40 protein-coding genes and 2 pseudogenes (1 of these 42 only partly in view) are annotated in these 42,640 nt (G+C 73.9%); 24 read left to right on the top strand and 18 right to left on the bottom strand.

The window, feature by feature from the left end; genetic code table 11:
* Positions 1-146: 146 nt before the first annotated feature.
* From ACLQ2V_RS25110 to ACLQ2V_RS25095, 4 genes are all read right to left on the bottom strand, one after another.
* The gene (locus ACLQ2V_RS25110; RefSeq protein WP_425721034.1) at positions 147-539 is read right to left on the bottom strand and encodes a hypothetical protein; all 393 of its coding nucleotides are present in this window, start codon (positions 537-539) and stop codon (positions 147-149) included.
* A gap of 175 nt (positions 540-714) precedes the next feature.
* Complete coding sequence (locus ACLQ2V_RS25105; protein ID WP_425721033.1) at positions 715-2,826, bottom strand: cellulose binding domain-containing protein; 2,112 nt, start codon at positions 2,824-2,826, stop codon at positions 715-717.
* A gap of 238 nt (positions 2,827-3,064) precedes the next feature.
* Positions 3,065-4,072, bottom strand: a complete 1,008-nt coding sequence (locus ACLQ2V_RS25100; RefSeq protein WP_425721032.1) for a hypothetical protein — start codon at positions 4,070-4,072, stop codon at positions 3,065-3,067.
* A 91-nt stretch (positions 4,073-4,163) separates the two neighbouring features.
* Positions 4,164-5,744: a class I SAM-dependent methyltransferase gene (locus ACLQ2V_RS25095; protein WP_425721031.1), complete on the bottom strand. Its 1,581-nt coding sequence runs from the start codon at positions 5,742-5,744 to the stop codon at positions 4,164-4,166.
* A gap of 291 nt (positions 5,745-6,035) precedes the next feature.
* Here ACLQ2V_RS25095 and ACLQ2V_RS25090 point away from each other — a divergent pair, with 291 nt between their 5' ends.
* Positions 6,036-7,151 (top strand): NYN domain-containing protein, encoded by a 1,116-nt coding sequence (locus tag ACLQ2V_RS25090; protein WP_425721030.1) that lies wholly within the window; start codon positions 6,036-6,038, stop codon positions 7,149-7,151.
* A 184-nt stretch (positions 7,152-7,335) separates the two neighbouring features.
* A complete protein-coding gene (locus ACLQ2V_RS25085) occupies positions 7,336-7,569 on the top strand; it encodes a DUF6289 family protein (protein WP_425721029.1) in 234 nt (77 codons plus the stop codon).
* Between the two features lie 120 nt (positions 7,570-7,689).
* Here the strand turns inward: ACLQ2V_RS25085 and ACLQ2V_RS25080 are convergent, their stop codons facing one another.
* The 3 genes from ACLQ2V_RS25080 to ACLQ2V_RS25070 form a co-directional block, all read right to left on the bottom strand.
* A complete protein-coding gene (locus tag ACLQ2V_RS25080) occupies positions 7,690-8,724 on the bottom strand; it encodes a hypothetical protein (protein ID WP_425721028.1) in 1,035 nt (344 codons plus the stop codon).
* Between the two features lie 259 nt (positions 8,725-8,983).
* Positions 8,984-10,246 carry a nucleotide sugar dehydrogenase gene (locus tag ACLQ2V_RS25075; protein WP_425721027.1) on the bottom strand — a complete coding sequence of 421 codons (1,263 nt, stop codon included), beginning with the start codon at positions 10,244-10,246 and terminating at the stop codon, positions 8,984-8,986.
* 173 nt (positions 10,247-10,419) lie between these two features.
* Positions 10,420-11,820 (bottom strand): protein kinase domain-containing protein, encoded by a 1,401-nt coding sequence (locus ACLQ2V_RS25070; RefSeq protein WP_425721026.1) that lies wholly within the window; start codon positions 11,818-11,820, stop codon positions 10,420-10,422.
* A 534-nt stretch (positions 11,821-12,354) separates the two neighbouring features.
* Between ACLQ2V_RS25070 and ACLQ2V_RS25065 the strand changes: the two genes are divergently transcribed.
* From ACLQ2V_RS25065 to ACLQ2V_RS25020, 10 genes are all read left to right on the top strand, one after another.
* Positions 12,355-12,990, top strand: coding sequence for an RNA polymerase sigma factor (locus tag ACLQ2V_RS25065; RefSeq protein ID WP_425721025.1), 636 nt, complete (start codon positions 12,355-12,357; stop codon positions 12,988-12,990).
* Entirely contained in the window at positions 12,987-13,868 is an 882-nt protein-coding gene (locus ACLQ2V_RS25060; protein WP_425721024.1) for a hypothetical protein, read from the top strand. Before ACLQ2V_RS25065 ends, ACLQ2V_RS25060 begins: the two co-directional genes overlap by 4 nt.
* Positions 13,869-14,028: 160 nt before the next feature.
* On the top strand, positions 14,029-15,279 hold the full coding sequence (gene egtA, locus ACLQ2V_RS25055) for an ergothioneine biosynthesis glutamate--cysteine ligase EgtA (protein WP_425721023.1): 1,251 nt from the start codon (positions 14,029-14,031) through the stop codon (positions 15,277-15,279).
* Complete coding sequence (gene egtB / locus ACLQ2V_RS25050; RefSeq protein ID WP_425721022.1) at positions 15,276-16,607, top strand: ergothioneine biosynthesis protein EgtB; 1,332 nt, start codon at positions 15,276-15,278, stop codon at positions 16,605-16,607. Before egtA ends, egtB begins: the two co-directional genes overlap by 4 nt.
* On the top strand, positions 16,607-17,356 hold the full coding sequence (gene egtC, locus ACLQ2V_RS25045; protein WP_425721021.1) for an ergothioneine biosynthesis protein EgtC: 750 nt from the start codon (positions 16,607-16,609) through the stop codon (positions 17,354-17,356). The genes egtB and egtC overlap by 1 nt, the downstream gene beginning before the upstream one ends.
* A 51-nt stretch (positions 17,357-17,407) precedes the next feature.
* Entirely contained in the window at positions 17,408-18,373 is a 966-nt protein-coding gene (gene egtD / locus ACLQ2V_RS25040; RefSeq protein WP_425721020.1) for an L-histidine N(alpha)-methyltransferase, read from the top strand.
* 211 nt (positions 18,374-18,584) lie between these two features.
* Complete coding sequence (locus ACLQ2V_RS25035; RefSeq protein ID WP_425721019.1) at positions 18,585-19,172, top strand: TMEM165/GDT1 family protein; 588 nt, start codon at positions 18,585-18,587, stop codon at positions 19,170-19,172.
* Positions 19,173-19,210: 38 nt separating this feature from the next.
* Complete coding sequence (locus ACLQ2V_RS25030) at positions 19,211-19,564, top strand: DUF1622 domain-containing protein (RefSeq protein WP_425721018.1); 354 nt, start codon at positions 19,211-19,213, stop codon at positions 19,562-19,564.
* A gap of 3 nt (positions 19,565-19,567) precedes the next feature.
* Positions 19,568-19,846: a hypothetical protein gene (locus ACLQ2V_RS25025; protein WP_425721017.1), complete on the top strand. Its 279-nt coding sequence runs from the start codon at positions 19,568-19,570 to the stop codon at positions 19,844-19,846.
* 339 nt (positions 19,847-20,185) lie between these two features.
* On the top strand, positions 20,186-21,673 hold the full coding sequence (locus ACLQ2V_RS25020) for a polysaccharide biosynthesis tyrosine autokinase (RefSeq protein ID WP_425721016.1): 1,488 nt from the start codon (positions 20,186-20,188) through the stop codon (positions 21,671-21,673).
* On the opposite strand, the gene ACLQ2V_RS25015 is transcribed toward ACLQ2V_RS25020, so the two are convergent.
* Positions 21,654-22,208 (bottom strand): low molecular weight phosphatase family protein, encoded by a 555-nt coding sequence (locus ACLQ2V_RS25015; protein WP_425721015.1) that lies wholly within the window; start codon positions 22,206-22,208, stop codon positions 21,654-21,656. The genes ACLQ2V_RS25020 and ACLQ2V_RS25015 overlap by 20 nt on opposite strands.
* Positions 22,209-22,394: 186 nt before the next feature.
* On the opposite strand from ACLQ2V_RS25015, the gene ACLQ2V_RS25010 reads away from it, so the two are divergent.
* From ACLQ2V_RS25010 to ACLQ2V_RS25000, 3 genes are all read left to right on the top strand, one after another.
* Positions 22,395-23,633: a glycosyltransferase family 4 protein gene (locus tag ACLQ2V_RS25010; RefSeq protein WP_425721014.1), complete on the top strand. Its 1,239-nt coding sequence runs from the start codon at positions 22,395-22,397 to the stop codon at positions 23,631-23,633.
* A gap of 173 nt (positions 23,634-23,806) precedes the next feature.
* Positions 23,807-25,528, top strand: a complete 1,722-nt coding sequence (locus ACLQ2V_RS25005) for a DUF4012 domain-containing protein (RefSeq protein WP_425721013.1) — start codon at positions 23,807-23,809, stop codon at positions 25,526-25,528.
* A gap of 16 nt (positions 25,529-25,544) precedes the next feature.
* Positions 25,545-26,192, top strand: coding sequence for a hypothetical protein (locus ACLQ2V_RS25000; RefSeq protein WP_425721012.1), 648 nt, complete (start codon positions 25,545-25,547; stop codon positions 26,190-26,192).
* 83 nt (positions 26,193-26,275) lie between these two features.
* Here the strand turns inward: ACLQ2V_RS25000 and ACLQ2V_RS24995 are convergent, their stop codons facing one another.
* Positions 26,276-27,730, bottom strand: coding sequence for an MFS transporter (locus ACLQ2V_RS24995; protein WP_425721011.1), 1,455 nt, complete (start codon positions 27,728-27,730; stop codon positions 26,276-26,278).
* Positions 27,727-27,963: a hypothetical protein gene (locus ACLQ2V_RS24990; protein ID WP_425721010.1), complete on the bottom strand. Its 237-nt coding sequence runs from the start codon at positions 27,961-27,963 to the stop codon at positions 27,727-27,729. The genes ACLQ2V_RS24995 and ACLQ2V_RS24990 overlap by 4 nt, the downstream gene beginning before the upstream one ends.
* A 163-nt stretch (positions 27,964-28,126) precedes the next feature.
* Here ACLQ2V_RS24990 and ACLQ2V_RS24985 point away from each other — a divergent pair, with 163 nt between their 5' ends.
* Positions 28,127-29,290: a geranylgeranyl reductase family protein gene (locus tag ACLQ2V_RS24985; RefSeq protein ID WP_425721009.1), complete on the top strand. Its 1,164-nt coding sequence runs from the start codon at positions 28,127-28,129 to the stop codon at positions 29,288-29,290.
* 47 nt (positions 29,291-29,337) lie between these two features.
* Here the strand turns inward: ACLQ2V_RS24985 and ACLQ2V_RS24980 are convergent.
* Positions 29,338-29,535, bottom strand: a pseudogene (locus ACLQ2V_RS24980) (GntR family transcriptional regulator); the annotation flags it as partial.
* 151 nt (positions 29,536-29,686) lie between these two features.
* The gene (locus ACLQ2V_RS24975; RefSeq protein WP_425721008.1) at positions 29,687-29,890 is read right to left on the bottom strand and encodes a helix-turn-helix transcriptional regulator; all 204 of its coding nucleotides are present in this window, start codon (positions 29,888-29,890) and stop codon (positions 29,687-29,689) included.
* 86 nt (positions 29,891-29,976) lie between these two features.
* Between ACLQ2V_RS24975 and ACLQ2V_RS24970 the strand changes: the two genes are divergently transcribed.
* Positions 29,977-30,234: a hypothetical protein gene (locus ACLQ2V_RS24970; protein ID WP_425721007.1), complete on the top strand. Its 258-nt coding sequence runs from the start codon at positions 29,977-29,979 to the stop codon at positions 30,232-30,234.
* A 136-nt stretch (positions 30,235-30,370) separates the two neighbouring features.
* On the opposite strand, the gene ACLQ2V_RS24965 is transcribed toward ACLQ2V_RS24970, so the two are convergent.
* The 3 genes from ACLQ2V_RS24965 to ACLQ2V_RS24955 form a co-directional block, all read right to left on the bottom strand.
* Positions 30,371-32,164: a bifunctional metallophosphatase/5'-nucleotidase gene (locus tag ACLQ2V_RS24965; RefSeq protein WP_425721039.1), complete on the bottom strand. Its 1,794-nt coding sequence runs from the start codon at positions 32,162-32,164 to the stop codon at positions 30,371-30,373.
* A 187-nt stretch (positions 32,165-32,351) separates the two neighbouring features.
* Positions 32,352-32,975, bottom strand: coding sequence for a nucleotidyl transferase AbiEii/AbiGii toxin family protein (locus ACLQ2V_RS24960; protein ID WP_425721038.1), 624 nt, complete (start codon positions 32,973-32,975; stop codon positions 32,352-32,354).
* Positions 32,976-33,070: 95 nt separating this feature from the next.
* The gene (locus ACLQ2V_RS24955) at positions 33,071-33,463 is read right to left on the bottom strand and encodes a hypothetical protein (protein ID WP_425721006.1); all 393 of its coding nucleotides are present in this window, start codon (positions 33,461-33,463) and stop codon (positions 33,071-33,073) included.
* Between the two features lie 755 nt (positions 33,464-34,218).
* On the opposite strand from ACLQ2V_RS24955, the gene ACLQ2V_RS24950 reads away from it, so the two are divergent.
* The 3 genes from ACLQ2V_RS24950 (at position 34,219) to ACLQ2V_RS24940 (ending at position 37,220) form a co-directional block, all read left to right on the top strand.
* On the top strand, positions 34,219-34,839 hold the full coding sequence (locus ACLQ2V_RS24950) for a hypothetical protein (protein WP_425721005.1): 621 nt from the start codon (positions 34,219-34,221) through the stop codon (positions 34,837-34,839).
* A gap of 255 nt (positions 34,840-35,094) precedes the next feature.
* Complete coding sequence (locus ACLQ2V_RS24945) at positions 35,095-36,303, top strand: D-alanyl-D-alanine carboxypeptidase family protein (RefSeq protein ID WP_425721004.1); 1,209 nt, start codon at positions 35,095-35,097, stop codon at positions 36,301-36,303.
* Between the two features lie 137 nt (positions 36,304-36,440).
* Positions 36,441-37,220 carry a peptidylprolyl isomerase gene (locus ACLQ2V_RS24940; protein ID WP_425721003.1) on the top strand — a complete coding sequence of 260 codons (780 nt, stop codon included), beginning with the start codon at positions 36,441-36,443 and terminating at the stop codon, positions 37,218-37,220.
* Between the two features lie 143 nt (positions 37,221-37,363).
* On the opposite strand, the gene ACLQ2V_RS24935 is transcribed toward ACLQ2V_RS24940, so the two are convergent.
* Entirely contained in the window at positions 37,364-37,609 is a 246-nt protein-coding gene (locus ACLQ2V_RS24935) for a hypothetical protein (RefSeq protein WP_425721002.1), read from the bottom strand.
* 128 nt (positions 37,610-37,737) lie between these two features.
* Here ACLQ2V_RS24935 and ACLQ2V_RS24930 point away from each other — a divergent pair, with 128 nt between their 5' ends.
* Positions 37,738-38,655, top strand: coding sequence for a M15 family metallopeptidase (locus ACLQ2V_RS24930; protein WP_425721001.1), 918 nt, complete (start codon positions 37,738-37,740; stop codon positions 38,653-38,655).
* A 113-nt stretch (positions 38,656-38,768) separates the two neighbouring features.
* Positions 38,769-39,275 (top strand): DinB family protein, encoded by a 507-nt coding sequence (locus ACLQ2V_RS24925; protein ID WP_425721000.1) that lies wholly within the window; start codon positions 38,769-38,771, stop codon positions 39,273-39,275.
* 13 nt (positions 39,276-39,288) lie between these two features.
* Here ACLQ2V_RS24925 and ACLQ2V_RS24920 read toward each other — a convergent pair whose 3' ends face one another.
* The gene (locus ACLQ2V_RS24920) at positions 39,289-40,092 is read right to left on the bottom strand and encodes an alpha/beta hydrolase (RefSeq protein WP_425720999.1); all 804 of its coding nucleotides are present in this window, start codon (positions 40,090-40,092) and stop codon (positions 39,289-39,291) included.
* 174 nt (positions 40,093-40,266) lie between these two features.
* Here ACLQ2V_RS24920 and ACLQ2V_RS24915 point away from each other — a divergent pair, with 174 nt between their 5' ends.
* On the top strand, positions 40,267-40,656 hold the full coding sequence (locus ACLQ2V_RS24915) for a hypothetical protein (RefSeq protein WP_425720998.1): 390 nt from the start codon (positions 40,267-40,269) through the stop codon (positions 40,654-40,656).
* Between the two features lie 13 nt (positions 40,657-40,669).
* Here the strand turns inward: ACLQ2V_RS24915 and ACLQ2V_RS24910 are convergent, their stop codons facing one another.
* A complete protein-coding gene (locus ACLQ2V_RS24910) occupies positions 40,670-41,083 on the bottom strand; it encodes an ankyrin repeat domain-containing protein (RefSeq protein ID WP_425720997.1) in 414 nt (137 codons plus the stop codon).
* 376 nt (positions 41,084-41,459) lie between these two features.
* On the opposite strand from ACLQ2V_RS24910, the pseudogene ACLQ2V_RS24905 reads away from it, so the two are divergent.
* Positions 41,460-42,640 (top strand): annotated as a pseudogene (locus ACLQ2V_RS24905) (RtcB family protein); its annotated part runs 16 nt beyond the window's last position; the annotation flags it as partial.

The raw sequence follows: 42,640 nt of genomic DNA, 5'->3' as shown, positions 1-42,640 counted from the left end.
GCGGTGGCTGCTCCATGACCACGGACAAAACCACACCGCCACAGCAGGTCAGAACGGATCTCCTGCTGGAGTATTAGCGGGGGTGAGGAGGAAGAGGATGAAGACGGCCTCGGTTCCGTCCCAGCGGATCGCCTCCACTACGCGATTCATTCGCCACCTCCGAGCCCGCAGATTCTTACCCTAGGAATCAGCATGTCGGGCGTAAGGTCCCCGCCCGGCACAAGGTGACCATAATTGGTGTCGACGGTCAGCGGACACCGCTGCGCGATCGATTGCACCAAGGCAGCGGCGAGATCGGGCGCGCGGTAGTCGACGCTGAAGATGGCGCGCGGCGACGTCGGAATTCGGGCCTGTGGCCAGTCTTCGAAGATGCCGTCGGCCTCGGGATCGGACACCTCTACCACGTGGCAGTGCTCGTCGCCGCGTCGAAGCGTCAGGACGGGGCCGTCGACTGCGACGTCGCCGACCGATCGGGCGAACTCTGCCAGCTTTCCCAGGTCGACCGTCCGGTCGTCGACAATCAGAGCCAGCGTCTCCATGATTTTGCCCCGCTCACGCCATTAATTGTTGATGTCGCTGCCAACCGGGACGAACGCTATGGTTCATCGCGCTTGTCCACAAGGGCATTTCGGGAGCGCGAGGGTGCCGGGTGCGCGGGGTGGGGCCGTCGGCCCGGGAGGCGGCGGGTGCCGGGGCCCCGGGCCGACGGTGGCGTCACCGGACGGTGCAGGGCACGCCGTTGAGGGTGAACCCGGTCGGCGGCACGTTCGGCCCGCTGTACGCGCCGACGAAGCCGGTGCTCGTGCTGCCCCCGCCCCCGGCGAGCTGCCGGTTGTCGGCGGTGCTGGTCACCCGCACGGTCCGGCCGGTCTGTTCCCAGGTGCCGCTCCACCCGCTGCTCACCTGCTGCCAGCCGGTCGGCCACGTCCAGGACAGCGTCCAGCCGTCGATGGGGTCGTCGCCGGTGTTGACGATGTCGACCGCGCCGACGTACCCGTTGCCCCAGTCGTTGGTGTTGGCGAAGCGCACGGCGCAGGTGCTGGTGGCGGTGGCGGCGGTGGTGAAGGTCAGCGGCGGCGACGACCAGGAGACCCGCCCGGCGGTGTCCCGGGTCAGCACGTTGACCGTGTACCTGGTGCCGGGCACCAGGTTGTCCACGTCCAGCGTGGTGCCCGAGGTCTCGCCGAGCTGCTCGCTGACCGTGCCGTGCTGCCGGTGCACCTCGTACTTGGCGATCGGGCTGGTGCCCGGGGTGGCCGCCGGCCAGGAGATGGTCGCGCCCCGGTCGGTGACGGCGGTCGCGGTGGGCTGGCCCGGAGCGCCCGGCTGGCCGGTGACCGCCCCGCCGGCCGGGCGCAGCACGAGCGTGGTCAGCGAGTACGCCGGCAGAGTGCGACTGGTGGCGCTGCCGGACTGGCCGCTGGCGATGGCGCTGGCCCCGTTGGCGTACGTGTAGAACACCGGCGGCGCGCTCGACGGGGCGAACCCGGCGTAGTCGATGGTGACCGGGTGGGCGTTGTTCGGGTCCTTGTTGAGCAGCAGCACCGCCAGGTCACCGTTGGCCCGGCGGGCGGCGTGCGCGGTGACCAGCGGCTCGTCGGTGCCGGCGCGGACGAGCTGGTCACCGGCCCGGACGAAGAGGTTCATCATGGACAACCCGTGGTACGGGGCGAAGCGCGTGTTCAGCGGTGGCTCGCAGACCGACCCGTCGGCGGTGCAGTTGCCGCTGGAGAGGATGCCGAAGTCCCCGTAGTCGGTCTGCCCAGCGACCTGCGAGACGGTGCCGATGCCGTTGTGCACGTTCCACCACTGCACGGTGAAGACGCCGTTCTCCAGCAGGTCGCTGTAGGCGTCGGCGAGGAAGAGCGCGCCCGGCTGGGTGGTCCGGCCCGCGTCGACGTTCAGCTCGGTGAAGCTGATGCCGATGCGTCCCGAGTTCGGCCCCGCGTACGTGGCGATCTGCTGGCGCAGCAGGTGGGCGGCGTCGTCGATGTGCGCGGTGCGGGCCAGCGACTCGGCGGCGCTGCCGCCCGGGTACCAGTGCACGTCCACGAAGTCGATCTTGGGGCCGGCGATCGAGAGGACGGTCCGGTTCCACGGCCCCGGGTCGGCCCCGGCGGTGATGCCGTCGGGCCAGTTCCCCGGCATGGTCAGCACCGCGCCGACCTTGATGGTGGGGTCGACGGCCTTCATCGCGTCGGCGTAGTCGACGACCAGCCGGGCGTACTGGGTGGCGCTCTTGTCGGGGTGGTCGTCGGCCTCCCAGGCCGAGCCGTAGTGGCCGTTGCCGTAGTTCTCGTTGCCGACCGCCCAGAACTTCGCGCCGTACTTCTTGGTGACGTTGGCGTAGCGGACCCAGTCGGCGGCCTCCGCCGGGGTGCCGGTGCCGTAGTTCGCGATGATCATCGGCTGGGCGCCGACCCGCCGCGCCCCGGCCATGAAGGTGTCGAAGTCGGTGTTCGGGGCCACGTACCCGCCGGGGGCGGTGTGGGTCTTCCAGTGGTAGATGTCGGCGTACGAGCCGCCGGGGTAGCGCAGCATCTTCACGCCGGCCGCGCGCAGCAGGTCGGAGGTCTCGTTGGTGCCCAGGTTGCTGTCCCAGATGGCCTGGTTGACGCCGAGCGCGGTCTCCGGCACGGTGGCCAGCCCCGCCCGCGCGTTGACGGTGACGGCGACCGGGTCGACGGCCGCGCCGGCGCGCGGCGGGCTGACCGTGACCGCCGCCGCCGCGACGAGCAGCAGGCTCGCGGCGAGGGCGGACCAGCGGTGGCGGGCGGGCCGGGGCGGGGGCAGCGCGGGGCACTCGGGGCTGATGGGGTTCTGCATGTGGAGTCCTTCGTGGGACGACGGAGACGGACTGCCCGGTGGTCATCGCAGTTGTCGCCGTCCCCCCGCCGGCCGTGCCAGGCCCTCGGGTTGCCCAGTGGACGACGGTCAGCCCCGCGCGCGGCGCTCATCGACGCATCAGAATCCCACGGCGGTCCCGGCCAGCTCAAGACCGCAGCGGGAAGCGCTTTCCGCGTGCTGCCCGCGCCCCCGAGGTCGACTGCCCGGAGTTGTCCGGTCACCTCAGATCGATGCGGAGCGTCGGGGGATAGTTCACGGGGTAGATGGCCAGCAGGTGCTCCCGCGCCGCGCGTAGGGCCCCCTCGAAGTCGAGGTTCTCCGACCTGTTGTCGTGGAACACGTGAATCCCCGGGGCGTGGGGGCCGACCGCCTCGTCCAGGTGCGCCTCGACGGACGACTCGACGCAAGCGTCGCGGGGGGAGAACCAGAGCGACATCCGCAGGCAGGACGCGTTCCGAACCGGCCCGAAGTCCACGTCCGGGTCCGGCCCCGGCTGAAGGCCGATCTCCCGTCTGCTGGTGACCTCCACGCAGTACGAGTCGCCGGACCGGCGGGTCTGCATCCAAGTACGGCCGGTGACCGGCTTGCTGGTGTCGGAGAACTCCACGTAGAGGTGACATTCGTCCAGGTCGAAGGCGCACTGGTGCAGGGCGGTGAGAAACGCTGTCGCCTCCGCCAGCCCGGTCGAGCCCTCGCCCCCGGCACGTTCCATCCCGACCCGGTCGGCCGCCAGGGGGGCGTGGGCCGGCACCGGCCGGGCGGTGGGGGCGAGGCCCTGCCGGCGCAGGGGCAGGCCGAGCGTCTTCGGGTAGTCCTCGATGTGCTGCAGTGCCGACACATGCTCGGACGCCGCGCGCAGGGCCTCGTCGAGGTCTCGACAATCGGTCCGGCGTTCGTGGAGCACGTGGGAGTCGGGGCCGTAGGCGTTGACCGCCACGTCGAGGTACGCCGCGACGGAGGACTCGACGCGCGCCTCTCGCGGGGAGATCCGGAGCCGCAGCGCGATGTAGTAGTCGTTCGTCAGGAACGACTCGGGATTGGTCTGCAGCGCGGATCGAACCTCGACGGAGATCGAATCGTCGGTCCGGCTCTTCTCCGTGTCCAGGTGGGTGAAGTGGGCGCCCTCGGTGCCGAAGTCGTAGTCGCGATGCAGCCGGGCGCCGTACTCCGCCAATTGGCGGTGGCATTCGTGCAGGGTCGCGAGGAGCGCCGGAATGGAATTCACCCGGCGATCCTGCCACCGGAAACCCGGGCGGGGTGACCCCCCTGCGGCCGGCGCGGTCGCCGGGCCCGAGGTGGGCCCGGCGACGGCCGGGTCAGGTGTTGACCGGGCGGCGGGCGACCAGCAGGACGTGGGTGACCGGCCAGTCCAGCGGCCGACCGTCGACGGTGGAGAGGGCGGCCACCGGGGCGAGGCGATTGGTGGCGATCCAGTCGTTGCGAAACGGCCCGCTGGCCGGGTCGACCTCGAAGCCGACGTCGGCCAGGAGCGCCTTCCAGCCGGCGTACTCCAGGCCGCAGAACTGCTCCCGGGTCTCCGACAGCCAGTTGTCGGTGTAGTCCTTGCGGGTCAGGAAGTCCATCGCCGCGCCCAGCGTCAGCTCCACCACCGCCCCGTCCGGGCCGACCTCGTGCTCCGCCGCGCGATCGGCCCCGGCCGGCACCGGCCGGTACGCCAGCGGGAACCGCCAGTCGACCGCGAACTGGTCCAGCCGGGCCCGCGTCGACAGCCCGGCGACGTGGGCCGCCGCCTCCTGCGGCGGCAGGGACGCCAGGTCGGTGCGCGGCCGGGGCGGGTTCGCGCCGTCGGTCGTCGCCAGGCGCAGCCGCACCGTCGCGTCCTGGCCGTCCGGCCCGCACACGTCGCTGTTGATCCATACCCCGCCGGGCACGGTGTGGTCGTAGATGGCCTGCACGAAACGGCGCAGCGAGGCCATCCGGTCGCCGTACGACCAGATCTCGTGGGTCAGCGCGAAGGTCATCGTGGTGTCCACCGAGCGCGGCGCGAAGACCGCCCCGCCGAGCACGTTGCGGCGGTAGAAGAAGACGTTCGGGTTGGTGAAGAAGCCCTGCGCCTTCTTGTGCACGCACTCCTCGAACAGGTGCCGGGCCACCTCGACGCCGATCAGGTCGCTCTCCCGCAGGGCCGGGTCCCGGTCGGCCAGCTCCAGCACCGCCCCGGCGCCGCAGCCGACGTCGACGATCCGGCCGGGCCGCACGTGCTCGCGCACCGCCGCCCACTTGCGCTGCGCGGCGTCGGCGAACGCCTCGGCGTACGTCCGGTAGTCGCGGGTCGGCGTCAGGCCGCCCTCGTCGCCGACGACCGGGTCGTTGACCACCGCCCGCACCAGGTCGTCGAGGCGGTAGCGGGCGTACACGTCGGCGGTCGCGGGGTGGGCGAGGTCCCGCCACGACGGGTCGCCGGCGGCGAGGCGCAGCAGCACCTCCCAGGGCCGGGCGGGCGTCGGCTCGACCTCCGCCTCCACCCCGGCGATGGGGAAGCCGAGCCGCTCGTACATCGCGGCGACCTCCGGGGTGGAGCAGGCCACCACCGTGTCGGCGGGGGTCAGCTCCAGGCCGGTGGCCGCCGCCACGTTCTTCAGGGTCACCTCGGCGAACCGGTCGGTCACGGCGGTGTCGAAGACGGGTACGACCACCGAGCGCAGCCCGGCCAGCACGCTGAACCGCTCGATCGCCGCCTCCCGGCGGTGGTAGGGCACCGGGTTGCGTCGGGTGTTCTCGTGGTTGGCGGAGGTGACCGCCCAGACCACGGTCGCCCCGCCGGCCGTCCCGTCCCCGGTTTTGTCGCCCGTGGGCGCGGCGAGCCGGCGCAGGTACTCCGCCTGGAATCGGGTCAGCAGGTGGTGGCGGCCGGGGAAGAGGAGGTAGCGGGGCATGGTCATCTTCCTAGCCGACCCCGGTCAGGTCCGCCGAGCCGGGGCGTGACCGGCCGGACCTCGGCCGGGGCGCCCGGGGCCACCGGCGCGCGAGGCGTACGCGTGGGCCGTCGACGGGGACGTCCCACTCGCGCTCGGGACGTACGACGTCAGCTGGTGCAGCAGACCGGCGCCGGAGTTCGGGTCCACCCGGCCATCCTGCCAGGGACCACCCCCCTCCGGCGCGACGCGTCGGCTCCCGTCCCGGCCCGTACGCCCTGGTGCGGCGGCACCCCGGCGTAGGCTGACGGCGTGGATCAAGAAGACCGGATCGCCCTTTTCCTCGACTACGAGAACCTCGCTCTGGGGGCGCGCGAACACCTTGGCGGCATGGCCTTCGACCTGCGGCCCATCGCCGACGCCCTGGCCGAGCGGGGCCGGGTGGTCGTCCGTCGGGCCTACGCCGACTGGTCGTACTTCGACGAGGACCGGCGGATGCTCACCCGCTCCCACGTCGAGCTGATCGAGATGCCGCAGCGGATGGGCGCGTCGCGCAAGAACGCCGCCGACATCAAGATGGCCGTCGACGCCATCGAGTTGGCCTTCGAGCGCGCGTACGTCTCGACGTTCGTGATCTGCACCGGCGACAGCGACTTCACCCCGCTGGTGCACAAGCTGCGGGAGCTCAACAAGCGGGTCATCGGCGTGGGCGTGGAGAAGTCGACCTCCGCGCTGCTGCCGCCCGCCTGCGACGAGTTCCTCTACTACGACCGCCTCGAGGGCGTCGACGCCCCGCCGACGCGCGGGCGGCGCGGCCGGCCGGCCCGGCTCTCCACGGCCGAACCGTCGCCGGTGGAGCCGACGCGCCAGCACCCGAAGCCCGAGCAGGAGCCCGAGCAGGAGCCCGAGGCGCAGCCGGCGGCCGAGGAGTCGGCCCGCGACGCCGACACCCTGGCCGTGCTGGTGGCCCAGACCGTGGCCGGCCTGCAGGGCAGCTCCGGCGGCGAGGTGACCGCCTCGACGCTCAAGCGCACCCTGCTGCGCAAGGACCCGACGTTCAGCGAGTCCGACTACGGCTTCCGCACCTTCGGTGAGCTGCTGCGGCACCTCGCCGCGCAGCGGGTGGTCGAGCTCGCGGAGGGCCCCGCCAAGGGCGACCCGGAGGTGTCCCTGCCCGAGCACGGCGACCAGGAGGTGGCCTTCGCGCTGGTGCGCTCCGTCGTGCAGGACCTGGCCGGGGCCGGCGGGGCCGTGGCCCTGTCCGGGTTGAAGAACCAGCTTCGCCGGGTCCGGCCCGACTTCAGCGAGAAGAAGCTCGGCTACCGCGGCTTCCTCCAGTTCTGCAAGGCGGCGGCGACCGGCGGCGCGGTGCACCTTGAGTGGAACGCGGAGGCCGACGACTACCTGCTCACCGCGCCGACCGCCTGACCCGCCCTCCGGCACCCCGCAGCGCGGGCGGGGTGCCGGAGAGCCCTGCCGCCGGCCTGCGCGCCCGGCCCCTCGTTGCCGCGCCCGGCGCGGACGGCTACGTTGAGACATCGATACATGGTGATCGATGCGACGACGGGTCACCCGGGCGGGACGCCCGTCGCGCCGCCGAAAGGGGACTCCCGTGATCCGTCGCCTGCTGCTGACCGTCGCCCTGGTGGGCGCCGCCGTCCTCGTCGTGCCCGGTACGCCGGCGCAGGCCCGCGCCTGCAAGATCGACCACCAGTGCGTGACCAGCTACCACTCCGACGCCAGCCACACCACCGTCGTCGGGCAGAAGTTCGAGGGCTGCGTCGGCGACGTCAGCACCTGGGGCGTCCTCTCGGGCTACCCGGTCTTCGTCGAGACCCCCTGCTGATCCCCTCGCCCCGGCGGCTCGACCCCGGCACCGGGTCAGGCCGGCGGTCGTGGCGGGGGCACGGCGAGGGCCGGGTGTCGGGGATCGCAGCCCCGACACCCGGCCCACCGGCTGCCTCGATCAGCGCTTGGCGGGCTCGAAGGTGTAGTCCACCCCGCCGACGTCGTACTTCCTGCCGTCGTCGTTGACCGGGCCGACCTGGACGACCTGGAGCTGGTACGGCCGCTGCAACTCCTGAGAGGTCGAGAAGCTGATCGACAGCACCGGCCGCTCGTCCGGGTTGATCAGCAGCGCCTTGATCTGCGCCTTGGCCGGGTCGACGATCTGCACGGCGCTTCGGCCGACCACCCGGATGCCCTCGCCCTGGCCACCGGCGGCCCGCCAGCGCTCGAACAGCTCCGGGCCGAGGTCGACGACGATGTTGGCGCCCGGCAGCGGCTCACCCAGCGGCCGGAACGCGAGGTCGTAGCGGGCCGGCGCCGCCAGCGGGTTCGCCAGGGCGTACGGCCGGACCGCGGGGCCCACGTTGGGGCCCGCCGGGACGGTGTTGGCGTTCTTCCAGGCGATGTTGTTGTTGTACTGCGTGTTGATCGACGTCGCCGAGCCCTCGAAGAGCATCGGGTCGGTCGGCGACTCCCAGCGCAGCAGGAGGCAGAAGTGCCCGATGGTGGGCACGACGGGCCATTCGATCGACGCCGTGGTGACGCCCGGGGCGGCCACCACCGGCTTCGAGCCGATCGGCGTCCAGTGCGTCGGCCAGACCGCGGCGCCACCGGAGGTGGTGTAGTACGCCTTCAGCGTTCCCGCGCTGATTCCGGAACCGTACGGTCCCGGCACGCGGAGCTTTCCGAAAATGTGCACCGTCGAGCCGACGGTGGGGCTGATGGACGTGGCGCACTCGACGGCGGTGGGGCAGATCTTGACGTCCGGGCTGTTGAAGAACGACGAGTAGATCGCGCCGTGCGGCTCCAGGCCGGTGTCGGTGGCGATGTCCCGGATGTAGGCGTCGGTGCGGGCGTTGGCGGCGATGCCGCCGTCCTTCTCGACGGCGGACGCGGCGGTGCCGCCCACGGAGAACGCCATGACGGCGGTGAGAGCGGCACCGAGCAGCAGTCGCGCGGCGCGGGGACGTGGACGGTTGCGGGCGATTCGCATGCGTGTCCCTTTCGGAGGGCGGTGGTCGCAAGTGGCGGGGAATGGGGATGACCACTCGGCCCGCTCACTGTAGGGCGAGGCCCCCGAATAAAGAAACACTCAAGAATGTCGATTGCTTGAAGCGCGTCCGCATATGCCGGTCAGGTGGTAATTCCCGGATACGGGGGAACGCCGAACGAGGAATGGCCATACGGCGTGTATCAATGTCCGCAGAGCCTCCTCCGGTACGCGGTCACGCCGCACCCATCGGCACGACCCGTCAGAGCCGCTCGACGGTGGTGCCGTGGCAGCGGTTGCGGGTGTCGAAGACGTACCGGGCGTGCCGCACCACCAGGTCGTAGTCGAGGCAGTCGTGGTCGGTCACCACGACCACCGCGTCGGCCTGGCGGACCTCGCGCTCGCTGAGGCCGACCAGGGTCACCCCGGCCGGGACGTGGTGCGGCTCGGCGTACGGCTCGACCGCCCGGACCTGCGCGCCGAGGGCCTGCAGCCGGCGGGCCACGTCGACGGCGGGGGAGTCGCGCATGTCGCCGGTGTTCTTCTTGTACGCCAACCCCAGCAGCAGCAGCCGGGCCCCGCTGACCGCCCGGCCGGCCCGGTTGAGCCCACCCATGATCCGCTGGGCGACGTGCTCGGGCATCTCGTGGTTGATGTCGTTGGCCAGCTCGATGAAGCGGAACTGCCGGCCGAGCCGCCGCTTGACCTGCCAGGAGAGGTAGCAGGGGTCGATCGGCAGGCAGTGCCCGCCCACCCCCGGCCCGGGGCGGAACGGCATGAACCCGAACGGCTTGGTCTCGGCCGCCTCGATGGCCTGCCAGACGTCGATGTCGAGGTGGTGGCTGAGCATCGTCAGCTCGTTGATCAGCGCGATGTTGACCTGGCGGAAGGTGTTCTCGATCAGCTTGGTCAGCTCGGCGACGCGGGTGGAGTCCACCGGGACGGTCCGCTCGACCAGCCGACGGTAGAACGCGTCGACCCGGTCGCGGGAGGCCGCGTCGACCCCGGAGACCACCTTCGGGGTGTTCTCCAGCCGCCACACCGGGTTACCCGGGTCGATCCGCTCCGGGCTGTAGCCGAGGTGGAAGTCGCCGGGGCTGGTCAGCCCGCTGCCCGCCTCCAGCAGCGGCCGGAGCAACTCCTCCGTGGTGCCGGGATAGGTGGTCGACTCCAGGATCACCGCGCAGCCCGGCCGCACGTACGGGCCGATGGCCACGCCGGCCCGTTCGACGAAGCTCAGGTCGGGAACGCCGTCGCGCAGCGGGGTCGGCACGGTGATCACGCAGACGTCGAAGCCCTCGGCGTCGGCGTACTCCGTGCTCGGGTGGTATCGCCCGCTGCCCAGCGCCCGGCCGAGCCGGTCGGTCGGGATGTCCTCGACGAACGACTCGCCGGAGGCGAGCCGCTTGACCCGGTCGGCGTCGACGTCGAGGCCGACGACGTCCATGCCCGCCTCGACGGCCCGCATGGCCAGCGGCAGCCCCACGTATCCCTGGCCGATGACGATCAACTTCTCAGCGCTCACCCGTGCTCCTGCGGCAGACGACGGAACGTGCATCCTCGTCAGCCTAAGGGAGCATCTGAGCTTAAAGTCCGTTTTGGGGATGACGGGGCCGGTGGGAAAGCGGCGACCCCGGCCGGATCGACGATCCGGCCGGGGTCGCGCGGCGCGCGGCGGCTACCGCTGGCGTGCGCAGGTCACTCGACCTCGGCCGGCGGGTCGGCCGGGGTGCTGGCGGTCGTCGGCGGCGGGTCGGCCGGGGTGCTGGCCGTGGTGGGCGGCGGCTCGGCCGGGGTGCTGGCGGTGGTCGGCGGCGGCTCGGCCGGCCTGGTCCTCGTGGGCATCCCGGAGGGCACCGGCCGGGCCGACCCGCTCGGCAGCGGGGTCGGCGTCGCGCTGGCCGGCGCGGAGGTGCGCCCCGGACCCGGCCGGGGCCGGTCGTCCTGGTCGACCTCGACCTCCTCGGTGGCCCCCGAGTTCTGGCCCTGCTGGGTCGGTACGGCCACCGGGGCGGTCGGCTGGATCTTGGGCGCGGGCGCGTCCGAGGTCCGGGCGGCCCCCAGGGCCGCGCCGAGCGCGGTCAGCGCCACCAGCACGGCCACGAGCGCGCCGACCAGGGGGCCGCGTCGACGGCCACCCAGGGCGGCCGTGGGACGCACGGCACCCGAGCGCACCGGCGGCAGGTCGTCGCGGGTGGTGCCGCTGACGCCCGAGCCGGCCCCGCCGGCCCCGCGAAACGCGGCCGGCACGGTGCTGGTGGGCGCCGAACCGTCCGCGATCGTGGCCCGTGCGGCGTCGGCCATCGCCGCGCCGGTGGCGTACCGCTCGGCCGGGTCCTTCGCCAGGGCCCGGGCCACCAGCTCGCGCACCGCCGCCGGGATCTCCTGCGGCAGCTCCGGCGGCTCGTCGTCGAGGTGCCGGACGGCCACCTGAAGCGGATTGTCCCCGGTGAACGGCGGCCCGCCGGTCAGGCAGCAGTACGCCACCGCGCCCAGCGCGTAGATGTCGGTGGCCCCGGAGACCGGCCGGCCGGCCGCCTGCTCGGGGGCCATGTAGAGCGCGGTGCCCGGCACCGCGTTGGCGCTGGTGATGCTCGTGATGTTGGTCGACCGGGCCACCCCGAAGTCGACCAGCACGACGGTGCCGTCCTCCTGCACCAGCAGGTTGCTCGGCTTGACGTCGCGGTGCACGATGCCACCGGCGTGCGCCGTGTGCAGCGCCTGGGCCGCCTGGGCGACGACCGACATGGTCTCGGCGACGCCGAGCTGCCCGGCCGCCTCGATCCGCCTGGACAGCGGCTGGCCGTCGACGAATTCCATCACCAGGTAGTCGGCTTTCCCGCCGTCGGGCAGGTCGTCCTCGCCGCAGTCGTAGACCTGCACGATGCCCGGGTGCCGCAGGGCCGCCATGATCCGCGCCTCGGCCCGGAACCTGGCGATGAAGTCGGGGTCGGAGACCAGCGCTGGCAGCAGGACCTTCACCGCGACCTGACGGCCGAGGGACTGGTCCGTGGCACGCCAGACGTCACCCATGCCGCCGGTGGCGACACGGTCGTCCAGGCGGTACCGGCCGCTGAGTACGACTCCTGAAGACAACACGGCACTACCGTACCCAGAGCCGGCCGCGAACACTTCTCGCGTCGGGGGCGAGCCGGCCGGGCCGCCCCCGACGGCGGGGCGAAAGGCGGGTTCGCGCACCTCAACTCTGGTGATCGTCTCGTGACGGCGGGTCAGGCCGGGTCGCCGGGGCGACCGTGGCCAGCCCAGACGGGGGCACCCGGGCGCGGCTGCGCGACGCCGACCGCCGGGGCGGCCGGAAGCGGGGCCCTGTCAACCGCGTTCGCCGCTTGATAATTCTCACTTTTTTCGGCCGTCCTCCGCCTTGCCGGCCCGACCGCACGCTCCTACCCTCGCGCCGGCCGGATCGCCCTGCCGATCGGCGTGGCAGCACCGCCGCGGGACGCGCGCTGCGCGTCGCAGGGCGTACTCTCCGACCCGTGCGGGTTGGGCGGGAGCGGTCGGCGGGGGGCTGATGGGTGTGCAGGGCGGCCCGGCCACCGGGACCGGATCGACCTCGCGGGCACCCCGGCCGGGGCGCGTCGGCGCTGCGCCGGCAGTGGATGCGGTGCGGCCGTGACCGGCGAGTGGGACGAGGCGGTCGGCGCGGCCCGGGCCGGCGACGAGGACGCCTTCCGTGTGCTCTACCGCAGCCTGCAGCCCGGCCTGTTGCGCTACCTGACCGCCCTGGTCGGGGCGGAGGCGGAGGACGTCGCCTCCGAGACGTGGTTGCAGATCGCCCGCGACCTGCCCACCTTCACCGGCGGTGAGTTCCGGGCCTGGGCGGTCACCATCGCCCGGAACCGGGCCATGGACCACCTGCGCCGCCAGCGCCGCCGGCCGTCGGTGCCGGTGCCGCTGCACGACCTCGGCGACCTGCCCGGCGACGCCGACACGGCCGAGCGGGCCGGCGAGAGCCTCGGCACCGAGGCGGCGCTGGCGTTGATCGCGACCCTGCCGCCCCGGGAGGCCGAGGCGGTGCTGCTACGCGCCGTGATCGGCCTCGACGCCGAGACCGCCGGCCGGGTGCTGGGCCGCCGGGCCGGCGCGGTACGCACCGCCGCCCACCGGGGTCTGCGCCGGCTCGCCGTGCTCGTGCAACGACACGACCCGGTCCCGCCCGCCACCTCGGTGCCGGGCCGGCCGGCGCGGCCGGCACCGCAGGTCCCGCGCCCCGCGCCGGCCGATGGCGACGTGAGGGGGAGCCGATGAGCCTACGAAGGTCGGTCGGCCCCGAGCCGACCGCCGACCGCCGCGAGTCCGACCGGCTGCTCGACGCGGCCCGCCGCACCGCCGCCACCGGCGACGCCGCGGCCCGCGATCAGCGCGTCGGCGACCCCGCCGCCGCCGACGGGGAGGGCGCCGCCGCGACGGCTGCGGGGGAGGCCGTCGATCCGCTGTTCCGCCTGCTGGTCGCCGCCGCCGGCCCGGCCCGGCCGGTCGAACTGGCCGGCGAGGAGGCGGCGCTCGCCGCCTTCCGGGCCGCCCACGCGGCCCCGACGTCGGCCCCGGCGCGGGCGCCCGGTCGCCGGCGGCTCACCGTCGGCGCGCTGGCCTGGATCGGGGCGCTGGCCGTCACCGCGACCGCCGGCGTCGCCGTCGCGGCGACCGCCCTCGACCGGGCGGCGCAACCGGTGACGGCACCGAGCTCCCTGCCGACCCGCCCGAGCGATCCCGGGCCCACCGGCCCGGTGACCACCGGCCCCGGTCCCACCGCGACGGGGACCGCGACCCCCGCCCCCAGCACCGCGACCCCGGGCCCCGGCCCGAGCGGGCGGCCGAGCGGCCCGTCCCCGTCCGGGCCACGGACACCCACCGGGCCGGGGCACCCGGGCGACGCCCAGCTTCCCGGGCTCTGCCGGGCGTACCTGGACAAGCCGGTCGCCGGGCGACGGCGGGCGCTGACCACGCCCGGCTTCGCCCCCCTGGTCACCGCGGCGGGCGGTGCCGGGCAGGTGGAGGGCTTCTGCCGCGCCCTGCTGGCCGACGGCGACCCCGGCCCTCCCGCACGCTCCCAGCGGCCCGAACCGGACCGGACGGGTCGCGAGAGGACGCCCGCCGGCAGGCGACGGAGCCCGCCCACCGCCTGACGGCGCAGCCCGGGATCGCCAGGAAACATCTGTTACGCCGAAACGAGCGCATTTCGTCTGCTAGACAGGGATGGAAGGACCCCGGACCGCCCCTCGGAGCGACCGTGCGCGAGGCGTCGACCCCTGTGGCGGTCAGCCCAGCGAGGGGAGGAATCGTCTCGTGGTGACATCGCCGGAACTGGATCGCAACACCGTCCTGCGGGAGGCCGCCGACGCTGCCCGCCACATCGCCCGGATCTGCTTCAAGACCGGCCCACCCACTCACACCGGCGTGGAACTGGAATGGACCGTGCACGACGCCGCCGACCCCACCCTCCCCGTCGACCGGGGACGGCTGCGCGCGGCGCTGGGGCCGCACGCCCCCCGCACGATCGACGGCGCCAGCCCCGCCGTGCCGCTGCGCCACGGCAGCGCCGTGACCGTCGAGCCCGGCGGCCAACTGGAGCTCTCCACCCCGCCGTGGCCCTCGGTGGCCGCGTTGGTCGAGGCGACCGACGCCGACATCGCCCAGGTCACCGGCCTGCTCCGGGCCGCCGGCCTGACGCTCGGCCGCACCGGCATCGACCCGTTCCGGGCGCCGCGCCCGGTCGTGGAGACCCCGCGCTACCGCGCCATGCGGTGCGTCTTCGACCGGCACGGGGCGGCCGGCCGGACCATGATGTACAGCACCGCCGGCCTGCAGGTCTGCCTCGACGCGGGCGAGCCGGCCCAGGTGGCGGCCCGCTGGGCGGCGGCGCATGCGGTCGGCCCGCCGCTGCTGGCCGCGTTCGCCACCGCCGGCCGGCACGCCGGGCGGCGCACCGGGTGGGCGTCCGCGCGGATGGCGGCCTGGCTGGGCATCGACCCGGCCCGCACCCGGCCGGTCTGGACCCCCGCCCGGCCCGACGCGGACCCGGTGGCGGCCTGGACGGCGTACGCGCTGGCCGCGCCGCTGCTCTGCCTGCGCGGCGACCGCCCGGAGGGCGACACCGCCGACTGGACGCCGCCGGCCGGGGTGACCTTCGGCGACTGGCTCGCCGGCGCGCTGCCCCGCCCGCCCACCACCGACGACCTCGACTACCACCTCAGCACCCTGTTCCCGGTGGTGCGGCCCCGCGGCTACCTGGAGATCCGCTACCTGGACACCCAGGCCGGGGCGGACTGGCGGCTGCCGGCGACCGTGCTCGCCGCGCTCTTCGCCGACGCCACCACGCTGGGCCGGGCCGCGACGCTGGCCGCGCCGGTGGCCGACCGGTGGCACGCCGCCGCCCGGTACGGGCTGGCCGACGAACCCCTGGCGCGGGCCGCCGCCGGCCTGCTCGGCCTCGCGCTACAGGCCCTGCCACGACTCGACCTGCCCGGCCCGCTGCGCGACGAGACGACCCGGGGAGTGCGGCGGCGGCTGGCCGCCGCGGAGAGGAAGCAACCGTGACGGCCCTCCACGACCTCGGCGCGCAGCGGCTGCGCGACCGGATCGCCGCCGAACTGGCGCGCACCCGGGCGCGGACCGCCCTGCTCACCGAGGCGGTCGACGACGACGACCTGACCCGTCAGCACTCGCCCCTGATGTCCCCGCTGGTCTGGGACCTGGCCCACGTCGGCAACCAGGAGGAGCTCTGGCTGGTCCGCGACGTCGGCGGGCGCGAACCGGTGCGCCGCGACATCGACGACCTGTACGACGCGTTCAAGCAGCCCCGCAGCGACCGGCCGGCGCTGCCGCTGCTGCCGCCGGCCGAGGCCCGCGCCTACCTGGCCACCGTGCGGGACAAGGTGCACGACCTGCTCGACCGGGTGCCGTTCACCGACCGGCCGCTGGTCGCCGACGGCTTCGCCTTCGGCATGATCGTCCAGCACGAGCAGCAGCACGACGAGACCATGCTCGCCACCCACCAACTGCGGGCCGGCCCGCCGGTGCTGCCTGCCCCGCCGCCGCCGGAGCCCCGCGCCCGGGTCGTCGAGGAGGTCGTCGTCCCGGCCGGCGAGTTCACGATGGGCACCTCCACCGACCCGTGGGCGCTGGACAACGAGCGCCCCGCCCGCACCGTGCGCCTGCCCGGGTACGCCATCGACGCCGCCCCGGTCACCAACGGCCGCTACGCCGAGTTCATCGCCGACGGCGGGTACGACGACCCGCGCTGGTGGGACGCCGCCGGCTGGCGGCACCGCACCGAGGCCGGGCTGAGCGCGCCCCTGCACTGGCGGCGCGACGGCGACGGGTGGGCGTACCGGCGGTTCGGCCGCTGGTCGGCGGTGCGTGCCGACGAGCCGGTGGTGCACGTCTGCTGGCACGAGGCGCGGGCGTACGCGGCGTGGGCCGGCAAGCGGCTGCCCACCGAGGCGGAGTGGGAGAAGGCCGCCCGCTGGGACCCGGCGACCGGGCGGTCGCGCCGCTACCCGTGGGGCGACGCCGACCCGGGCCCCGAGCACGCCAACCTCGGTCAACGCCACCTCTGGCCGGCCCCGGTGGGGGCGTACCCGGCCGGCGCGTCGCCGCTGGGGGTCCACCAGTTGATCGGTGACGTGTGGGAGTGGACGGCCAGCCCGTTCCGGGGCCATCCGGGGTTCGTCGCGTTCCCCTACCGGGAGTACTCGGAGGTGTTCTTCGGCGACGAGCACCGGGTGCTGCGCGGCGGGTCCTTCGGCACCGACCGGGCCGCCTGCCGGGGCACGTTCCGCAACTGGGACTACCCGATCCGACGGCAGATCTTCAGCGGCTTCCGCTGCGCCCGGGACCTGCGGCCGCAGGAGTTGGCCGCCTGATGTGCCGGCACCTGGCGTACGTCGGGCCGCCGGTGAGCCTGCGCACCCTGCTCTACGACCCGCCGTACTCGCTGCTGCGGCAGTCCTGGGCGCCCCGGGACATGCGCGGCGGCGGCACGATCAACGCCGACGGCTTCGGCGTCGGCTGGTACCCGGCCGGCGGCGGCCCGCCGGTGCGCTACCGGCGGGGCACGCCGATGTGGAGCGACGTGACGCTGCCGGAGCTGGCCGCGACGACCAGCAGCGGCGCGGTGCTGGCGGCGGTCCGGTCGGCCACCGTCGGGATGCCGGTGCTGGACACCGCCGCCGCGCCGTTCGCCGAGGGGCCGTGGCTGTTCAGCCACAACGGGGTGGTGCGCGGCTGGCCCGACACGGTCACCGGGCTGGCCGGGCGGCTGCCCGTACGCGACCTGCTCACCCTGGACGCGCCGACCGACACCGCGCTGCTCTGGGCGCTGGTGCGGGACCGGCTGCGCGCTGGCGAGGACCCGGCGCGGGCGGTCGCCGAGACGGTGCTGCGGGTCGCGGCGGCGGCCCCCGGGTCCCGGCTGAACCTGCTGCTCACCGACGGGCGCACCGTCGTGGCCAGCGTCGCCGGGCACGCGCTGTCGATCCGGCAGGCCACGGGGGCGGTGCTGCTGGCCTCGGAGCCGCACGACGACGATCCCGGCTGGCAGGCGGTGCCGGAGGGGCGGCTGGTGGTGGCCACCGCCGCAGGCACCCGGATCGCCGCCCTGGCCGACGGGTGACCGGCGGCCCGCCGGGCAGGGGGAGGACCACACGACGAAGGGGGAAAGCTGATGGACGCGGAACCGCTGGAGATCTGCCTGGAGGACCACGACCTCGGCCATGGGCTGCGCGAGGACGCCCGTGCCGGACTGGCCGCGACGCCGAAGTGGCTGCCGCCCAAGTGGTTCTACGACGCGCGGGGCAGCGAGCTGTTCGAGGAGATCACCCGCCTGCCGGAGTACTACCCGACCCGCGCCGAGCGCGCGGTGCTGGCCGAGCGGGCCGGCCAGATCGCCGAGCTGACCGGGGCGAAGACCCTCATCGAGCTGGGCTCCGGGTCGTCGGAGAAGACCCGGCTGCTGCTGGACGCCTTCACCCGGCGCCGCGGGCTGGGCACCTTCGTGCCGCTGGACGTCTCGGTCAGCGCCCTGCGGGACTCCACCGAGCGGATCGCCGCCGACTACCCGGGGCTGCGGGTGCGCGGCATCGTCGGGGACTTCACCCGCCACCTCGACCGGCTCCCCGCCGGGGGGCGTCGGCTGGTGGTCTTCCTCGGCGGGACGATCGGCAACCTGCTCCCCGCCGAGCGGGCCGGTTTCCTCGCCGCCATGCGCGCGGCCCTGGAACCCGGCGACTGGCTGCTGGTCGGCACGGACCTGGTGAAGGACCCGGCGGTGATCGTCCCCGCCTACGACGACGCCGCCGGGGTGACCGCCGAGTTCAACCGCAACGTGCTGCGGGTGCTCAACCGGGAGCTGGGCGCGGACTTCGATCCGGCGGCGTTCAGCCACGTCGCACTCTGGGACCCGGAACAGGAATGGATCGAGATGCGGCTGCGCGCCGAGCGCCCGGTCCGGGTCCGGGTGCTCGACCTGGACGTGGAGTTCGCCGTGGGGGAGGAGCTGCGTACCGAGGTGTCGGCGAAGTTCCGACCGGAGCGGATCGCGGCGGAGCTGGGCGCGGCGGGCTTCGCCGCCGAGCAGTTCTGGACCGACGCCGCCGGCCTCTTCGGGGTCACCCTGGCCCGCGCCGACTGAGCCCCGCCGGGCGACCGGGTGGCCGGTCGACTAGGCTGAGGCGGCGAAGGGGAGTAGCCCCCAATGTCGTGGTCGACACGCTGATGCGTTCCGCATCCGGCCACGCGGCCCCACCGGTGGTGGGGCGGGCGAGACCTTCGATCCAGGCTGTGCACAACGGCCGGGTCGAGGGCGCCCCACACCCTGGCCCGGCAAAACCGGAAAGGGTGCCATGGAAGGCTTCCTCGTCGCGCTGGTCGTCAGCTTCGGCGTCATCTTCGTCGCGGAGCTGGGCGACAAGTCCCAGCTCATGGCCCTGACGTTCGCCACGCGGTTCAAACCGCTGCCGGTGCTGATCGGCATCACGATCGCCACCGCCCTCGTCCACCTGGCCTCGGTGGCCATCGGGTACGGCCTGGGCGCGGCGTTGCCCACCGGCTGGATCTCGCTCGTCGCCGGCCTGGCCTTCCTCGGCTTCGGCGCCTGGTCGCTGCGCGGGGACAAGCTCACCGAGGAGGAGAAGCGCAAGGCGGAGCGGAGCACCAAGTCCGCCATCGTCGCCGTCGGCGTCGCGTTCTTCCTCGCCGAGCTGGGCGACAAGACCATGCTGGCCACCATCACCCTGGCCACCAAGTACGGCTGGTTCGGCACCTGGCTCGGCTCGACGCTCGGCATGGTGGCCGCCGACGCCCTGGCCATCGTCGTCGGCCGGATGCTCGGTCGGCACCTGCCCGAGCGCACCATCCGGTACGGCGCGGCGGTGCTCTTCGCCATCTGCGGCCTCTGGCTGATCTTCGAGGCCGTCACCGAGCTCGCCTGAACCCGACTACCGCCCGCCGGGGCGGGTAACGGCCGCAGGTGAGCTGGGACGAGATCCTGCGGCAGGTCCACCAGGTGGTGGTGGTCCTGGTGGAGATCGCCGGAGCGGCGGTGATCTTCGTCGGCGCGCTCTGGGCGGCGCTGCGGTTCGTGGTCGAGGGGCTGCGGCACCGCAGCGCCGCCGTCTTCACCCCCATCCGCCTCACCCTCGGCCGCTTCCTCACCCTGGGGCTGGAGTTCCAGCTCGCCGCCGACATCCTGCGGACCGCCGTGTCGCCGACCTTCGACCAGATCGGCAAGCTGGCCGCCATCGCCGCCATCCGGACCGCGCTGAACTACTTCCTGCGCCGGGAGATCGCCCAGGAACAGCGACAGGTGCACCCGGAGGGATGACCGGTGCCGCCCACGTCGACCGTCACCGCCGCCGCGCTGGTCGCCGGCCTGGCGGTGCTGCTGGCGTCCCGTTCGTGGCGCTGTGCGCTGCGGGTGCTGCTGGACCTGCTGACGGCGGCCGGCCTGCTGCGGCTGACCGGGGACCAGGGCTGGCGGGAACTCGCCGGGGCCGCCGCGATCGTCGCGCTGCGCGCCGCGCTGTGGCGGGTGCTGAGCGCCGGCCCGCCGACCGTCGATTCTTGCGCACCGCGCTGCGCGCCCGACCGTCCCGTCCTACGGTGATCGGCAGGAGACGTTTCACCGGACCCGGGATGACAACGGGATGAGTCGCCACCGCCGGCCAGCTGATAAAAGGCGAGTTGACCAGGGACGGAGCATCACTTCACCGGCCCTGCGGCAGTTGTTCCGAATGCATTCGACGGTGGCCCCTGCCCCCATCGACGGCGGTGTCCTCCCACTGGGCTGTTTGGCGTATTTTGCCGCTTACATCCTCTACAGTCGGTCGGTGAAAACCGGATGCGCTGGGTGGGGGCCGACGGAGCCGGCGACCGCCCGTGACTGCTGAGGAGCTCTTGTGCTTGACAAGTCGACCGCACGGACCGGACGGGGGCTTCCCGGCTGATGGATGTTCGCGAATACCTCCGGGCCGTCCGGCGCAGCTGGTGGGTGGTCCTGGTCGCCGTCATGGTGAGCCTGGGCGTGGCCGCGCTGGTCACGGTCAAGACCAAGCCCCGGTACGTCGCCTCGGTGACCTACTTCGTGACCATCCCGAACCAGGGGGTCAGCGAGGCGTACCAGGGCAGCATCTTCATGCAGCAGCGCGTCAAGTCCTACACCGACCTGCTGCAGAGCGACCGGCTGGCGCAGAGCGTGGTGGCGAAGGCCCCGCTCGGGCTCACCGCCGAGGAGGTGCAGTCCCGCATCAGCGCCAGCACCGTCCCCGACACCGTCCTGCTGCGCGGCACCGTCACCGACACCGACGCCACGCGGGCGCTGCGGCTGACCGAGGCGGTCTCCGCCCAGTTCGTCGAGCTGGTCCGGGCCGTGGAGACCCCCGTCGAGGGGCGGACCGCGCCGATCAGGGTGGAGGTGATCAGCGGCCCACGGGTGGGCTCCAGCCCGGTGTCGCCCAAGCCGGCGCTCAACCTCGCCGTCGGCGCGCTCGCCGGCCTGCTGGCCGGCCTCGGCCTGGCCGTGCTCCGCACCCGGCTCGACACCCGCCTGCGGGACGCCGTCGGCCTGCAACGGGCCACCGGCAGCCCGCTGCTCGGTGAGATCCCGTTCGACCCCGCCGCGCGCGACGCGCCGCTGATCGTGGGGGCGGCGGCCACGTCGGCGCGGGCCGAGGCGGTACGCAAGCTCCGCACGAACCTGCGCTTCGTCGACGTCCACGAGCCGGCCCGCGTCATCGCGGTGACCAGCGCGCTGCAGGGGGAGGGGAAGACCACGCTCTCCTGCAACCTGGCCATCGCGCTGGCCGAGGCCGGCTGGCGGGTCGCGCTGGTCGACGCCGACCTGCGCCGGCCGAAGGTGGCCGAGTACCTGGGCCTGGAGTCCGGCGTCGGGCTGACCGACGTGCTGCTCGGCGACGTCAGCGTGGGCGACGTGGTGCAGCGCTGGGGCGACAAGTCCCTGCTGGTGCTCCCCGCCGGCTCGGTCCCGCCGAACCCCAGCGAGCTGCTGGGCAGCAAGTCGATGGCCGATCTGCTGCTGGTGCTGCGGGAGTCGGCGGACATCGTGGTGATCGACACCGCCCCGCTGCACACCGTCACCGACGGCGTCGTCGTCGCCGTCCAGGCCGACGGGGCGCTGCTGGTCAGCCGGTACGGCCGCACCGAGCGCGGCCAGGTCGCCGCCGCCGCCGAGGCGCTGCAGTCGGTCTCCGTGCGGCTGCTCGGCTGCGTGCTCAACATGGCCAAGCTCGGCCGCACCGAGGCCGACCAGTACGAGAGCTACCGGGTCGAGGCGGCGGCCCCGCCACCGGCGGTGCCCCCGGCCGAACCGGCGGGGGAGCGGGCCGGCGCGGCGGCGACCGGGCGGGGCAGCGGGTTCTTCGATTCGGCGCCGGCCGCCGACCCGACGCAGGAACTCACCCGGCTGCCTCGATGAGCACGGCGACCGGGGTCAGCGACCGTTCGATCTCCTGCGCGCAGCGCCGGAAATCCGCCGGCGTGCCGCCGATCGGGTCGTTGAGGTCGTCGTCGGCGGGCGCCGTCGGCTGCATCCGCCCCCGGGCCCGGACGGCGGCCCGCACCGCCGCCCGCAGCGCCCCGGCGTCCGTACCGTCCGGCGTATCGGCCAGCTCCGCGAGCCGAGCGAACTGGCGCAGGGTGAAGGTGTGGTGCAGGGCGGCGGGGGCCAGCGACACACAGGCGGCCCGCTGCCGCCGGCCCGCCGTCAGCACCAGCGCGGCGTCGGCCAACCGAGCGGGGGTCAGCGCCCGGCTGCGGAACGCCGCCGGGTCGCGCCCGGTCCCGGCGACCACCTCGGCGGCGTACGGGTGCATCGGCCGGCCGTCCACGGCGGCCGTGCCGGCGCTGGCCACCTCCACCGGCAGTTTCGCCAGCAACGCCCCGGCCAGGTACTCGGCCATCGGCGAGCGGCACAGGTTGGCGTGGCAGACGAACAGGATGCGGTCGGCCATCGCGGGCCCTCCCAGCGGTCGAGTGGCACGTGGGTCCGGGGCGACCGGGCGGTCGGGCCGGCCCGGGGTGGCCGCGCCGCCGGCCGTTTCGACGCCGGCGCGCGGGCCGTCGGCAGCTTACGGGGCAATTGTCGCGATTCGTGGCAGCGCCGCGCCCCCTGGTGAGCGTCGCGGTGGGGAGGACCGATGCGGGTCGGCATCCTGACGTACCACTTCCCGCCTGAGCCGGCGTTCATCCCCGGCAGCCTCGCCGAGGAGCTGGCCGCCCGGGGGCACGAGGTCCGGGTGCTGACCGGCTTTCCCGACTACCCCGGCGGCCACGGGTATCCGGGCTGGCGGCAGCGGTGGCGCCACCAGAGCCACAGCGAGCGGCTGGCCGTACGCCGGGTGCCGCGCCTGACCGGCGGGGATCCTTCCGTGCGCGCCCGGATGGCGAGCTGGCTCTCCTTCGCCGCGAGCGCCGCCACGATCGGCCGGGGGCACCTCGCCGGCCTGGACGCGCTCTACGTGCACCAGCTTCCGCCGACGACCTTCGCGGCGGTCGGGCTGCTGCGCCTGCTCGGCGGGGTGCCGACCCTGCTGCACGTGCAGGACGTGTATCCCGAGCTGACCGGCGCGCAGGCGGCGAATCCCTGGGCGGGGCGGGTCGCCGCCGCCACTCGGCGGCTCTACCGCCGCGCCGACGTGGTCGCGGTCGCCGCCCCCGCCATGGGTGACCTGGTGGTCGCGGGCGGTGCCGAGGCCGCCCGGGTGCGACTGGTGCTCAACTGGACCGACGAGCGGCTCTTCCGTCCCGCCGAGCCGACCCCGGCGGCCCGCCAGCTGGTGCGCGGCGACGGCCGCTGCGCGGTGATGCACGCGGGCACCATCGGTTCCCGGCACGGCCTGGAGACGGCGGTCCGCGCCGCCGCGCCGTTGCGGGGCACGATGGACCTGGTCCTGGTCGGCTCGGGGCCGGACGAGGCGCGGGTGCGTGGGCTCGCCGCGGAGCTGGGGGCCGGCAACGTCCGGTTCGTCGCCCGGCGCTCGCCGCTGGAGATGGCCGACCTGTACGCGGCGGCGGACTACCAGCTCGTGTCGCTGCGCGACCTGCCGGAGCTGCGCGCGACGGTCCCCGGCAAGCTCCAGGCGGCCTTCAGCTGCGCCGCGCCGGTGGTGGCCTCCGCCGGGGGCGACACCGTGCAGATCGTGGAGCGGGCCCGCGCCGGGCTCTCCTGCCCGCCCGAGGACTGGGCCGCCCTGGCCGACCGGTTCTGGCTGGCCGCCACCATCCCGCCGCCGGCCCGGCGGGAGATGGGCCGGCGCGGCCGGGAGGCGTACCAGCGGGACATGTCGCTGCGCGCCGGGGTGGACCGCGTCGAGCACCTGCTCCACGAGGCAATCGACCAGCGGCGCGCGTCGGGCCCGCAGCGGCACCCCGGATAGGACATCCGGCGTAGAAACCACGATAATGCCGCGCCGTATGGGCATATCATGGTACAAAGTGATTGATTATCATTTTTGTCCTTTTTGCCGGCTAGTGGATGGGGGCGGGTGTGGGCGAAGGAGCGGATGACCGGCGTCGAGGGCGAAGGTCCCGGCGACGCGTCCGGTCGCGGGTGCGTCGCGCCCTGCTCGCCGGCCTGCTCGTCGGCTCCCTCGTGCTGCTCGGCGCCGGCTGGGTGGGCCTGCGCACCTGGCAGGCGCGGGCGCACCTGCTCAACGCCGCCGGGCTGGCGCGGCAGCTCGGCACCGAGGTGACGGGCACCGACGTGGAGCGGGCGCGACGTACCCTCGCGGCCCTGCAGGAGCAGGCCGCCGCCGCCCGCGCCGCGACCGCCGACCCGGGCTGGTGGGTCGGCCAGCGCGCCCCGTACGCCGGGGACGACCTCCGCGCGGTGCGCCAGATCGCCCTGGCCATCGACGAACTCGCCCGCGACGCGTTTCCCACCCTGCTCCGCGCCGACCTGGCCACCCTGCTGCCCGGCCGGGGCCAGCTGGACGTCGCCCGCCTGCGGGGCCTGTCGCCCCAGCTCGGCGACGCCGACCGGGTGGTCCGGCGGGCCGGCGCCCGGCTCGCCGCCGTCCCCACCGCCGACCTGGTCGGCCAGGTGCGGCAGGCCGTGACCGACCTGCGCGCCGAGATCGACGAGCTGGCCACCCTGACCCGGGGCGCCGACCAGGTGGCCCGGCTGCTGCCGACCCTGCTCGGCGCGGACGGGGCGCGCCGCTACCTGATGGTGTCGCAGAACCCGGCGGAGCTGCGCGCCACCGGCGGCATGTTCGGCGCGTACGCGGTCGTCAACGCCGAGCGGGGCCGGCTGCGGATGGGCGAGTCGAACGCCGTCGGCGGCCTGGGCCGGTTCGACCTGGCCGCCGAGCTGAGCCCCGAGGTGCGCAACCTCTACACCGACCTGGTCGGCACGTACCCGGCGGACGTCAACCTGACGCCGGACTTCCCGACCGCCGCCGCCCTGTTCGCCAAGATGTACGCCCAACGCCACGGCACGACCGTCGACGGCGTGCTCGCGGTCGACCCGGTGGTGCTGTCGTACCTGCTGCGGGCCACCGGGCCGGTGCCCGTGCCCGGCCACCCCACCCTGGTCGGCGACAAGGTCGTGCACACCCTGCTCTCCGAGACCTACCAGCGGCTGGAGCAGAAGGAGCAGGACGACTTCTTCGCGGCCTCGGCGGCGGCGGTCTTCAACGCCTTCTTCACCCGCGACGTGAACCCGCGCGCGTTCCTCTCCGCCCTGCAGCGGGCCATCGACGAGCGGCGCATCCTGTTCTGGAGTGCCCACCCGGCCGAGCAGCGGGTCATCGTCGGCAACCGGCTGGGCGGGTCGCTGCCCGACCAGGAGGACGTGCCCACCGTCGGCGTCTTCCTCAACGACGGCAGCGGCGCGAAGCTCGGCTACTACCTGCGACCCGCGGCGAGCCTGACCGTCGGCGAGTGCCGCCCGGACGGTCGCAGGCTGCTGCGGCTGCGTTTCACGCTGCGCTCGACCGCGCCCGCCCGTGGGCTCTCCCCGTCCGTGCTCGGCCTCGGCCTGGCGGGGGACCCGTACACCGCCCGGACCCTCGTGGCCGTCTACAGCCCGGCCGGCGGCGCGGTGCTCACCAGCCGGCTCGACGGTGCCCCCCTGCGCGTCGGCAGCGGCTCGCACCGGCGGAGACAGGCCGTCATCGCCACCGTCGAGGTGGCCCCCGGCGCGACCCGAACCCTGGACGTCGACGTGCTGACCGGCACGACCGGCAGCGGCGCCGCCGACCTCTGGCACACCCCGACCGCCACCCCGTGGACCACCCAAGTGAAGTCCGCACCACATTGTGACCAGTAGTAGGAGGGAACCAATCATGCGGCTATCCCGCATCATCATGGCGCTCACGGTCGGCCTCGCCGTCGTGGCCGTGCCGACAGCGGCGGGGGCGGCGCAGCCGCAGCCGACACCGTCGCAGTCGCAGTCGGGCTCACCGCAGCCGACGCCGTATCCGCCGCAACCGCCCGCGCTGAGCCTGGACCCGCCGTCGATCTGCATCGGGGGGACCACCACGATCACCGGGGCGGGTTTCGGACCGAACGAGACCGTCGAGATCACCGTTACGGTGGCACCACTCGCCGCCGGGCCGCGTGACCAGGCACCGACCCGCCGCAGCGACGGCAGCACCGTCGCGCTGGCCCCGGTGGCGTACCAGGCGGCGGCCCCGTTGGTCTTCACGGCGCAGGCCAACGGGGCGGGACGGTTCTCCGTTGCCTACACACCCAGCGTCGTCGGCCGGCTCACCTTTACCGCCGTCGGGCTCACCTCGCACCTGACGGCCAGCGCGACCATCAGCGTGCTGTCGTGCCACAGCCCTCAGCCGACGCGCAGCGGCCTGCCCGTGACCGGTGACAGCGTCGGCACGCCGCTGGCCCTCGGCGGCGGCCTGCTCGGCATCGGCGTCGTGTTGACCCTCGCCGGCCTGGCCTGGCGTCGACGCCGCATGGAGTCGGGCTCGAACTGACCCGACCGTGCTCTCGGGGTCGAACCGACCGTGCCGAGCCGGGCAGTGCCCGAGTCAGCACACGACGGTGCCCGCCGGGATCCTCACCGGCGGGCACCGTCGTCGGCGGTGGCCGGGCGGCACCGGCGGCGGCCGAGGTGGACGTCGACCAGGGCGGCGACCAGGGCGAGCGCGACGATCCCGGCGGCCAGCGACAGCGAGTGCCGCACCGCCGCCGACCAGTCCCCGCCCGTGTCGGCCAGCGCCGAGAAGAAGACCGCCCCGACGGCGGCGATGCCGGCGGCGGAACCGATCCGCTGGCCGGTCTGGAGCATCCCCGCGCCGCTGCCCGCCTGCGCCACCGGCACCTGGGCCAGGGTGAGGGTCTGGTTCGGGGCGATGACCAGACCGCTGCCCAGCCCGGCGACCAGCAGCGGCGCCGCCGTGAGCAGGGGCACCGAGCCGGGCGGGTCGGCGCGGAGCACGAGGACCACCGCGCCCAGGCCGAGCACCACGACGAGCAGGCCCACGGCGACGAGCGGGCGGCCGTACCGGTCGACGATCCGGCCGCCCAGCGCGGACGCGGCGGCCGCGCCGAGCGCGAACGGGGTGATCGCCACGCCGGCGACCAGCGCGCTGTAGCCGAGGCCGTTCTGCAGGTACAGGGTGAAGACGAAGAAGATCGCGGTGAAGCCGCCGAAGTAGAGCAGCGCGACCAGCGACCCCAGGGTGTACGAGCGGAACCCGAACAGCCGCAGGTCGAACAGGGGCGGCCGGCGGCGGGCGTACCGGCGCTCCCAGGCGGCGAAGCCGGCGAGGACGGCCAGCCCGGCCGCCGCCAGCGCCCAGCCCCGCGGCCCTCGCCACTGCTCCCGCTGCACCAGCGGCAGCAGCAACAGCAGCACGCCGACGCCGAGCAGCAGCACCCCGACCGGGTCGAGGCTCTCCCGGCGACGCCCCCCGGCCGGCGCGGCCGGCAGCAGCCGCCAGCCGAGCACCATCGCGACGACGCCCACCGGGACGTTGACGAAGAAGACCCACCGCCAGCCGTGCTCCGCGCCGCCGGCCTGGATCAGCAACCCGCCGAGCAGCGGCCCGACCGCCGTGGAGATGCCGATGGTGGTGCCCAGCAGGCCGAACGGCCGGCCCCGCTCCGGCCCCCGGAACAGTTGCTGGATCAGGCCGCTGACCTGAGGGTTGACGATGCCGGCGGCGGCGCCCTGCAACAGCCGGGCGACGATCAGCCACTCCGGCGAGCGGGCCAGCCCCGCCAGCGCGCTGGTCAGCGTGAACAGGCCGATCCCGAGGACGAACGCGTTGCGCCGCCCGCGCGCGTCACCGAACCGCCCGGCGGGCACCAGCACCAGGCCGAAGGCGAGCGCGTACCCGGAGAGCACCCACTGCAGGTCGCTCGGGGTCGCGCCGAGCGCCCGGTCGATCGACGGCACGGCGACGTTGACGATGCTCACGTCGAGCAGGGTCATGAAGGCGGCGACCAGCCCGACCCCGAGGGCCTGCCACCGTCGCCGGTTGTCGACCCGCTCGCCGCCGTCGGTCACGCCATCTGACGGGCACACCAGCGCGGGCCGAAGTCCAGCCCCGCCATCGGGGAGTCCTCCCGGTGCAGGAGGTTCTTCTCGGTCAGCATGTGCAGGGGCCCGTGGATCTCGTCCGGCGGCAACCCCGACTCCTGGGCGATCATGTCCGGGTAGGGGACCTGCCCCTGGGCCTCGAGCGTGGCCACCGCCCGGTACACCCGCTCCTCGACCTCCGACAGCCGTACCTGCTGCATGACTTCCTCCTCGACACCGGCCCCGCGCGGGGCGACTGCGCTGCGCGGTTACCCGCCGCCCCGCCGTTGATGCCCACCGGATCGCCGCACATCCGGACGTGTGGTTCGCTCCCGCGAGCTCGACCATGATCCGGCGCGGCGACCGCCGTACTAGGCTGCAACGGTGATCATCTGGGACCTCGCTGTCGTCGGTGGCGGCCCCGCCGGGCTCTCCGCCGCCCACGCCGCGGCCCGCGCCGGGCTGCGTACCCTGGTCGTGGAGCGCGCCGAACACCCCCGCTACAAGACCTGCGGCGGGGGCCTGATCGGCACCTCCCTCGCCGCGCTCGACGGCCGGATCGACGTGCCGGCGCACGACCGGGTGGACCGGGCCACGTTCACCCGCGACGGCCGCCGCGAGTTCACCCGCCGCAGCGCCGGCGGCCCCCTGGTGACGATGGTGCGCCGCGACGAGTTCGACGACCGGCTGCGCGCCGCCGCGATCAGCGCCGGGGCCGAGCTGCGCCAGCGGGTCGCCGTCCGCGCCCTGGAGCAGGACCCCGACGAGGTACGCCTGCGGCTGGCCGACGGCGACACCGTCCGCGCCCGCGCGGTCATCGGCGCGGACGGCTCCTCCGGGGTGACCGCCCGGCACGTCGGCGTCCGCTACGCCCAGGTCGACCTGGGCCTGGAGGTGGAGCTGCCGGTGCCCGAGGCGCAGCAGCGCCGCTGGCGGGGGCGGCTGCTGCTGGACTGGGGGACGATCCCCGGCTCGTACGCGTGGGTCTTCCCCAAGGGTGATTCTCTCACCGTGGGCGTCATCGCCGGCCGGGGCGCGGGGGAGCGGACCCGGGAGTACCTGCGTGACTTCGTCGACCGGCTCGGCCTGGCCGGGGTGACCCCGCAGCACGACTCCGGGCACCTGACCCGCTGCCGCGCCGACGACTCGCCGCTGCGCCACGGCCGGGTCCTCGTCGCAGGCGACGCCGCCGGCCTGCTGGAACCGTGGAGCCGGGAGGGCATCAGCTACGCGCTGCGCTCCGGAGCGCTCGCCGGGGCGGCCGTCGCCGCCGGCGACCTGGACGGCTACCCGCGCGGGGTGGACCGCGACCTGGTGCCGTCGATGCGGGCCGGGCATCGGCTGCTGGAGGTCTTCTCCCGCCGGCCGGACGTCTTCCACGCCCTGCTGGCCACCCCGGCCGGGTGGGGGATGTTCGTGCGATTCTGTCAGGGGCGGGCGAGCTTCGAGCAGACGCTGGACCGCGCGCCGGTGCGGGCGGCGCTGGCCCTGCTGGACCGGCTCCCCCCGGCCCGCCAACTCCGCCCGGCTCCGTCCGCGCCGCGCTGATCGGAGGCGCTAGGAATTCTCGGGAGCTTGCCGGTCACGTAGGTCCCCTTGCCCTGTCGTCCCTGCAGTTCGCCGGTGATCTGGAGGTGTTCGACCGCCCGTCTGACGGTGCCGACGGAGCATCCGTACCTCTCGGCGAGCTGGGGCAGCGAAGGCAGCTTGTCGCCCTCTTTGAGCTGCCCCGAGGATATCGATTTCCTGACGTCGTTGATGACGACCCGGAAGGTCGGAACGTAGCCGGTCATCGGACCATTGGAACAGCCGCCGCGCTCATCCCAACAACCTCCCGCTCGTGTCGACGGTCGTGCGGATGTTCCGGCACGCCGGTCCGGTCCGCCCGGCTGACGGTGCCGCAGTGGCATTCGTGCTGATCGGCGAGGGCGGCGTGTCGCCCTCTTACAGTTCCTCGCCCGTTTCCAGGAGATGTGGCCGCTTCTCGGCGATCCAGGCGTCGACATCGGATTTCAGCCACACGGAACCCATCTTGAGAGTGGCCACGGGTGCTGGGAAGTCTCGGCGGGAGACGAGTATGTAGGCCCGCTGACGAGAGATGCCGAGCCTTTCCTGAATTTCGGCTGCTCCCATCAACTCCAGTTCCACACCCGACATGCTAATTCCGGCAGGTGGGCCCGGGGCCTGCGGAGCCGCCCGGAAGCACCGGGCTTGCTGGGGAGGAACTTGCGGCGGTGACCACGGACGAGGGGACCTGGAAGGAACAGCTTTCCGCGCTGCCCGTCCTCGCCGTCGCGGAGAGCCCGGCGATCCTCGTGATGAAGCAGGACGAGCACGTCCTGGGCTGGGTGATCGCCCTCCCCGGCGGCGACGCCTGGATCATCAGGACCGGGGCCAGGGGCATCATCCACAGCGGGTCGATCCGGAGCCTGGTGCAGTTCTGGGCGCAGATCTTCGACTGCGAGGTCGGCAGGCCGGCGGAAGCCGCCTAGGCGGCGCGTGCAGCCGGTAGATCATGGTACGGGATGGCCCCTCCGGGGGCCGGAATGTACCAAGATCTATCCGATGGTGGGGCGGGAGGCACCGGGGTGTGGTGCCTCCCGCCCCCGCACGCTTGGGAGGGGCCGGTTAGAAGAGCGGGGTGCCCGCGCGGACCAGTCGCCAGTTCGGCACGTAGAAGTCGGCCGGGTCGATGGTGCCCCGTGCCTGCGCCCAGTCGATGAGCAGCTGGCGGATCTCCTGCTGCGCGTTGTAGACCTGGGTCTTCACGATGCCCGGGAAGTTGCCGCCGCCGCTGCGCCGGTAGTTGTTCACCGCGACCACGAACCGGGCGTCGTCGGCGACCGGGGTGTCGGTGCCGGGCAGGACCAGGCGGGTGATCCGCTGGCCGACCGGCCTGCTCACGTCGATGTCGTACTCGATGCCGGAGAAGATGTCGTAGTTGTAGTCCGGCACCGCCGGGTCGCTGATCGTCGCAGGGTCGACCGGCGCGCCCACTGCGAGGGTGGTGAAGTACTTCGCCGAGAACTCCAGGTACGCGCGCACCTCCGCGCCGGTGAGCACCACCGCCTCGAGGGTGTTGTCGAAGACGTACAGCCCGGCCACGTCGCGGATGCGCACGTCACCGGCGGGGAAGACCGCCGTGCGACTGAACGGCGCCGCGATCGACAACACCGGCAGATCGGCGTACGCCGTGCCGGCCATCGCCGCCGTGACCACCTCGGTCTGGACGTGGTTGATGAAGTCCACGATCGGGGTGTCCTTGTACCGCGACTCGGCCGCCGACAACTGCACCGTGGACTGGGCGACGACCGTGTTGACGTACGCGACGGTCTTGGCGTGCTGGCCGCGCACGGCCGCGAGGACCGCCGGGTCCTCGACCACCGTGTTGGTGTTCAGCATGGTGGCGTGCTTGCCGACGACCTTCCAGCGGCCCCGCTCCCGGGTGAGGCTGAAGTCCATCCGGGTCAGCCGCTGGCCCCACTTCGACGGCTCGGTCAGCAGCACCTGCGCGCCGGTCCCGGTGTTGGTCACGAACTTCTCGACGACCTCGTTGTGCGCGTGGCCGAAGAGGATCGCGTCGATGCCGGGGACCTGCTCGGCGATCAACGCGGACGGGTTCTCGTTGGGCAGCTCCGGGCCGTAGCTGGAGGTGCCGCTGTCGCCGCCGTGCGCGGAGACCACCACGACGTCCGCGCCGCGCTCCCGCATGATCGGCACCCACTTGGCGGCGGTGGCCACCATGTCGGCGAAGACCAGCTTGCCCTCGACGTTGGACCGGTCCCAGATCGCCACGCCCGGGTTGGTGAGGCCGAGGATGCCGACCTTCAGCTTCGGCGCGCCGTGCCCGCCGAGCCGAACCTCCTTGATGACGTACGGCAGGTACGCCGGCTTCCCCGTCGCCTCGTTGACCGCGTTCGCGGCGAGCGCCGGGAAGCCGAGCTGACTGATCCACTTCGCCAGCAGCGGCAGGCCGTAGTTGAACTCGTGGTTGCCCAGCGTCACCGCGTCGTAGTTCAGGATGTTCATGGCGTTGGCCATCGGGTGCGTCGCGCCGGTGGCGGTGATCGGCTCCTGCTTGGCGTAGTACGTGGCCAGCGGGGTGCCCTGGATCGTGTCGCCCGCGTCGAGGACCAGCGTCGCCTTGCCCCGGCGCTCCGCGCGGATCTGGTTGACCAGGGTGGCCAGCTTCGCGACGCCGACGTCGTTGTGCTTGCTGTCGTCGTACTCGGCGTCGGAGTAGTAGTCCCAGTTGTAGACGTTGCCGTGGGTGTCCGAGGTGCCCAAAATCGTCAGGTCCCAGGTCTTGCGGCCCTTCGAGCCGGCCGCCTGGGCGGGTGCGCCCGCGACCAGAGGGGCTGTTGCCGCAGCGGCTGCGACGGCCAGCACCTGACGGCGCGACGCGCCGGAGGAGGAGATCATGAGGTGCCTTTCCATGGGGTGGACGCGCCTCGTGGGGCGCCCCTGCGCACCATAACCAGCTCAGGTCACTCCTGCCACAACAGCCACCGGGGCAGCCTTCGCCGGCTCCGGCCGGCCTCAGCGGGGCCAGCCGGCGGTGGCTCCGGCCGGCCTCAGCGGGGCCAGCCGGCGGAGGCTCCGGCCGGCCTCAGCGGGGCCAGCCCGCCAGTCGCGACCGCAGCCGGGCCACCTGGGTCGCGTCCAGCCCGTACCGCATGAACCTGCGGTCGGGCAGGCGGTCAAGGTAGCGGCCCGCCGCCCGCACGTCCTCGGGGTCGAGCCCGGGATCGAGCTGCCGGGCCAGGGAGAGTAACTCCGCCACCGGGTAGTGCTCGACGACGGCGGCCACGTCGATGAAGTCCCGCACCTCGCGCCGGTTGACCAGCGCGGCCGTCTTGTTGGCGACCAGGTCCCGCACGTCCATCACCGGCCCCAGGTCCATCACCACCGGGCTGCGATACCGGTCGAGCCGGCCCAGGCTGAGCCGGATCTGCCGAGGCCCCCGGCTCACCACGAAGTCCTTCATGTCCCGCTCGAACCCGGCGAACAGCTCCCCGAGGTCGCTGTCCGGGTCCGCGTCGGTGACCTCGAAACCGGCGTGCTCCAGCGCCGTACGCACCTCGGCCGCCGCAGCCGCCGCGGCACCCTCGACGTCGGCGAAGAGGTCCACGTCCTCCGTCGGGCGGGAGAGCAGCCCGTGCGCCGCCCACGCGACACCCCCGCCGAGTACGAAGCGGTGCCGCCCGGCGACCGACAGCGCCACCCGGGCGATCTCCCGATAGAACGCGTCAGGTGGGGCGGTGTCGTGGTGGGGCGTCTCCGGTGGGGAGGCGTCGCGGGGCGGCTCGTGCGGCGGGGCGGCGTCGGTCACGCCGGGCGCAGGGCCGCGTCGACCCTTCGGGTCGCCGACGAGGCCGATTCGGTGCGCAGCGCCCCATGGTGGTGCTCCCACGCGTCCCGCACGCCTCGGGGGAGGTTGAGCAGGCACCAGACCTGGCGCAACAGGTGGCCGTTGACCAACTCGCGCAGGTCGGCGGCGCGGGTGGTTTCGCGCAGCACGTTCTCGTACATCCAGAGCAGGTCGTCGGGGTCGCCGAGGTCGAAGGTGCGCTCGGTGCTCCACATCAGCCGCACGGGCAGCTCGACGAGCCCCCGGGTGGGGCCGGTCAGCTCGGTCAGCGTGGCGGCGACGACGGCGGGGCGGCCGGGGCGGGCCAGGAAGGCCACGCCGGTCGAGACGGGGGGGAGTACGCCCTGCATGGTGTCAGGGTAACCCCTGGTCGGGTCGTGTCACGTGCTCTGGACGGCTTGCCATGCACCTGCGGTCTCCGTGCAGCGGCGTCCGGCGTTGTGATCAACACCGTGTCAGTGACATTGGGTGTTCCTGGCGTCTCCATCGCCCGATGTCATGGATACGGTGTGGATCGAGGGTCTCGTGCCAAGAATACGATTCCATGCGGGCGAATTGTCCGTGTTGAGCCATGTGTCGGTTTCAGGGGAACTCTCGCTGCTGCGTGTGTGAGCCGTCGCATCGTGGGGGCGGAACACCGGCCGGCCCGGGGTGGTTACACATGGCGGACGATCCAGCAGGGCCGATCGAGCAGGGCCCGTGCCGAGTCTGGCGATCTCCCGGTCGGTTTCAGCTCCGGCCGCTCGCCGGCAAGGGCGGTGGGCAACTCCTGTTCGGGAGGCTGTGGAGCTGAGTCGTTTACGACATCGGGTTGCGCTGCGTGTCCCCGAGTTGTCTCCGGCCAGGCGTGATCGCCTTGTGGAATGCGTGATCGCCTTGTGGAATGCGGGCGGGTCGCCGGTGGTTACACCTGGACCCCGTCACCACAGCCCGACCCCGCCAGCACCGCGAGCCCGCCCCCGGGTCGGGCCGTGCGTGCGGCGCGAGACGAGATCTTTCCCCGTGTGTTTTCCCCATGTTGGGCGCCCCCGCGTGGTGCTCACATCCGTGTCTGTCGTCCCCCCGGATGGCGTGCGGGTGTCGATCCCCGATTGGAGTCACCCCCATGACGAACACGATGCTGCGTAAGAGCGTTCTCGGTATCGCTGGTCTGGCGTTCGCCGGTGGCCTGGCCGCCGGCCCCCTGAACCACGACACCACCCTCGCCCCGAGCGCCGCCGACGCCATGCCGGCCGCCGTGGCCGTCCAGGCCGCCGACAAGGCCGACAAGCCGGGCGTGGACAAGGGCAAGCTGATCCCGCACGGCGGTGTGCAGGGCGAGCAGTCCCGCATCGAGTTGGACGACGAGCAGACCGCGAATGTGAAGGCGATCATCGCGGCGACGAAGAAGGCCGGGATGGACGAGCGGGCCGCCGTGGTCTCGATCGGCACCGCGTTGCAGGAGTCGAAGCTGGAGAACCTGGGTCACCTGGGTGACCGCAACGACCACGACTCGCAGGGCCTGTTCCAGCAGCGCCCGACCAGCGGGTGGGGCACGGTGGAGCAGATCACCGACCCCGAGTACTCCACGCTGGCGTTCCTCAAGGGCCTCAAGCAGGTCGACGGGTGGCAGGACATGCCCCTGACCAAGGCCGCCCAGACCGTCCAGGTCTCCGCCTACCCCGACCACTACGCCCAGTGGGAGCAGCTCGCCGCCGACCTCGTCGCCGAGCACTGGACCAGCTGACCCCCGCTCACCTCAGCTACACCGCACGCGCACGCAGTCGTACCGCCGCCGGCCGGGCACCCGCACGCAGGGTGCCCGGCCGGCGGCGTCCGCACGCCCGGATGGTCGGGCCGGAGAATGGGGCGGTGGGCGCACTGACGGGGTGGACCGAGGGACCCGGGGTGGTCGTACTGCCGGGTGGCGCGTCGGTGCGTGGGGTTCACGCGGAGAAACGTGGGTGGAACCCGTTGGTGGGCCGCCGGTTAGGGTGCTCGGATGAGAGCTTCGGTGCTGGCGGCCGCCGTCATCCTCGCTGCGGCCGGGACAGCCGCGCCGGCCGTAGCCGCGCCGGCCGGTGGTGTGGCCGCGTCGGTGCCCTGCCCGAAGGTGGCGGCCCCGAAGGTGACGCGGTCGCCGAAGCCCACGCCCCCGCCCGCCGTGCCGGAGCAGCAGGCGGTGGGCGGCGCCGCGCTGGCCACCGCGGGCCTGGTCGTCCCGGCCGGCACGCCCGCGCCGCCGGCCATCACCGCGACGTCGTGGCTGGTCGCCGACCTGGACACCGGGGCGGTGCTCGGCGGCTGCGGCCCGCACGAGTACGCCACCCCGGCCAGCGTGCAGAAACTCTTGCTGACCGCCACCGCGCTGCCTCGGCTGGACCCGAAGCAGTCGGTGACCGTCACCCACGAGGACCTGGACATCGCCCCCGGCAGCTCCGCCGTCGGCCTGCTGGAGGGTGGCCGTTACACCGTCGAGACGGTCTTCCTGGGCCTGCTGTTGCAATCCGGCAACGAGGCGGCCAACGTGCTGGCCCGACTCGTCGGCGATGGGGACGGAGTGGCCGGCGGGGTGCGGGCGATGAACGCCGAGGCCCGTCGCCTCGGGGCGCTGCAGACCCACGCGGTCACCCCGTCCGGGCTGGACGGCCCCGGCCAGTTCACCAGCGCGTACGACCTGGCGTTGATCGCCCGGGTCTGCTTCGCCGACCCCACCTTCCGCCGGTTCGCGCTGACCGAGAGCACCCGGATCCCCGCCCAGCCGGCGCTGCGGAAGAAGGGCTTCCAGATCCAGAACGAGAACCAGCTCATCTACCGCTATCCGGGGGCGCTGGGCGGCAAGACCGGCTTCACCGACTACGCCCGGCACACCTACGTCGGTGCGGCGCAGCGCGGCGGGCGTCGGCTGGTGGTGACCCTGCTCGGGGCGGAGCCGAGGCCGATGCGCGGCTGGGAACAGGGCGCGGCGCTGCTGGACTGGGGCTTCTCGCTGCCCCGCGACGCCTCGGTGGGCCGCCTGGTCGACCCGGGGGAGACGACGTCGGCCGGCACCCCGTCGCCCGCGCCGCTGACCGCCGAGCCCCGCGCGGTGGCGGCCCACCGCAGTGCCCGAAGCTCGCCGTGGCCGATCGCGGCGGCGGTGACCGTCGTGGCGGTCGCGGCCGCCGTGGCGGTCACCGCGCTGGTACGTCGTCGGCGTCGCAGGGGGTGAGTAGCAGGATCCCGGTGGGCGCGGCGCCCCCGGCGAGGCGGGCGGTGCTCGGTGGGCGCGTGTCGGCATCGACACGGGGCGGCCGGCTCCATAGACTGCGATCTTTCTGAGTCGTCGTGAACCCAGGAGGACGCCCAGTGTCGAGGTCACCCCGTTTCCCGTCGCACTCCGGGGCGGCGCGGACGCTGTCCCGCCTCACCGGTGTCGCGCTGCTGGCCGCCGCCCTGGTCGGCGGCACCGGTGCCGCCGCCGTGGCCGCGCCGGGCCCCGCCGCGCCCCCGAGGACGACGCCCGGGCCGTGCGCGTACACCCAGACACCGGACGAGCCGGCCGCCCGGCCGGTGCCGCTGCCCCCCGACCCCCGTCGGACGCCGGGGCGCGGCACGGTGCGGGTGAAGCTCTGGACCAACCAGGGCCCGATCGGGCTGACCCTCGACCGTGAGCAGGCGCCCTGCACGGTGCAGAGCTTCCTGCACCTGGTGCGGCACCGGTTCTACGACCACACGTCGTGCCACCGGCTGACCGCGTACCCGACCCTGAGCGTGCTGCAGTGCGGTGACCCGTCGGGCACGGGGGAGGGCGGGCCGGGTTACCGGTACGGCGACGAACTGCCCACCGACCTGCCGCCCGCGCCGACGGACCCCACGGGTGCCCGCCGCGTCTACGCCCGTGGGCTGCTGGCCATGGCCAACGCCGGCCCGGACACCAACGGCAGCCAGTTCTTCCTGGTGTACGCCGACTCGGCGCTGCGCCCCAACTACACCGTCTTCGGTGAGGTGGACCGCGTCGGCCTGGCCACCCTGGACCGGATCGCCGCCGGCGGGATCGCCCCCACGGCCGAGGACCCGGCCCCGGTCGACGGGGCCCCCGCCAGCCCCGTGCGCATCCACTGGGCGACGCGCGGGCTCGGGCGCTGAGTCGGACGACGCGCAAGCGCGGGCGTCGAGTCGGGCGGCGCGGGCGCTCCGACCGGCGGCGCGCGGGCGTCGCGTCGGGCGGCGCGGGCGGACGGGCAGCGGGCGGGCCGATGCCCGCGCGCCGCCCGTCCCACGTGGTGGCCCTATCCGGTCGGGCCCGGCTGCTCGCCGGCGGCCCGGGTGCGGTCGGCCTCCGCGTCGGCCGCGCCGACCGGTGTGCCGTCGCCGTCGCGGTCGGCGCCGGTGAGGTCGACGTCCGCGCCGGCCCGCCGGGCATCGGCCCGTGCCTCGTCCGCGCCGACGATCGGGCCGTCGGAGTTGTCGTCGGTGTCATCGATGAGCCGGCCGGTGGCGGCGAGGCCGAGCGCGGTGTACCTGGGGTCGGTCATGGTGCTCCTCCTGTCCACGTCCCTGCCCTTGTCGGTACCCCGGGTCGGCCGTTCCACGCCGCACGCGGCCGAGGCGGGATCCCGCCGGTCGGCCGCCCGCCGGGGCGAATCCTGCTAGAACGGTGTGCATGGGACAGCGGCACCGGGGCGGAATCGTCGTCGCGCCGCTGGTCGGGGCGGTGTTGCTGCTGACGGGCTGCCCGCAGGGGGAGCGCTCCGCGCCGGCCACCTCCACCGCCGCGCCCACCACCTCGGGCGTCGCGCCGGCCACGCCCGCAGTGCCCACCACCTCCGCCGCCGCGTCGGCCCCGGCGTCCGGTCGCTCGTCGGCCCCGACGCCCGAGCGGTCGCGGGCCCCGGCCGACTTCGTCGCGCTCCCCGACGTGGATCCGACCATCGTCACCGACGCCCGGTACGCCACGGCGCACAACTTCGTCGGCCGGCCGATCGCCGGCTACCGGGAGCCGCTCTGCCTGCTCACCCGCCCCGCCGCCGAGGCGTTGCGCCGGGTGCAGGAAGCCGCCCGCGCCACCGGGCACCGGCTCAAGGTGTACGACTGCTACCGACCCCAGCGCGCCGTGGACGAGTTCGTGGCCTGGGGCAGGGACGCCGACGACGACCGGATGAAGGCCGAGTTCTACCCCGACGTGGCGAAGTCGAGGCTCTTCGCGGACGGGTACCTCGGCGCCCCCACCGCGCACAGCCGGGGCAGCACGGTCGACCTGACCCTGGTCGCCGACCCGCCGCCCGAGCAACCCCGGTACGCCCCCGGCGAGCGCCTGGTCCCCTGCACCGCCCCGGCGGGTCGGCGCTTCGCCGACAACGGCGTCGACATGGGCACCGGCTTCGACTGCTTCGACCCGCGCGCCCACACCGCCGCCCCCGGGATCACCGGCCTGGCCCGGGCCAACCGTGACCTGCTCAAGCGGCTGATGACCGCCCACGGCTTCACCAACTATCCCCGCGAGTGGTGGCACTACCGGTACGACGACGAGCCGTACCCCGAGACGTACTTCGACTTCCCGGTGGCCCGATCCTCGCTCTGACCTCCGGCGATAGCGGCGGCGGGCGGCGGCTAGGCTCCCTCGGACACCCGCCGCGGCAGTCGTCAGCGCCGCCGCCGGTGCGGCAGGCCGTCGGCGGCCGGAGAGGAACACAGATGACCACCGTACGGGCCGACCCGCCGCTGATCGGCGACGAGCGCGCGATGCTGCGCGGCTTCCTCGACTTCCACCGCGCCACGCTCGCGGTCAAGTGCGACGGGCTCACCGACGAGGAGTTGCGCCGGCAGGCCTCGCCGCCGTCGACCCTGAGCCTGCTCGGCCTGGTGCGCCACGCCGCCGAGGTGGAGCGGCACTGGTTCCGCCGGGTGATCGGAGGCGAGGACGTCCCGCTGGTCTGGTCGCGCACGGGCGACTTCCAGGAGGCGTACGACGCCGGCGCCGCGAGCCGGGCGGAGGCGTTCGAGGCGTGGCAGCGGGAGGTCGCGCACGCCCGGCGCGTCGAGCGGGAGGCCGCCTCGCTGGACGTGGTCGCGCACAACGCCCGCTCGGGCGAGGACGTGTCGCTGCGCCTGGTGATGCTGCACCTGATGCACGAGTACGCCCGGCACAACGGCCACGCCGACCTACTCCGCGAGGCCATCGACGGCACGGTGGGCACCTGAACCCGGGCACGCGTCACGCGCCGCCGGGAGCCGGCTCGCCGGGCGTACGCAACGGAAGCCAGGCCAACACGTCGCGGATCTTCGCGTCCCAGTACGCCCAGTCGTGGGCGCCGGGAGAGAAGTCCACGGTGAGCGGCACGTCGTGCCGCCGCGCCGTCTCGACGAAGCGGGTGTTGTCCTCGAAGAGGAAGTCCTCGGTGCCGCAGGCGACGTAGAGCGCCGGCCGGTCGGCGGCACCGGAGCGTTCCAGCAGCGCCACCGTGTCGTCGTCGCTGCCGGGGACCTGCCGGTCGCCGAAGGCGGTGTGCCAGACGGCCGGATCCATGGGGCTGGTCGGGTGCTCGCGCCGCCGGGCGACGTTCAGCGCCCCGGAGAGGCTGGCCGCCGCCGCGAAGCGGCCCGGCTCACGCAGCGCCCACTTCATCGCCCCGTACCCGCCCATCGACAGCCCGGCGACGAACGTGTCCTCCCGGCGGTCGGAGAGCCGGAAGAACGACCGGCAGAGCTCGGGCAGCTCGGTGCTGAGAAACGCCCAGTACAGGTTGCCGTGCTCCTCGTCGGCGTAGAAGCTCCGCCCGACCTGCGGCATCACCACGGCCAGCCCGAGGGGTGCGACGTATCGCTCCAGCGAGGTGCGCCGGGTCCAGGTCGTGTCGTCGTCGCTGAGGCCGTGCAGCAGGTAGAGCACGGGCGGGTCGCCGGCCGGGGCACCGCCGGCCAGCCCGATCCCGGCGCCGCCCGGGTCGGGCAGGAGCACGGTCATCGAGGTGCCCATGCCCAGCGTGGCGGAGTGGAAGTCGCAGCGGATCAGCGCCATGGGCGTGAATGTACGCGCGGGGTCCGACAAGTCCCCCGTGGACCCGCGGGGGCATGGACCCCGCGACCCGCCGGGCACCAATTTGCCGGCGGGACCGCGCCGAGGCTAGCTACCCCGTTTACCAGGAGGTAACGTCCGCGCTGCCGACCTGTCACAGCGAAGTGGGAGTCAGTGATGAGCGACGTGTCGACCGCCCTGGGTGTGCGCCTCTATCCCGACCTGGTGGAGCTGGGTGGGCTCGCGTCCGCGCTGGCCCTGGCCGCCACCCGCTGCCTGGTCGACGTGGGCCGGATCAGCGCGCCCGAGCAGGGCCGCAGCCGGTTCACCTGCGCCGAGCTGACCTGCGAGCGGGGCCGGATCTCCGTGGCGCTGGGGTCGCAGGCCCGCTACTTCATGATCGACATTTCGGGCGTCGACGGGTGCCGGGCCCACTGCGACACCACCGACCTGGACCAGGTCGTGCGGATCGCCGACGCCTGGCGGGTCGGCGTGGGGCTGGCCGAGCTGCGCGCCCGCTTCCACTTCGACCACGCCACCGAGGGCGACAACACCACCGTCGTCTGAGCACGGTCGGGGGTCAACGGCTGCGGGCGGCCATAAGCAGCTCGACCGCCTGCGAGTGTGCCCCACGTGCTGCCCAGTCCAGCGGCGAGCAGCCGGTCCCGTGGTCTTCGCGCCGGCTCGGGTCGGCGCCGTGGTCGAGGAGGGCACGTACGACGTCGCCGTGTCCCCACGCTGCGGCGGCGCAGAGGGGCGTGCCCTCGTCACCGTGCCCGCTCTCGGCATCGGGTGCCGCGCCGGCGGTGAGGAACTGCCGCACGATCTCCGCCGTGCCGCCCACGGACGCCTGGTAGAGGGGAGTGGTGCCGTCACGGTCTGCGTGGTTGGGGTCCGCTCCGGCACGCAGGATCGCGCCCACGGCGGCGCTGTCCCCGTGTCGTACCGCATCCATCAGGCGCTTCGTGAGCTTCTTGCGCCGCCGCCTGGTCACGGTCGCCAGCCTAGGTCGTGCGGTGAGCGGCGACCGGGGCCGCGGTCGGCGGACCGGTGCCGAAACGGCGTTGCGGGCGCCGCGCGCCTGGCCTACGTTCACTCAGGCAAGCAAGGTCAGCGCGAGCAGGATCAGGGGGGACGCCGTGTCGCAGCGCAACCGCACCGAGGCCGCCCGGCGCAAGCCGCGCGGCGGTGCCCCGCTGCTCCCCGGCACACCAACCTCGTGCCGGCGGCAGCGCCGAGACTTCGGGTGGTGGCGCGGATAGCGCCGGCGTGACCCACGCGCACCGCCCATTCCCCTCGCCGGGGGCCGGGCGGTTTCTTGTTTCTCCGGGCCTGCGGCGGGCATCCCGCACCGAACAAGGAGAGACGCGATGGCTTTCACCCCGCTTCCGGGCACCCGGGCACCCGTCCGGGTCTGGACCGATCCGTACGGCATCGAGCCGCAGGCCGCCCAGCAGCTGCGCAACATCGGCGCGCTGCCCTGGGTCGAGGGCGTCGCGGTCATGCCCGACGTCCACTTCGGCAAGGGCGCGACCGTCGGCTCGGTGATCGCGATGCGCCAGGCGGTCTCGCCGGCCGCCGTCGGCGTGGACATCGGCTGCGGCATGTCGGCCGTGCGGACCTCGCTCACGGCGGCCGACCTGCCCGACGACCTCGCCGGGCTGCGCGCCGCGATCGAGGCCGCCATCCCGGTGGGCTTCGCCAAGCGCGACGACCCGATCGACCCGCGTCGGGTACGCGGGCTGGAGCAGCGCGGCTGGGCGGACTTCTGGGAGCGCTTCGGCACCCTCGACCGCCGGGTGGCCCAGCTGGAGGGCCGCGCCCAGCGGCAGCTGGGCACCCTCGGCGGCGGCAACCACTTCATCGAGGTCTGCCTGGAGCAGGGCGGCGCAGACGCCGGCCGGGTCTGGTTGATGCTGCACTCCGGGTCGCGCAACATCGGCAAGGAGCTGGCGGAGCGGCACATCGGCGTCGCGCGGAGGCTGCCGCACAACGCCGACCTGCCCGACCGGGACCTGGCGGTCTTCCTCGCCGGCACGCCGGAGATGGCGGCGTACCGGCGGGACCTGTGGTGGGCGCAGGAGTACGCCCGCCGCAACCGCGCGGTGATGGTGGCCCTGCTCTGCAACGTGGTGCGCGACGAGTTCCCGCAGGTGAGCTTCGACGAGCCGATCTCCTGCCACCACAACTATGTGGCGGAGGAGACGTACGGCGGGGTGGACGTGCTGGTCACCCGCAAGGGCGCGATCCGGGCCGGCGCGGGGGACCTTGGCATCATCCCCGGCTCGATGGGCACCGGCTCGTACGTCGTGCGCGGCAAGGGCAACCCGGACGCGTACTGCTCCGCCTCGCACGGGGCGGGGCGGCGGATGTCGCGCGGGCAGGCGAAGCGGACGTACAGCACGGAGGACCTGGTGCGGCAGACCGCCGGGGTGGAGTGCCGCAAGGACGCCGGGGTGGTCGACGAGATCCCCTCGGCGTACAAGGACATCCCGCGTGTGAGCGCCCACCCGGAGGAGCGGGGCGTGGTGGGCCCCCACCGCAAGCTGGT

Source organism: Micromonospora sp. DT233, assembly GCF_049841815.1.
Taxonomy (GTDB): domain Bacteria; phylum Actinomycetota; class Actinomycetes; order Mycobacteriales; family Micromonosporaceae; genus Micromonospora.
This window is presented reverse-complemented; position numbering and strand designations above follow the sequence as displayed.

Bases quoted from the DNA above. Each gene is read 5' to 3' on its own strand.
- ACLQ2V_RS25105 (WP_425721033.1), bottom strand. From the start codon at position 2,826: ATGCAGAACCCCATCAGCCCCGAGTGCCCCGCGCTGCCCCCGCCCCGG.
- ACLQ2V_RS25080 (WP_425721028.1), bottom strand. From the start codon at position 8,724: ATGCGAATCGCCCGCAACCGTCCACGTCCCCGCGCCGCGCGACTGCTG.
- ACLQ2V_RS24945 (WP_425721004.1), top strand. From the start codon at position 35,095: ATGAGAGCTTCGGTGCTGGCGGCCGCCGTCATCCTCGCTGCGGCCGGG.
- ACLQ2V_RS24925 (WP_425721000.1), top strand. From the start codon at position 38,769: ATGACCACCGTACGGGCCGACCCGCCGCTGATCGGCGACGAGCGCGCG.
- egtC (WP_425721021.1), top strand. From the start codon at position 16,607: ATGTGCCGGCACCTGGCGTACGTCGGGCCGCCGGTGAGCCTGCGCACC.
- ACLQ2V_RS24935 (WP_425721002.1), bottom strand. From the start codon at position 37,609: ATGACCGACCCCAGGTACACCGCGCTCGGCCTCGCCGCCACCGGCCGG.
- ACLQ2V_RS25015 (WP_425721015.1), bottom strand. From the start codon at position 22,208: ATGGCCGACCGCATCCTGTTCGTCTGCCACGCCAACCTGTGCCGCTCG.
- ACLQ2V_RS25010 (WP_425721014.1), top strand. From the start codon at position 22,395: ATGCGGGTCGGCATCCTGACGTACCACTTCCCGCCTGAGCCGGCGTTC.
- ACLQ2V_RS24920 (WP_425720999.1), bottom strand. From the start codon at position 40,092: ATGGCGCTGATCCGCTGCGACTTCCACTCCGCCACGCTGGGCATGGGC.
- ACLQ2V_RS25095 (WP_425721031.1), bottom strand. From the start codon at position 5,744: ATGCCCCGCTACCTCCTCTTCCCCGGCCGCCACCACCTGCTGACCCGA.
- ACLQ2V_RS25035 (WP_425721019.1), top strand. From the start codon at position 18,585: ATGGAAGGCTTCCTCGTCGCGCTGGTCGTCAGCTTCGGCGTCATCTTC.
- ACLQ2V_RS24930 (WP_425721001.1), top strand. From the start codon at position 37,738: ATGGGACAGCGGCACCGGGGCGGAATCGTCGTCGCGCCGCTGGTCGGG.
- egtD (WP_425721020.1), top strand. From the start codon at position 17,408: ATGGACGCGGAACCGCTGGAGATCTGCCTGGAGGACCACGACCTCGGC.
- ACLQ2V_RS24915 (WP_425720998.1), top strand. From the start codon at position 40,267: ATGAGCGACGTGTCGACCGCCCTGGGTGTGCGCCTCTATCCCGACCTG.
- ACLQ2V_RS24965 (WP_425721039.1), bottom strand. From the start codon at position 32,164: ATGATCTCCTCCTCCGGCGCGTCGCGCCGTCAGGTGCTGGCCGTCGCA.
- ACLQ2V_RS25000 (WP_425721012.1), top strand. From the start codon at position 25,545: ATGCGGCTATCCCGCATCATCATGGCGCTCACGGTCGGCCTCGCCGTC.
- ACLQ2V_RS24990 (WP_425721010.1), bottom strand. From the start codon at position 27,963: ATGCAGCAGGTACGGCTGTCGGAGGTCGAGGAGCGGGTGTACCGGGCG.
- ACLQ2V_RS25020 (WP_425721016.1), top strand. From the start codon at position 20,186: ATGGATGTTCGCGAATACCTCCGGGCCGTCCGGCGCAGCTGGTGGGTG.
- ACLQ2V_RS24950 (WP_425721005.1), top strand. From the start codon at position 34,219: ATGACGAACACGATGCTGCGTAAGAGCGTTCTCGGTATCGCTGGTCTG.
- ACLQ2V_RS24955 (WP_425721006.1), bottom strand. From the start codon at position 33,463: ATGCAGGGCGTACTCCCCCCCGTCTCGACCGGCGTGGCCTTCCTGGCC.
- ACLQ2V_RS25110 (WP_425721034.1), bottom strand. From the start codon at position 539: ATGGAGACGCTGGCTCTGATTGTCGACGACCGGACGGTCGACCTGGGA.
- ACLQ2V_RS25060 (WP_425721024.1), top strand. From the start codon at position 12,987: ATGAGCCTACGAAGGTCGGTCGGCCCCGAGCCGACCGCCGACCGCCGC.